The organism is Nonomuraea sp. KM88, from assembly GCF_052245635.1.
Lineage (GTDB): Bacteria > Actinomycetota > Actinomycetes > Streptosporangiales > Streptosporangiaceae > Nonomuraea.
In genome coordinates this window covers 115,344-170,954 of record NZ_JBQQCC010000015.1, presented here as the reverse complement: position 1 = coordinate 170,954, position 55,611 = coordinate 115,344, and the positions used below count along the sequence as shown (strand labels likewise).

Genomic DNA, 55,611 nt, shown 5'->3' with positions numbered 1-55,611 from the left:
TGGCCGCGTCGCCTTCACCTCGAACGGCGGCACCAGATCCTGCTCGTTGTCCTGGGTGGCCGACCAGCCGCCGCCCGCCTCCGACGCGCCGGACGGCGACGTGCCCACGGAGATCACCGAGCCACCGGAGACGCCCACCGCCGGTGCGGAGAGCTCCTCCGTGGACACCATGGACGAGTGAACGGGTCATCGTCGCACCAAGCGCTGGTAGATCGATGCTTAGTCGACAATTAGGCATAATTCGGGCCCTGGCTCGAAGATCCCCTGCCTCATAGGGCATTCTGGTGTGCTTGGGGACCACTCCGGGGCCGAAGTGCGCTTGACCGTGTGTTGAAGTTCACATGAGAAATCTCAGCCCGAGAGTGAACCGGTCAGCGTCACCAAGCGTCGGCATTGACGTGCCCAGGCGCTGATTGGTCCCATGAACTGCGATCAAACGCGCCCCGACCAGGAAGATCAGGAGAAAACCAGGAGATGCTCAAGCACCGCAGAGCGCTGGCGTGGGTGCTGGCGTTCGCCTGCATAGCGGGGGCGATAGTCGCGCTGTTCGACATCGAGACACCGCTGCGCCCGTTCTTGATCTCCCTGTTCCTTCTGTTCGTTCCTGGGGCCGCAGTGGTGGGACTGTTGCGTGATCGTGATCCCCTTGCCGCACTATCAGTAGGGGCTGCCGCAAGTCTCGTACTGAACGTGCTTCTCGCGCAGGCCATGCTGCTGTTCAACGCGTGGTCGCCGAGGGCCGGTGTGGCGACCGTCGCCGTGCTCGGAGGGTTCATGTACGTGCTTCGCGTGTTGTACCGGGGGAAGAGCATGCAGACCGAACAGGGGGCCAGGGCAAGGTGAACATCCAGGTAGTTCGGCCGGGAGACCTCGGAGACTCCGAACGCGCCCGGTGGCGGGAGCTGCAGAAGGCGGACCCGGGTCTGGACAACCCGTTCCTTTCCGTCGAGTTCGCCGTCGCGATGGACCGTTTGCGCGACTACGTGAGGGTGGCGGTCATCTCCGACGGCGGCGGCATCGCCGGCTTCTTCCCGTACGAACGGCACAGCTTCGGCATCGGCAAGCCGCTCGGCGGCTTCCTGACCACCTGCCACGGCCTGATCGCCACGCCGGACCTGGAGCTCGACGCCAAGGCGCTGTTGCGGGCCTGCAAGCTCAGCGTGTTCGACTTCGACCATCTGGTGGCGGGACAGCCCACCTTCGCCCCCTACGAGCAGGATGTCCGCCCGGCCCCGGTCATGGACTTCACCTCGGGGTTCGAGGCCTGGATCGACCAGGTCAAGGCCAACTCGCCGAAGAACCTCAAGACCGTCCGCTACAAGGAGCGCAAGCTCGGCAGGGACCAGGGAGAGCTGCGCTTCGCGTGGGCCTCGCCCGACCCCGAGGTGCTGCGCACCCTGCTGGCCTGGAAGTCGGACCAATACCGCAGGACCGGCCGGGTCGACAGGTTCGCCCAGCCGTGGATCGTCGAGCTGACGGAAATGATGCATGCCGAAAAGTCATCTGATTTCGGAGGCGTGCTCACCATGCTTTATGCGGGCGACACTCCCGTGGCTGGACATTTCGGCCTCCGTACGGCCACCACGCTTGTAGGGTGGTTCCCCTCCTACGACACCGAGTTCGCCCGTTATTCGCCGGGCATCGTCCATCATCTCCAGATGGCCGAGGCCGCCGCGAACGACGGGCTGCACATGGTCGACATGGGCAAGGGCGGCAAGGAGTACAAAGACTGGCTCAAGAGCGGGGTCCTGTACGTCGCCGAAGGCCGCATCTCGAGACCGTCCGCGACCGCGGCGGTGCACTGGATCGGCCGAACTCCTTTCAACAAGGCCCGAACAATTGTCATGGACCGACCGTCTCTTTATAAGGCGGCCGACCGTGTCCTCAAGGGCTTTGGTCGGGTGCGCACCTCAGTGCAACAGCAGGAGTCACCCAATGTAGTCAAGGAAGCATCGGGAGCGAGCTGACCGCTCCCACCCCCGGCACCAGCACCTAACACCCTCACTCTCCACACAGGACCCCAATGCACCGCCCACCGGTTTCGTCATTCCCGCGGCACCCGGGGATGGCCTCGTCCGGTTCGCACGACGGGGTCCCGGAAGGAATTCCCTCGCCATGAGTCCCGAGATAACCAAGCACAACGGCAAGCTCCAGGCCGGACCCCTACGGTCGATGCCGCCACCGTCGAGCTTCACGCCCGTGACGCCGCACCTGGCCATCTCACCGACGGTCAGCGTGGTCGTGCCGGCGATGAACGAGGCCGAGAACCTGCCGCACGTCTTCGCCACCATCCCGCAGTGGGTCGACGAGATCGTGCTGGTCGACGGCAACTCCGTCGACGACACGGTCGCCGTGGCCAGGCGGCTGCGGCCCAACGTGAAGGTCGTGACCCAGACGGGCAAGGGCAAGGGCGACGCCCTGGCCGCCGGCTTCGCGGCGTGCACCTGCGACATCATCGTGATGATCGACGCCGACGGCTCGACCGACGGCCGCGAGATCATCAACTTCGTGGGCGCGCTGGTGACCGGCGCCGACTTCGTCAAGGGCTCGCGCTACGCCGCCGGCGGCGGCAGCGACGACCTGACGCTCAACCGCCGTCTGGGCAACAAGGTGCTCACCGGCATCGTCAACGTGATGTACCGCACCCAGTACACCGACCTGTGCTACGGCTACAACGCCTTCTGGGCGCGCCACCTCGACGTGCTCGACCTCGACTGCGACGGCTTCGAGGTGGAGACGCTGATGAACGTGCGCGCGGCCAAGGCCGGGCTGAAGGTGCACGAGGTGCCGAGTCACGAGCGTAACCGCATCCACGGCGAGAGCAACCTGCACGTCGTACGAGATGGCTTCCGTGTGCTCAAGACCATCCTGAAGGAGTGGCGCCGCCAGCCCTCTCCGCCCCAGCCTGAGCCCACCGCCACTCCTGCCGCTGACCGAGGCGTCGCATAAAAAGGACCGTTGTGAACACGTCTGTTGTCATCTGCGTCTACACCGAGGAGCGGTGGGAGGACATCAGGCAGGCAGTCGAGTCGGTCGAGAACCAGACCCGCCCGGCCCACGAGCTGATCCTGGTGGTCGACCACAACCCCGACCTGCACCTCAAGCTCAAGCGCGAATATCCACAGGCCATCGTGGTGGAGAACACGCACGAGCAGGGGTTGTCCGGAGGCAAGAACACCGGGGCGGCCACGGCCAACGGTGAGATCGTCGCGTTCCTCGACGACGACGCCGTCGCCGACGCCGGGTGGCTGGAGGCTTTGGAGGAGGGCTTCCAGGAACCCGGCGTGGTGGGCGTGGGCGGTCGCACCGACCCCCTGTGGGCGTCCGGCAGGCGGCCGCGGTGGTTCCCGTACGAGTTCGACTGGACGGTCGGCTGCACCTACCGCGGCATGCCCGCGGTCAGGGCGCCGATCCGCAACGTGATGGGCGGCAACGCCGCCTTCCTGCGCGACGTCGTGTCCGAGGTGGGCGGCTTCCACAGCGGCATCGGGCGCAGCGTCCAGGGGCGCAAGTCGCGGCCGCTGGGCTGCGAGGAGACCGAGTTCTGCATCCGGCTCACCCAGCGCAAGCCCGGCTCCGTCATGCTGTTCGAGCCGCGCGCGATGATCGGGCACAAAGTGTCGAAGCAGCGCGAGGGCTTCGCCTACTTCCGGTCCAGGTGCTACGCGGAGGGCCTGTCGAAGGCCCTGGTGACGCAGGAGGTCGGCACCCAGGACGGGCTCGCCAGCGAGCGGGCTCACGCGATCAAGACGCTGCCGCTCGGCGCGCTGCGCGGCGTGGGCGAGGCCCTGCGGGGCGACCTGGGCGGGCTCGGCCGGGCCGCCGCGATCGTGATCGGGCTGGCCTGGACGACCTGGGGATACGTGGTGGGCACGGCACGGCTGAAGGTGGCACGCTCATGATCCGCGTCCCGATCCTGATGTACCACTCGGTCACCGACAGCCCCAACGACGACACCAGGCCGCACGCGGTGCGGCCCTCCGACCTGGCCGAGCAGCTGGCCTACCTGTCGGAGAGCGGCTTCACCCCGCTCACGCTGGGCGACCTGGTGGCCTCGCTCAACAAGAACAACGGCCGCTCGATGCCCGACAAGCCGGTCGTCGTGACCTTCGACGACGGCTACGCCGACTTCCACAGCCACGCGCTTCCGCTGCTCGAACGCTACAACTTCCCCGCCACGGTCTTCCTGACCAGCGGCTGGGTGTCCGACGCTGGCGACGACGCGGCGGGCAGGCCGCTGGACGACATGTTGTCCTGGGGCCAGGCCCGCGAGGCCGCGCAGACCGGCATCGAGATCGGCGGCCACAGCCACAGCCACCCCCAGCTCGACCAGCTCCGCACCGAGGACCTCCGGCAGGAGCTGCGCAGGAACAAGGGCCTGCTGGAGGAGAAGATCGGCGCGCCGGTCGCCACCATGGCCTACCCCTACGGCTACTCCAGCGCCCGCGTGCGCCGCGAGGTGCGCAAGGCCGGCTACTTCGCCGCCTGCGCCGTCAGCAACACGATCGCCGCGGACCGGCACGACATGCTGGCCATTCCCCGGTTGACGGTCGGCAAGGGCACGACCATCAACATGTTCAAGCGCGCCGTCGAAGGCACCGCCGTACCTCTCATCTACATGCGCGAGCGCATCCTCACCAAGGGCTACGCCGTCGTGCGCAGGACGAGGTACGGGCTGCAACGGGTGCGCGGCAATGTCTAGGGTCTGGGGACGGATCCTCGTCGACCTGCGCAACCCGCTGTTCCGGCAGGGTTACGCGCTCATGGCGAACACCGTCATCACCGGCGTGCTCGGCATGGGCTACTGGCTGCTGGCCGCCCACTACTACACCCCCGACGAGTTCGGCCGCGGCCAGGCGGTGATCACGGCGATGCGGTTGTTCGCGTCGCTGGTCGCGCTCGGGTTCGTCGGCGCGCTCGCCCGCTACCTGCCGGTGGCCGGCCGCCGCACGCCCGAGCTCATCCTGCGCGGGTACGGCCTGGCCGCCGCCACGGGCGGGGTCGCCGCTGTCGGCTTCCTGCTGACGCTCCCCCTGTGGGGCGAGACCTATTCGGTGCTGGCCGGGTTCGGGCCGGGGCTGTTCTTCCTGGCGTCCGTGGTGGTGTGGGCGGTGTTCACCCTCCAGGACGTCGTGCTGACCGGCCTGCGCAGAGCCCCGTTCGTACCGCTGAACAACCTGGTCTTCGGCCTGGTCAAGATGGGGCTGCTGGTCGCCCTCGCCGGCGCGCTGCCCTCCGGCGGCATCTTCGTCTCCTGGGTCGTCCCGACCGCCCTCGCACTGATCCCGATCAACTTCCTGATCTTCGGCGTCGTGGTGCCGCGGCACACCAGGCAGGCCGGCGCGGAGCTGCAGCCTCCTCGTCTGCGCGAAATTGGAAGGTTCCTGGCGGGTGACTTCCCCGGGACGCTGTCCATCCTGGCCATCGTCTACCTGGTGCCCGTGGTGATCGCCACCCAGGTGGGCGAGGCCACGTTCGGGCGTTTCTCGATGGCGCACACCCTGGCCAGCATGATCGAGCTGCTGGCCATGAACATGGCGGTGTCGCTGACCGTCGAGGGCGCGTTCGACCGGTCCCAGCTGGCCGAGAACTGCCGGCGGGCGTTGCGGCGCGCCTTCATGATCGTCGTTCCGATCATCGCGGTGGCGATCGCCGGGGCGCCGCTCATCCTGACCATCTTCGGGCCCGCCTTCGCCGAGGAGGGCACGACGCTGCTGCGGCTCATGGCGCTCGCCGTACTGCCCCGGGTGCTGATCGAGGTCTATCTGAGCGCGCTGCGCGCCCAGAGCAGGGCGCGCACGCTGGCCGTCGTCCAGATCGGGCTGGCCGTCCTGGTGCTGGTGTCCACGCTCGTGCTGTTCCCCTTCGCCGGGGTGAACGCGGTGGGATACGGTCTGCTGGCCAGCGAGCTCCTCGTTGCGCTGTTGATCTTCGGAAATCTGCGTAAGATTCTCGGATTCGGCGATACAGGTCGACCGGCTGTCACTCAGGGGTCGTCCGGGACCGCATGATGGTCAACGCGAGGCAACGGGACAGCAATGGCGTGACACCGGGGACCACGGGCTCCCAGGATGCGCGCGGGGACAAGGAGGACTCAGACGTGCCCTTCGATCCGGAAGCTACCGGGATCATCCCGAAGCTGACGTTCGAGCCCCCTGGTGAGGGCTCCGGCACGTCTGAGGAGACCGAGGCGGAAGCCGCGGAGAGCGCCGCCGAGCCCGGCTCCGAGCGCACCACGGCCATCCGCCTCCCGGTGACACCTCCGCCAGGGAAGGGCGACGCGGGCTCCTCACCGGAGACCGCCCCGACCAGCCCCGGGCTCCGCCCGCCACCCGCCGCCGACGCCCAGCCACCCGGCGGCTCCCAACCGTCCGGCAAGTCGCAACCCTCCGGTTCGCAGCCGTCCGGTTCGCAACCGTCCGGCGGATCGCAGTCGTCGGGCGGTTCCCAACCCTCCGGTGGAACGAAGCCCGCCACCGGCCCAGGACCGTCCGAGGAGAAGCCTTCCAGCGGCACCCAGCCGACCGCAGCCGCACCGGGCACCGGTACGTCACCAGGTGCCGGTAAGCCGCAGGCTGCCGGCGGGACGAAACCGGCGGGAGGCGGGCAGGCGGGTGTGCGTCCGCAACCGGCCGGGAAGGCCGAGCCGGGAGCTCGCGGCGGAAACCCGGGTAGCGCAGCGCCGCCCGCCACAGACAGCCCTCACACCGGGAACCCGAACACCGGAACGCCACCCACAGCGGGGGGCCCCGGCGCGGGGAACCCGAACACCGCAGCGCCGCCGGCCACGACCCCGGCCACGGGAAGCCCTCACGCCGGAAATGTGAACCTCGGAGCGCCACCCACAGCGGCAACCCCACACGGCGGGAACCCGAACACCGGAGCGCCGCCCGCAACGGGGAGTCCTCATGTCGGAGGGCCCGTCGGTGGAGGACCCGCCGGCAGGGCGCACGTCGGGGGGCCGCCGTACGGGCGCGTGGGTGTGGTGCAGGAGGCGCTGCCGCAGGGTCCGGCCGGAGGGCCGGTCGCGCAGCGGGCGCCGGCGCGACCGCAGTCGCTGAAAGCCCGGGTCAGCGCGCTGATCGCCAGCGCGCCCCGGTGGTTGCCCGTGCTGCTGGTCCTCGAGGGCCTGCTCATGTTCGTGCTCGCCGTCAAGGTGTCCCCGGGGCCGCTGCGGGGTGTGGACCCGGCCGACATCGACGGTCTCGGGCTGATCTCGGCGCTCCCGGTCACCGCGTTCCTGGCGATCCTGATCATGCTCGTGTCGTTCTTCGTCACGGTCGCCCAGAGCACCGACCGCAAGTTCCTGCTGCTGTTCCAGATCGCCGCGATCGCGTTCGCCCTGCACGGCGTGGGGTCGCTCGTGGCGAGCGAGCCGCGTTTCCCGACGGCGTACATCCATGCCGGTTTCGTGGAGTTCATCAGCAGGACGGGCGAGACGGCGATCGGCATCGACGCCCGCATGGGCTGGCCGGGCTTCTTCGCGTTGTTCGCGTTCGTGACGAAGGCCGCCGGCATCAGCGACATGACGACGATCCTGCAGTGGACGCCGCTCCTGTCGAACCTGCTCTACCTGCTGCCGTTCGTGCTGATCCTGCGCCAGGTGGTGGCGACCACGCGGGCGCGGTGGTTCGCGGCCCTGCTGTTCGTGCTGGTGCAGTGGATCGGGCAGGACTACTTCTCGCCCCAGGGCTTCACGTTCGCCCTGTATCTGGCGTACGTGGCGATCCTGCTGCGATGGTTCGGGCGGGTCGAGCCGCGGACCAGGCCGATCGCCCCGAAGGGCCTGCGCAAGCTGCTCGGCAGGCTGGACGCGATGACGCCGGGCGAGCTGGCCAACACCGGCACCTACCGGGCCGACAAGCTGCTCATGCTGATGATGTTGCTGGCGCTGTTCATCGCGTCGGTGGCCTCGCACCAGATCACCCCCTTCATGATGCTCGGCGTGCTGACGGCGTTCCTGCTGGTGAAGCGGACCTCGCTGACGTGGGGGCTGCCGTTCTTCCTCGGGCTCGTGGTGGCGGCCTGGATCAGCTACATGACGGTGGGCTTCTGGGCGAGCCAGATCGACACGATCTTCGGTGGCCTGGGCAACGTCCTGTCCAACCTGCGCAGCAACACCGGCGACCGGATCGAGGGCACCGACCCCGCCCACGCGATGGTGTTGCAGGCCCGGCTCGGCATCCTGGTGGTGATCCTCGGGCTGGCGGCCGCCGGGTTGTTCCGGCGGCTGCGGCGGGGGGTGTTCGACAGGTCGGCGCTGATCCTGCTCTGCGTTCCCGTGCTGGCGCTGGGGCTGCAGAGCTACGGCGGCGAGATCGGGCTGCGCATCTACATGTTCGCGCTGCCCGGCGCGTGCCTGCTGGCCGCGTACGCGTTCTTCCCCAACCTGCCGGCCGACAGCGCCGACGTGCGCGAGGAGACCGTGCCGCTGCGCAAGCGGAACGTGCGCTTCAACCCCGAGCTGACCAGGAAGATCTCGGTCGTGCTCGCGGCGTGCTTCGCGGTGTTGTTCGCGATGGCGTTCCTGCTGGCGAGGTACGGCAACGAGAAGTTCGAGCGGGTCACCACCGGCGAGGTGGCGGCCCTGCACTACGTCTACGACCACGACAAGCCCAGCGCGCGGGTGCTCTATCTGGTGCCCAAGCTGGGGCCGGAGGTCACGCCGACCCTGCCGTGGGGCGAGCGCGACGTCGAGCGGGTCAGCTTCAACGTGCAGGCGCTCGTGCACAAGGATCCGACGAAGATCGCCGACGCGGTCAAGGCGTTGCAGGAGCAGCCGCGTAACTCGTACCTGATGGTGAGCACCGGCCAGGTGAGCTACCTGCAGCTGAACGAGGGTTATCCGGCGGACTGGGGGGCCAAGTTCCGTGCGGCGCTGGACACCTCGCCCAGCCTGAAACGGGTGTTCTCCAACGAGGACGCGGCGCTCTACACCTGGAAGAAGTTCGTCAGGGGGACGGAGATCCCCGAACCGAACTCCTACAAGAGCCGCGGCGACCCCACCTCGCCGTGGACGCCGGTCGGCATCGGGGCGCTGATCGTGACGTGGGTGGCGCTGCTCGGCTACGAGATCATCCGCCTGAACGGTCCCAACCGGGCGCGCAAGACGCGCAAACGCCTGTTGTTCCTGGCGGTCCCGGCGTTCGTGGTGGCCATCGCGGTCATCATCGAACGGTTCATTTACATCGCACAAAATAACTGAATTCCCAGGAAACTCTCAGGTTCTACGGGATGATGCCCTTAATGAGGGCACAGAGGGCACTTCCCGTTGGACCGGACGCACGTACCGCTGCCGCACGGATCGTCTCCGTCGACGCGTTGCGGGGCTTCTCGCTCCTGGGCATCCTCGTCGTCAACATCGCCTTCCTGGCCTCCGGATACCGGATGGCCGGGATGGCGGAGCCCGCCTTCGGCTCGCCGTCCGACTGGGCCGTGCGATGGTTCGTGACGATGTTCGTGGAGAACAAGTTCTACCTGCTGTTCTCGTTCCTGTTCGGCTACAGCTTCACGCTCCAGCTCGACTCGGCGGCGCGGCAGGGGCGCGCGTTCCGGCCGATGTTCCTGCGGCGGCTGGCCGGGCTGCTCCTGATCGGGCTGGCGCACGCCGTGCTGCTGTTCCCCGGGGACATCCTGACGACGTACGCCGTGGTGGGCCTGGCCCTGCTGTTCCTCCACCGGATCAGGCCCAGGACTGCCGTGCTGCTGGCCGTCGCGCTGACGGCGGTGCTGGCGCTCGGCTTCGTGCTGGCGGCCGTGCTGGCCACGCTGGGGCTGGATCTGTCGGGCACGATGACGGACGGCGCGGCCGAGGCCGCCAGGTCGGACGCGGCGCTGGGCGGGGGCTTCTGGCAGATCGTGTCGGAGCACCTGAGGAAGCTGTCGCTGATCACCGTGCTGCGCGTCCTGTTCCAGGGGCCGGCGGTGCTGGCCGCGTGCCTGCTCGGGCTGGCGGCCGGCAAGTCAGGCGCCCTGCGCGACCTGTCCGCGCACGCGACAACGCTGCGCAGGCTGCAGTGGACGGGCTTCACGGCCGGTCTGGCGGGGGCGTCCTTCGCCGCGCTGGCCGCCTGGACCGGCGTGGTGCACAAGTTCTGGGGCGAGGCGGTGGATCTGGCGACGGCGCCGCTGCTGGCGGCCGCGTACGCGGCGACGTTCCTGCGGCTGCTGCCGCGCGTGCCGCGCATCGGGCGAGCCCTGGCCGCGCCCGGCCGGATGGCGCTGTCCAACTACCTGGCGCAGTCGCTGATCTGCGCGCTGATCTTCACGGGGTACGGGCTGGCGCTCGTGGACCGGGTCAGCCCGCCGATGGAGCTGCTGATCGCCGCGGGCGTCTTCGCCGCCCAGGTCGTCTACAGCCGGTGGTGGCTCGGCGGGCATGGGTACGGGCCGGTGGAGTGGCTGCTGCGTTACCTGACGTACGGGACCAGGCCGGCCCGCCCGATCGGAGCGAGCCGTCGCCTTCCCGGTCGCCGATGAGGAACCCGGCAGGCATGCTCACATGCCTCTGCCGGACCACCTGATCTCGTACGGCCGCAGGGTGACCTGCCTGCCGTCGACGGTCGCGGTGACGTCCTGGCCGGACGTGTTCACCATGACGCTCTGGCGCTGCTGGGCGATGGCTCTGATCCGCTGGTCGGAGGTCCTGACCTTGGAGACCTCGACCCCGGCGGGGAACCACTTGGCGAACCCGCTCAGCAGGCCGGCCATCGGCATCTCGCCGCCCACCTTCGGCGCCCACAGGCAGCCGGGGCACTCGCCTTCGTCCTTCATCTGCGGGTTCCAGTAGAGCGCCGTGGTGACGCCGCTGGTGGCGAACTCCATCAGTGCCGTCGCCTGCACCGCGGTGCGCTGCTCCTCCGTCCATCCGGAGTTCTCCGGCTCGACGTACCACTCCGCCCACCACACCGGCAGATCGCCGCTCTTCTGCCGCAGCCACGAGGTGATGGCGCCGAACTTGGCCTGGGCGGCGAAGTCGTTGGGGACGTTGCCCTTGTCGTTGGTCATCGACGCGCCGTCGACCACGATGAAGTCGGCGCCCTGCTTGTGGTCGATCCAGTGCTGGACCGCGTCGAGCGCGCGCTGGTCGACGGACCCCCAGGAGCCGCTGAGCTCGGAGGGCTCCTGGCTCCTCGCGTTGCTCTCGATCGGGATGTACGGCCCGCCGATCTTGATGTCGCTGTTCACCTTCTTCAAGGCCGTGTAGACCTTGTTGTACAGCTCGGTGTATCCCTTGGCGTCCCACTTGTTGGTGGCCGGATCCCAGAAGCCCTTGAACTCGTTCCAGACCATGTAGTGCTTGACGGTCGGATACTGCTTGGCGACCCTGACGGCGAGCTTGGCGAAGTCGTCGAAATGCTCGGGTTCGGGGGCGACGGTGTGGTTCTTGCTCCAGTCCGTACGCCCGGCCTTGCCGCCCTTCATCCAGTCGGGCGCGCAGCACAACGTGATCACCGGTAGCCCTCGCGACGACGACATGAAGGTCAGCCGCCGGTCGAGGTCGCCGAAGTTGAACTGTCCCGGGCTCGGCTCGGGGTTGCCGACGCCCCAGCCCATGATGTGCTGGTTCTGCACCATGGGCACCCGGCCGAGCACGCCCCTGGCCTGCTCGAGGACGTGTTCCGGCTCGTTGTCTGCGCTGAACTGCGTGTGCGTGACGCCCCAGCGCGGCCAGTTGGGCAGCGCGGGCGGCTCCTCCAGCCGGGGGGCCGGCTCCGTGGGCACCCTCGTGGCGACCTGACCGTCGAAGTCGCTGCGCCCCTGCGACCTGAGCGAGGCGTAGACCATGATGCCCGCCACGAGGACGACCGCGAGGATGCCGGCTCCAAGGGCTATGGGCCAGGGCGATCGTCGGCGCGCATGACGGCCATCGGTCGGGATCACTGAACGCTCCTCATTCCTCACGAGTCCACAAGAGGACGAACATACAGAAAGGCTGGGCGTAGGCCAGCCTTAATGAGGCTATGTGTCCCACTTGTAGATCGCGTACCTCAATCCACACGTGGTGGCCGCTGGCCGCCCGCGGGGCCGGGGACCCCGGCATAACGGTACGGCACCGGCTGCCTACCAGGCTGGACGATGAGGAGGGTGCCCGGGGTTTCCGCGTAGAAGGCGGACTCGACGGCGGCGGCCACGTCGCCGGCGGTGAGCAGCGGGAAGCCCGCGTTGACGAACATCTCGCGCGACTCCGCGACCAGCGGCGTGTCGGTGAAGCCGGGGCACACGGCGCCGATGCGGATGTTCTGGGCGGCCAGCGGCTCGGCCAGCGCCCTGACCAGGCCGACGACGGCGTGCTTGGTCATCGTGTAGACGGGATCGCCGGAGAAGGCCACGAGCCCGGCCAGCGACGAGGTGGCCACGATGGCGCCGCCGCCGGAACGGGCGAGGAGCGGGACGCTGGCCCGGACACCGAAGACGACGCCGTCCACGTTCACGCCGACCACCTGGCGGTAGCGCTCGACGTCGAAGTCGGCCAGGTCCACCCGCCCGCTGACGCCGGCGTTGAGGTGGACCAGGTCGAGCCGGCCGTACCGCTGCTCGGCCAGCGCGACGGCGTCGAGCGAGGCCTGCTCCTCGCTGACGTCGGCGGCCAGCCACGCGCCGTCGACCTCCTTGCCCAGCCGTTCCACGCCCTCGCCGTCGCGGTCGACGAGCACGCATTTGACCCCGCCGGCCGAGAGCCGGCGTGCCACGGCGGCTCCTATGCCGCTGGCCGCTCCGGTGATCAGTGCAACTGTGCTCATGGCGCTCCTTGCGGGGTCGGCCCGGGGTCCAGGCTGGTCGAGCGTCTCGGCCGCGGTCGAGTGCCGGTCGTTCGCCGGCCGAGCTTCTTCAGTGCTGGTCGAGCATGCGGTGGGCGCGGGCGATCAGCGTGGGTACGGCGGAGCCGATGTGGTCGAATCCCTCTCCCACGGTCTTACCTTGCCGGAAGCGGGCGTGGATACCCTCCACGATGACCGCCAGCTTGAAGTTACCGAAAGCTACATAGAACCCAAGATCCGAAATATCCCGACCTGATGTTTTGATGTAGTGGCTCGCGAACTCGGCGGCGTTCATGAACCCGGGCGCCACCGTCACGTCGCCCGCCACCGGGATCCCCGCCCGCTCGTCGTCCCCCGCGTCGTGCCAGTACGTCAGCGTGAGCCCCAGGTCGGCCAGCGGGTCGCCGAGGGTGGACATCTCCCAGTCGACCACGGCCGCGATCTCGAGCTCCCCCAGCCTGATCAGCGTGTTGTCGAGCCGGTAGTCGCCGTGCACCAGCGTGCCGGCGGACTCGGCGGGCAAGCGCTCCCGCAGCCGGCCGACGAGCCGGTGGTATTCCGGCGACTCCGACGTCTTCGACCGCTCCCACTGCTGGCACCACCGGTCGAGCTGCCTGGCCATGTAGCCCTCCGGCCGCCCGAAGTCCGCGAGCCCGACGGCGCGGTAGTCGACGGCGTGGATGGCCGCCAGCACCTCGGCCAGCCGCTCCGACAGCCGCCGCGCCTGCTCAGGCGTGTGGTGGCCGAGCTCTTCCCTGGTCCGTACGGCGGCGCCGGCCACGTACTCCATGAGGTAGAACGGCGCCCCGATCACGTCCTCGTCGCCGCAGAACGCGACAGGACCCGGCACCGGCACGGGCGTCGGCGCGAGGGCGGAGATGACCCGGAACTCGCGCCGCATGTCGTGGGCGGTGGGCAGCACATGGCCGAGCGGCGGCCGGCGCAGCACCAGCCGGCGCTCGCGGGCCTCGACCAGATACGTCAGGTTCGACCGCCCACCCGAGATCAGCGAGACGGACAGGGGCTCGCCCGCGTCGGGCACGTTACGGCCCATCCACGCGACCAGGCTGGGGTGGTCGATGCCAGGTACGGTCATGAACACACATTAGAACCTCATTCTGTGCTGAATGCCAGCTGGGAGTTGCGTAACGTTCCAGACCAGCGGCGATGTGCATGGCGCGAGATCCTTTACCCTGGGGAGTACACGTCTGCCCAGACGCTGGACACAGAGTGGCTGCACACAGTAGGAGCCCATGCGCGTCACCCTTGCCCTGCCTCGTGAGCTGGGAGAGCCCGAGATCGATCGGTGGCGGAGCCTGCAGGAGCCCGGCACCGTCTTCGACAACCCGTTCCTGTCGCCCGAGTTCACGATCACGGTGGGCGAGGTCCGCGATGTCGTCCGCGTGGCCGTGCTTCACGACGGTCCGGAGATCGTCGGGTTCTTCCCCTTCGAGCGGCATCCGCTGGGCATCGGCAAGCCGGTCGCCGCCGGGCTCACCGACGCGCAGGGCATCGTCCACGTCAAGGGCCTCGACCTCGATCCCCGCCGGCTGATCAGGGACTGCGGGCTGTCGGTCTACGAGTTCGACCACCTGGTGGCCGGGCAGCCGTTGCTGGAACCCCGGCACGAGCGGCACCCGTCACCGATCATCGACCTGAGCGACGGCTACGACCGCTACACCGAGTTCCTGAGGCAGCACTCCGGCAAGACGTACAAATCAACCCTGGCCAAGGCGCGCAAGCTGGAGCGCGAGGTCGGGAAGATCCGCCACGACTACGCGAGCGCCGACGTGGCGCCGCTGCGCACGCTGCTCGGCTGGAAGACCGACCAGTACCGCCGCACGGGCCGCACCGACCGGTTCTCCCAGCGGTGGATCGTGGAGCTGGTCGAGCGGCTGCTGGCCACCCGGTCGGAGAGCTTCGCCGGGGTGCTCGACATGGTCCACGCCGACGACCAGCCGGTGGCCGGGCACTTCGGGCTGCGCACCGGCACCGCGCTGGTCGGCTGGTTCCCCGCCTACGACCCCCGCTTCGCGAAATACTCCCCCGGCCTCATCCACCATCTCGCGATGGCCGAGCGCGCCGCCGAGGCCGGCATCCGCGTCATCGACATGGGCCGGGGCCAGAAGGAGTACAAAGACAAGCTCAAGACCGGCGAGCTGCAGGTGGCCGAGGGCCGGGTGGCCAGGGTCGGCGCCGCGGCGGGGCTGCACTGGATGGTGCGGGTGCCCGCGCGCAAGACGCGCGCCACGGTGATGGCCAACCCGATCTTGCTCAAGACGGCCGACAAAGCGTTGAAAACGTATGGAAAGCTGCGTACTGTCCTACAAGGATGAAGGCAATCGCAGAGCGCACAGGCCGTCACTGTCTGTCGCTTCCGTCCAACCGGTTAGGCCTCTACCTGGCGTTACGCCACTGGTGCCGGCCCGGCCAGCGGCTGCTCATGTCGCCCATCTCCGCCGACGAGATCCTGTTCCTGGTGCTGGCCGCCGGGCTGCGGCCGGTGATCGCGCCGCTCTCCCCCCGTGACGGCAACATCGACGTCACCCGGGTGGACCTCGACGGCGTGGACGCGGTCCTGACCACCAACCTGTACGGCCTGCCCGACCGCGTCCCAGCCCTCACCGGCAAGATCCTCATCGAGGACGTGGCCCACGCCCTGGACAGCCACGTCGACGGCCGGCCGCTGGGAACGTTCGGCCAGGCGGGCGTCTTCAGCCTCTCCAAACACGCCGGGGCCGGCTCGGGCGGCGTGCTCGCCGTCGAGAGCGTGTCGGACATGAGGGCGCTGGCCCGCGCCCGCGACGAGCTGCTGGCCCCCGGCTCGCTGCGCGCCGACCTGATGAGCGTGGCCACGTCCATGGCCCGCCAGGCGGCGCTCCGGTCCAACCTCGTACGCCCCGCGCTCGCCCTCTCCAGGGCTCTCGGCCTGCACGAGTCGCGCGAGGGTTACCGGATCCCGCTCGACCCCGACGGGCTGCGGGCGGCGCTCAAGCAGGCGCCCGCGCTGCCGCCCTTCGACCCCTGGGTCCGCGCCGACCTGCACAACTACCGCCGTCACCGGGGCCGGCTCGTCCGCTGGTACCGGTCAAGGCGGCTGGCCCAGGTGCCCAGGACGCGGGCCCGCCGCCTGGCGGGCGTCCGGCGGCTGGCCGAACTGCCCACGGTCGCTCCCGCCGTGCGCGACAACCTGGACCAGCCGTTGTTCCGCGTGCCGCTGCTCGTCCGCGACAGGGACGCGGCCATCGCCGAGCTGGAGTGGCACGGGGTGGCGACGGGCTACCTGTACGACCCGCCGTACGACGACTACGCGCCCGGCTACGCCGAGGCGTCACCGCACCCCGCCCCGGCGCGCTGGTGGGCCGGGCACGTGCTGCCCGTCGACCCGCTGTACGCCGCCCGCGCCCTGCCCGTCCTGCGCCGTCTGGAGCCCCCGGAGGGCCCCGTCAGCCGGTCGCCCGCCTGATCAGGCCGGCCAGGATGTGGCAGCCGCGCCGGACGTCGGCGAGCGAGGCGGAGCCGTACCCGATCACCAGGCCGTGCAGGCGGGGACGGCCGTGGTGGTGGTGCTCGATGGAGTCGAGCAGGATGCCGTGTTCCCTGGCCCGCGCGACGACCGCGGGAGCGACGGGCTCGGGCAGCTCGGCCAGCACGTGCAGCCCCGCCGTGTCGCCCCGCAGCCTGCAGACGGGCCCGAGCAGGTCGACGACCAGCGCCCGGCGGCGCGCGTATTCCAGGCGCATCCTGCGCAGGTGCCGGTCGAGGTCGCCGCGCTCCAGCAGGGTGGCGACGGCCTGCTGCACGGGACCGCTGGTGCGGTCGGCCACCGTGTGGCGCAGCCCCGCGATCCGCTCGACGAGCGCGGGGTCGCCGACCAGCCAGCCCACCCCGACGTCAGGGGCGAGGATCTTGGACAGCGTGCCCAGGAGCACCACCCGCGCGGGGTCGAGGCCGTAGAGGGCGGGCAGCGGGGCGACGTCGTAGCGGAACTCGGCGTCGTAGTCGTCCTCGACGATCGTCGCGCCGGTGCTCCTGGCCCAGGCCAGCAGGCGTTCCCTGCGCGGGATCGGCAGCCTGCCGCCCAGCGGATACTGGTGGGCGGGCGTGGTGTAGAGCACGCGCAGGTCGCGCGGGAGCCTGTCGACGACGACGCCGTCGGCGTCCACCGGGCACGGCACCACCTCCGCGCCCCTGGCCGCGAAGACCGTGCGCGCCACGTGATAGCCGGGGTCCTCGACCCCCGCTCTGACGCCCGTGCCGAGCAGCGCCATCGCGCACAGGTCGAGCCCGTTGCCGGTGCCCCGGGTGACCAGGACGTTCTCCGGGCCGACGGCCATCCCTCTGGCGCGGCGCAGATGGTCGGCGAGGAGCTCCCTCAGCCGCGGCAGGCCGTAGTAGTCGGGCGAGCCGCCGGGCGGCAGGTCGGCCGCCTTGCGCCAGGCCCGCTTCCACGCCGCCCTGTCGTAGTCGCGCACCCAGGGCCGGCCCGGCCTGAGGTCGATCCCGCCGTCGATCTCCCTGCCCGGGAGCGGCTCGGCGGGCACGCGCGCCTCCTGTGACGGCCTCTCCTGGGGCGGCCGAGGCGCCTCGATGTCGGCCACGTACGTGCCGGAGCCGTGCCGCCCGTCCAGCCAGCCCTCGGCGTAGAGCTGCTGGTACGCCTCGGTGACCACGGTCCTGCTCACCGCCAGCTGCACCGCCAGCGCCCGCGTGGACGGCAACCGCTCCCCCGGCGCCAGGGCGCCGTCCAGCATGGCGCGGCGCAACCAGCCGGCGAGCTGCGCCGTGAGCGGCTCGGCCGAGTCGCGCGACAGGGACACGGGCAGGTCGACGTGGGTGCGGGCGGTAGGCTGCGGCCGACGGCCCGCGGTGGATGGCGCGGTGGATGGCGGAGTGTGCACCGGCGGAAGTGGTCTCTACGAAGGGGCTGATAGTGGCCCTACAGAATAGGTCCACTTCGCCCGTACGGTCGAACCATGCTCTCCACCACTTCGCGCACCACGCTCGGCCGTGCCAAAGAGCGCGGCAGCACCGACAGGAACGATCTCTACGAGGTGCTGGACACCGGGCTGGTCTGCCACCTGGGGGTGGTCGTCGACGACCACCCCATGGTCGTGCCGACCGGCTACGGGCGCATCGGTGAGACCCTCTACCTGCACGGCTCCACCGGCGCGCGGTCCCTACGGGCCGGTGACGGGAGCGAGGTGTGCGTCACGGTGACCCACCTGGACGGCATCGTGCTCGCCCGCTCGATCTTCAACCACTCCTTCAACTACCGCTCGGCGATCATCTACGGCCGCCCCCGGCTGGTGACCGACCCCGACGAGCGCATGGATGCGCTGCGGGCGCTGTCCGAACAGCTCGCGCCCGGCCAGTGGGACTACGCCCGCCTGCCCTCGCGCAAGGAGCTCGCCGCCACGGCCGTGCTCGCGCTGTCGCTGGAGGAGGCGTCGGTCAAGATCCGGCGCGGCGCGCCCAAGGACGAACCCGAGGACTACGAGCTGCCCGTGTGGGCCGGGGTGGTGCCCCTGGTCACGTCCCGGGGCGAGCCGGAGCCCGATCCGGTGCTCCCAGAAGGTATCGCCACACCTGTTCACGTCCTCTCGCGTGAGTAGTTCCATAAAGCAGGCGCACCTGGAAAACCTGACTGCTTGATCACGCGTCTCATCAGGTGGGCCGGCCCTGATGGGAGAGGCATATGCAGTGGAGCGCCCCCGGTTACACGGAGATCAAGCAGCTCGGGCAGGGTGCCGGCGGGCGGGTGACGCTGGCCGTCCATGACGAGACGGGCGTCGAGGTCGCCGTCAAATACCTGTCGACGCGGCTGCTGCACGATCCCGCCGCCCTGGCCAGGTTCCAGTCGGAGGCGCGGCTGCTGATCACGTTGCGCGACCCGCACATCGCCACGCTGTGGGAGTACATCCAGGACCTTCACGGCGCGGCCATCGTCATGGAGCTGGTCAACGGCGTCTCGCTGCGGGCGCTGTTGCGCGAGAACGGCACGACCGGGCCGGAGGCGGCGCTGGTCGTGCTGAAGGGCTCGCTGCTCGGCCTGGCCAAGGCGCACGCCCTCGGCCTGGTGCACCGGGACTACAAGCCGGAGAACGTGATCGTCCGCGACGACGGGGTGAGCAAGCTCGTCGACTTCGGCATCGCGGTACGCCAGGGCACGGTCGCGCGCACCGAGGGCACTCCTCCCTACATGGCGCCCGAGTTGTGGGAGGAGCGGCCCGCCTCCCCCGCCACCGACGTGTACGCGGCCACGGCCGTCTTCTTCGAGTGCCTGACCGGGCACCGTCCGTACCGGTCCACCGAGCCGAGCGTCCTGGGCTACCAGCACCTGTACGCCCCGGTGCCCGCCCACGACGTCACCGAGCCGGTGCGCGGGCTGATCAGCCGTGGCCTGGCCAAGGACCCGGCGCTGCGGCCGGCGAGCGCGTCGGCGTTCGTGGCCGAGGTGGAGGCCACCGCGAGGGCGGCGTACGGGGACGACTGGGAGGAGCGCGGCAGGCGGCGGCTGGCGGCGCTCGTCGCGCTGCTCGCCCTGCTGCTGCCCCGGCCGGAAACGCCCGCCCCCGAGGTCGGCACGTCGCTGGCCAGGACGGTGTTCCGCGGAACGGGCTCGAAAGCGAGCCGCGTGAGGATGCAGCCGGGAGCGGCCCGTGCAAGGGTGCTCCGCGGGATGCGCTCGAAGGCGGCCCGCGTGGTGGTGACCGCCGGCGTGGCGGCGGCGACGGCCGTGACGGTGGCGGTCGTGCTGGTCAACCGGCAGCCGCCACCGGCGCAGATCGGCGCGGCTGCGGCGGTGCCGCCGACGGAGCTCTCGACGGCACCGGTCTCCGGCGGGCCGGAGACGACGCCCGCGACGACCCCGGGGACACCCTCGGAGAGCACGGCCGGCACGCCGCCGGAGGGCACGCCGACGAGGGACGCGAGCACGCCCGAGGAGAGCGGCGCCCCGCCGCGCGCGACCACCGGCCCCGCGCGGACACCCCGCGCCACCACACCGGCACGAACCCCCGGCGCGACCGCGACGCCCGTGACGCCGGCGCGCAGTCCCGGCGCGACCACCACTCCGGTACGGACCCCGGACGCGTCCGGGTCCGCGCCGGGCGGGCCCACCGGCACCTCCACGCCGACGTCCGCACCGGCCACCTCGGTGCTGCGGGTCGGCGTGGGCGTTCTCGCGGTGGATGAGAAAGGGGTCGCCCGCGCCACGGTCACCCTGCGCACCAGCGGCACCGCCCCCGTCGTCGCCGTCGCGACCTGGCGGGCCCCCGGCACGGACGGTCATGTCCAGCACGTACGCCTGAGCGGCGACACGTCGTACACCCGCACGCTCACCTGGGCCATGGGAGAGCGCCCGTGCGGCGGCGCGCTCCGGCTGGCCGTCACCACGTCACCCGCGGCGGCCGGTGGCGCCGGGTCGGGCACGTTCTTCCTGCCGCCCTGCCCGACCGAGGTGACGGGCCTGCGCGTCTCGCTCGGCCTGCCCGCCGCGCCGGGCCGCACCGCGACCGCCCGGCTGCGGGTGAGCGCGAGCGGCACGGCGGAGATCCCCGTACGGGCTGAGTTCGCGGTCAACGGGGACCAGGTCGCCACCCGTTCCGCGAACCTGTCCGGCCGGACCTCGTACGCCCGCTCGCTCGCCCACACCTTCCGGTCACGCCCGTGCGGCGCGACGTTGTCGGTGACCGTGCGCGCGGGCGGCAGGACGGCAGGCGCGCGGGCCCGGGTCCCGTGCCCTCCGGCCGTGCGGCGGGTGTCGGTCCAGCGGGCCGCGGCGTCCGGCGACGGGCTGGCCGCGACGGTCGCGGTGGTCACGTCGGACACCCAGCGGGTACGCCTGGCCGTCTCGTTCGCGGCCGGCGGCGAACGCCTGGGCACCCGGACGGTCACCCTGTCCGGCGGCACCTCGTACACGAGAACGCTGCGCTTCCCCGCCAAGCTCCGCTGCGGCTCGACGTGGACGGTGACGGCCGCCACCGTGCCCGCGGCGGGCAACGGCGACGCCGGCGCCTCCGGTAGCACGCCGGAATGTCCCAAGGAGGAGCCGGAGGACGAGCCGAGCCAGAGCCCGAACGCGGAGTCACCCGGCACCATCAGGTGACAAAGCTGACATCTAGCGATATCAGTAGCGGGATTGTGGTTCCCTCTGGTTAAGCTACGGACCGTTTGATGAGGTGGGGGCCCGTACGACTCCGGAGGAGACCGCTATGCATGGTGATGGTCAGTGGGGGGTCCCTGGCTATGCCGCGGTTCGTGAGCTCGGGGCGGGCGCCGCCGGTCGCGTGGTCCTGGCCCGGCGCGACTACGACGGCGCCGAGGTGGCCATCAAATATCTCAGCGACGAGCTCCGCTCCGACGTCGGCTTCGTCGCCCGCTTCCGGCACGAGGCCCGGCTGCTCTCCACGCTGCAGAGCGCCTATCACGCCCGCCTCATCGACTACGTCGAGAGCGGCCAGGGCGCGGCGATCATCATGGAGCTCGTCAACGGGGTCTCCTTGCGCGAGCTCATCCGGTCCGAGGGCCCCACGGGCCCCGAGGCGGCGCTGACCGTGCTCAAGGGCTCGCTCAGGGGCCTGGCCTCGGCCCACGCGATCGGCGTCGTGCACCGCGACTTCAAGCCCGAGAACGTCATGGTCCAGAGCGACGGCACCAGCAAGCTGGTGGACTTCGGCATCGCGGTCAGGACGGGCCAGGGGGCGAGCCCCGCGGGCACGCCCCCGTACATGGCTCCTGAGCAGTGGTCGGGCGCGCCGGCGGGGCCCGCCACCGACGTCTACGCCGCCACCGTCGTCTTCTTCGAGTGCCTGACCGGCTCCCGCCCCTTCCGCGCGGCCAACGTGGCCGCGCTGGCCCACCAGCACCAGCGCGCCACCCCGCCGGTCGGCGACGTGCCCGAGCACCTGCGCGGCCTGGTCGAACGCGGCCTCGCCAAGGATCCGGCCGCGCGCCCGTCGTCGGCCGAGGCGTTCCTGGCCGAGCTGGAGACCGTCGCGGCCGGGGCGTACGGCCCCGACTGGGAAGAGCGCGGACGCCGCCGCCTGGCCGCCCTGGCCGGCATGCTGGTGCTGTTCTTCCCGACCGGGCTCGACGAGCCGGCCGAGACGGGCACGACGGTGGTCGAGACCCGCTTCCGCGACCCGTCGCGCCTCCTTCGCACGCTTCCCGCCAAGCTCGCCATCGGCGCCACCGCCGCCGTCGTGCTGGTCGCCGCGATCGTGCTCCTCGTCAACGCGGCCGAGGACAAACCCGTGTTGCAGGCGCAGCTCACCCTGGTCACGCCGGCCACGACCGAGCCGGGGGCACCGGAGCCCCCGATGACGGATGAGGAGCCGCCCTCACCGGAGGGGACCAGCCGTACGCCGGACGCCACGCCGTCCACGCCGGCTCCCACCGTGAGCGGCACGGCGCCAACCGCCCCGCCCAGCAACCGCCCGGCCACGCGGACGCGCACCCCGAAGCCCCGGCCCACGCCGACCCGGGTCAGGACTCCCCGCCAGAACAGGAAGCCGACCGCGACCCCGACCCCGACGCCGACCCCCGAGCGGCCGCGGCTCAGCGGCGACGTCCACGTGCCCGACGGTGACCGGCCGCCGTCGACGTCGCCCGACCCCACCCCGACGTCCGCGCCCACCTTCACCATCCCGACGAACCGGCCGACCGAGCCCACGCAACCGCCCGCCTCCGACGGGCCGGAAGGCGAGCAGCCGCCGGGGCCCGGGACACCGCCGCGCAGCGAGCCGGGAGACGACCGGCCCGCCGGTGACCTGCCGACCGCCGGGGAGCAGCCCCGGCAGGACGCCTCGGGCCAGGCGCAGGCCCTGCTGTTCGCGACCGGACTCGTGACGACGGGCACGCTTCCGGTCACACTTGCGGTGCGGCGCCGCACCCCGCGACGCCACGGAGGCAGGCGCTAGACACTCACAGGCGGGGGGTAACGGCGATGGACGACCCTGCGAACGGCCCCGGTAACGGAATCGCCGGCTTCCGGCTCACCCAGCACACCTGGGTGACCGAGCTCGGCAACTGGATCGACGCCATCTCCCCCGACGGCCGCAGGGCCGGGGCGCTGCTGTTCGATCCCAAGATCATCGTACTGCCCGGTGTCCGCGACCGGGTCGTCCAGTCGGTGATGACCGACCAGCGGCTCGTGCTCGCCGGCCTGACCGGGCTGATCCCGGTGGCCGACGTCGTGGCCACCGGCGAGCAGGTGTGGCTGCTCACCGCGCAGGCGGCCGGCCCCACCGTGGCCGACCTGCTCGCCTCGGGGCCGATCCCCGCCGACGGCGCGGCGGCCGTACTGGTGGAGACCGCCCAGACCCTGCTCGCGCTGCACGTGTCCGGGGTCACGCACGGCTCCGTGCATCCGCGCACGGTGGTGATCACGGCGGAGGGCGCCGCGCTGCTGTCGGAACGCGGCCTGTCCGACGCCGTCCGCGGCCAGGCCTCCCCACCCGCGCGGGACGCGACCGGCTGGGCGTCCCTGGCGCGCGGGCTGGCCGCCTCCTGCGAGCAGAGCACGCCGGAGGCCGCCGGGCTGTTCACCCGCGCCGCCACCTCGGCCACCACCCTCGGCCTGGCCGCCGCCAGGGACACGCTGGTCACCGGACGTTCGGCGCTGCCCGGCGGCACGGTCAGCAGGGACGCGCTGGCCCGGGCGGCCCGCGGCAGGTCGGCGTTCGCGCAGCCGCCCGCGCACGCGCGGGCGCCGGTCGTGCCGCGGGACGAGGGCGACGTCGTCACGCTGCTGCACGTGCCCGGCCGTTCCCCTGGGCCCGTGCGGTTCGGGCCGGGGGTGGGCACGGAGCCGCAGCGCCCGCAGACCACGGCCGAGCGGATCTGGCGGGACGGGCGCGGCGAACCCGCCGCGCGCCCGAAGCAGGCGGGCAGGGCCTCGCGAGCCCGGCGCCGGCGTACGATCCTGTCCACCGCGGTGTTCGCCGCAGTCATGGCGGGGGCGATCCTGGCCTGGTACAGGCTGGGCGGAACGCCCGGCCTGGCGATCACGTCGGTCGAGGTGACGGCGCCGGAGAAGACCCAGGGTTGCGACAGCTCCGTCCTGGTCACCGGCACGGTGGTCACCAACGGAGCGCCCGGCGAGATCGCCTTCGAATGGCGCAAGAGCCTGGACGAGGAGGTCGTCAAGGGGACGCTGCGCACCAGGGCCGGCGAGACGTCGTACGCGCTGCCGCTGCGCTGGAAGCTGCGGGGGAAGAGCACCGTCAAGGCCACGGCGACGCTGCGTGTCCTCACGCCGGGCCCCGTGCGATCGGGCGAGGCGACCTTCACCTACAAGTGCTGAGCGCCGGGGCCGGCTGCCAGGAGAGCTCTCACTCCCGGCTCGAAGGGGTCACGGGCCGATCGCCGTACCGGGAAGTCCGAGTTTCGCGTGAGAGAGGACTAATCTGGCGAACATGACCACGCAGACCCCCGCGGGGTGGTACCCGGACCCCTATGGAGAGCCCCGGCTGCGCTGGTGGGACGGCAGCCAGTGGACCGACGCCACCCACGCGCAGGAGCCGGCCGCCGGCGCCCCCCAGCAGCCGGTCACCGGGCCCCAGGCGCACGGCCCCGATCTCCAGCCGCCCGGTTTCGAGCCCCCGTCGCAGGGTCCGGGGCTCAGGTCACCCGGTTCCGGACCGCAGCCGGACCCTGGCTGGTCGGCGACGCCGGCCAACCCCACGCTGCAGTACGGCGGGCCGACGTACGGGCAGTCAGCCTACGGCCAGCCCGCGCCGCCCGCGCAGCAGTGGGGCGGCGTTCCGCTGCCGGGGCCCGGCCACGGCCCGCCGCCCAGGCAGGGCAATCCGATGCCGTGGGTGTTCGGCGGGCTGGCGGCACTCGTGGTGGTCGCGCTGATCGTGGTCGGAGGCGTCGTCCTCGTCAACCGCGGCGGCACCGAACCCATGGCCGGCCCGTCGCCCACCGACACGTTCCAGCCGGACCCGCCCACCAACGATCCCCCGTCGAACCAGCCGCCGCCCAGCCAGGGCGCCGTCGAGCTCCCGCAACCGGTGAGCGGCCGCGTCACCGACCCGCAGGCCGGGGTCTCCTTCGAGGCGCCCGACGACTGGACGGTGCCCGAGTCCAGCGCCATCAACGGCCCCGACCCCGCCCAGCAGAAGTGGTCGAGCGGGGTGCAGAAGGTCTCGCACGAGAACTACGAAGGCGACGGCGACTGGATCGGCAACGTCTACGCGGGCGTGCTCAACCCGATCTACCCCTACACCGGCGCCTCCCGTCTGGGTGACACGGCCAAGGCCGTCTTCATGAACTTCGGCAGGTACTACCGGCTCGCGCACGAGAGCAAGATCGTCGAGGACAAGGCGATGAAGATCGGCGACAGTGACGCCTGGATCCTGCAGTTCGAGCTCGACTTCAGCAAGGTGTCGGAGGAGAACGACTACAAGTGGAAGAAGGAGAACGGCGCTATCGTGCTCATGGACCGCGGCGACGGCCGGCGGCCGGCCATCGTCTACGTCTCCGTCCCCGACAATCTGGGCACCGATGTGGTGGGTGACGTCATCGACTCGCTCAAGCCCGCATGACCGGTGGCACTAGGCTGGTGGGGGTAACAAGCGGGCGGATTGCTCCGAGCCGCTGTGCGAGGAGAGCGAATGAGTGACTTGCTGGTCTGGATCGACTGCGAGATGACCGGGCTCGACCTCGGGCGCGACGCGCTCGTCGAGGTGGCGTGCGTCATCACCGACAGCGAGCTCCGGCAGCTGGACGAAGGCGTCGACGTGGTCATCAAGCCGCCGCCCGAATCGCTGGAGCAGATGTCGGAGGTCGTGCGCGAGATGCACACCGCCTCCGGGCTGCTTCCCGAGCTGCCGGGCGGCGTGACGCTGGCGGAGGCCGAGTCCCTCGTGCTCGACTACATCCGCCGCCACGTGCCCGAGCCGAAGAAGGCGCCGCTGTGCGGCAACTCCATCGGCACGGACCGCACGTTCATCGCCCGCGACATGCCCGGGGTCGATGCCTATTTGCACTACCGGATGGTGGACGTTTCGTCGATCAAGGAACTGGTCCGCCGGTGGTATCCCCGGGTCTACTTCGCCGCCCCGGAAAAGCAGGGCGGACACCGTGCTCTGGCGGATATCAAGGAGAGCATCAGGGAGCTTCGCTACTACCGCGCGGCGATCTTCGTGGCCCAGCCGGGGCCCGATTCTGCCACCGCGAGATCGCTTGCCGAGCGTGTCGGAGACTAAACCAGTGGCGTAAAGACTCCCGAACACCGCTACACTTTTCTTGTGCCACCGCGCAGCGGCGGCCATGGTGGGTGTAGCTCAGCTGGTAGAGCGCCAGGTTGTGGTCCTGGATGTCGAGGGTTCAAGTCCCTTCACTCACCCTGAACGAACGGCCGGTCCTTCGGGACCGGCCGTCGTCGTTTTCTTCCAACAACGCCCCCAAATCCTGACAATGCGAGTTATGCTCGCTGTCTACCGCTAACGCCGGAGCACGGGGGCCATCGGCGATCTGACCGTCTGCGCGCCCCCGGAGGCCGGATGAGAGTCGACGACGCAGCGTTCGATAGCGTGTTCACGTCCTTGAGCAAACGCGAAGCCGAGGTCATGGACCTGATCGCCACTGGCCAGTCCAACGGTCAGATCGCGCAGCGCCTGTTCCTCAGCGAGAAGACGGTGAAAAACCACGTCAACCGTATCTACGCGAAGCTCGGCGTCAGCTCACGCGTCACCGCCATCGGGTTGTGGCAGTCACGCCAGAAGTAGCCGTCCGCGCCCGGGAACGCCCACCGGAACGGCTTCGCCGGTGGGCCGTGCCCCTGCGCCCCTGACCTCCTGACCGGCCGCGCCGCACGGCTGCGGCGCGCCCATGCTCCCCGGCCGGGTTCGTCGCACCCGCCCTTGGCCGATCCGCCCCTTGAGGCCACGTCCCGGCGGCCGCGCAGGAGGAGCGCTCTTCTCCCCGTGGTGGTTTAAAAGCCGCTGTCGGTGCCATAGGGATGCATGACGCCGTTTCGCGGGGAGAGGACTGTCATGACGAGGAGACCACGAGTCATCGTCGTAGGAGCCGGCTTCGCCGGTCTGAACGCGACCCGGGAACTGGCCAAGGGCGGCGCGCTGGTAACGCTCGTCGACCGCAACCCCTACTCGACCTTCCAGCCGCTGCTCTACCAGGTGGCCACGGCGGGGATGGGAACGGCCGACGTGTCCTATCCGATCAGGACGTTCGCGGCCAGGTGGCCGAACGTGCGGGCCCGCCGGGCGGCGGTGAGCAAGGTGCTGCCCGCGGAGCGGCGGGTGGAGTTCGAGGACGGCAGCGGGCTCGACTACGACTACCTCGTGCTGGCCACGGGCGTCACCACCAACTGGCTGAACGTGCCGGGCGCGCCGGAGAACGCGTTGCCGATCTACTCCCTCGGTGACGCGGCGGCGCTGCGCCGGCGGCTCCAGCACTACCTGGAGGACACCGCGGCGGGCCGGCGCGAGAGCACGCACGTCGTGGTGGTGGGTGCGGGCGCGACCGGCGTCGAGATGGCGGGCACGCTGGCCGAGCTGCGCCGGCACACGACGCCGCTGACGCATCCCGAGCTCCGCCCCGACCAGACCAGCGTGACGCTCGTCGAACGGTTCGACTTCGTGTTGTCGCCGTACAAGCCGCGGCTACGCGACGCGGCGGCCGAGGCGCTGCGCAGGAGAGGGGTGCAGCTGCGCCTGGGGGCGACGGTGGCGTCCGTGGAACCGGACGCCGTGGTGCTGGAGGACGGCACGCGGCTGCCGAGCGACGTGACCGTGTGGGCGCTCGGCGTCGCCGCGCCCAAGCAGGTGTCCGACTGGGGCCTGCCGCAGGGCAAGGGCGGCCGGGTGACGCTGACGGAGGCGCTGAACGTGCGCGACCACCCCGAGATCTTCGTGGCCGGCGATCTGTCGGGGCAGCCGGACCCGCTGCCCCAGCTCGCCCAGCCGGCGATCCAGATGGGCAAGCACGTGGGCAGGCAGATCCTGGCCGCCGCGCACGGCAGGCCGCTGCGGCGCTTCTCCTACCGTGACCCGGGCATCATGGCCACCGTCGGCAAGGCGGAGGCGGTGCTCCAGCTGTCCAACGGGATGACCATGCGCGGGCTGCCCGCCTGGCTGGTGTGGATCTTCGTGCACGTGGCGTACCTGCTGGGCGGGCGCAACCGGGTCAACGTGCTGATCAACTTCTTCTGGCGCTACCTCGGGCCGCGCCGCACCGCCACCAGCGTCACGCAGTGACGGCGCTCAGAGCACCGCGGCCAGTGCCGTCATGCCGTGGTCGATGTCGCTCTCCAGGATGTTCAGCGCCGGCCGGAGGCGTACGGAGCGGGGGCCGCACGGCAGCACCACCACCCCCTGCTCCTCCCTGAGCCTGGCCACCAGCGCGTCGCGGGCGGCCCTGTCGGGCAGGTCGAACGCGCACATGAGACCCCGGCCGCGCACGTTCGCCATGGTCTCGGGGTGCTCGGCCTCCAGCTTGGTGAGGCGTTCGAGCAGCACGGTGCCCAGGGTGGCGGCGCGCTGGATCAGGCCGTCGCGCTCGACGATCTCGAGGATGCCCCGGCTGCGCACCATGTCCACCAGGCCGCCGCCCCAGGTGGAGTTGATGCGGCCGCTCAGCTGGAACACGTTGTCCGGCACCGCGTCCACCCTGCGACCGGCCATGATCCCGCCGACCTGGACCTTCTTGGCGAACGCCACCACGTCGGGCTCCAGTCCGAGCTGCTGGTAGGCCCACGGCGTCCCGGTCGTCCCGCCGCCGGTCTGCACCTCGTCGAGGATGAGCAGGGCGTCGTACTCGTGGCACAGGCGCTGCATGGCCTGGAGGAACTCCGGTCGCATGTGGTTGTCGCCGCCTTCGCCCTGGACCGGCTCGGCGATGAAGCAGGCGATGTCGTGGGGGTGGCGTTCGAACGCCTCCCTGGCCTGGGCGAGGGCGCGCTGCTCGGCCGCCTCGACGTCGCCGAAGTGGATGGCGGGCACGTCGATGCGCGGCCAGTCGAACATGGGGAACCGGTCGGTCTTGCCCGGCTCGGTGTTGGTCAGGCTGAGGGTGTAGCCGCTGCGGCCGTGGAAGGCCTTGGTCAGGTGCAGAACCTTGGTGCCGAGGTCGCGTGAGCGGCCCTCGGCCTCGTTGCGGCGGCTCTTCCAGTCGAAGGCCGTCTTGAGCGCGTTCTCGACGGCGAGGGCGCCGCCTTCGACGAAGAACAGGTGCGGGAGCGCGGGGTCGCCGAGCACGCGGACGAAGGTGTCGACGAAGTCGGCGAGGTGCTCGGTGTAGATGTCGGGGTTGGCCGGCTTGTTGCGGGCGACCTGGCCGAGGAGCTGGGTGAAGTCGGCGTCGAAGGGCGGGTTCACGCCGAGGGGGGCGGAGGCGAAGAAGGTGTAGAAGTCGAGGTAGCGGCGGCCGTCGCGGGCGTCGACGAGCCAGGAGCCGCGGCTGAGCTCCAGGTCGAGCACCAGGCGGTAGCCGTCGACGAGCAGGTGGTGGGCAAGGCGGGTGTGCACGTCCATGGCGCCTCCACGTAGGGTCGTACGTTCCTTTCGAGGAACGCCTTCTCACACATAAAATTTACGGCACACGTGGACTGGAAGTGAAGTTCTTCACGCGAAGCGCCAGAGCGACCTCGGCGATGCCATACAGGATGGCGAAGATGCCGAGGAGCCAGACGAGGCTGAGCAGGCCCGGCCCAGGCCAGATGAGCAGCAGGACGCCGAAGATCACCGACAGGATGCCGCCGACGATGAGCATCCACTCGTTCTCGATGTCCTTGCGCAGCTGGATCCCGGCGATGGCCTCGGCGACGCCGGCGACGATGGCCCAGAAGGCCACGACGTAGAGCAGGGCGATGGAGGTGATCCCCGGCCAGGCGAACGCCACCACGCCGGCCACGATGCCGACGATTCCGGAGATGAGCAGCCAGATCCGCGACCCGGCGCCGTGACGGAAGGCGGACAGCAGCGCGAACACCCCGTTCACCAGGACGTACGCGGCGAAGAAGATCACCAGCACGAGCAACGTCATGCCCGGCCAGATGAGCGCCAGGAAACCGAAGACGATGGCCGCGAGGCCACGGATCAGCAACATCCACCATGAACTTGCGATATCACCCATACTGGTCTGTTTTCCGAGAAACACTTGAGAACAGACCAGCACCGGGTCAAATGTCAGTGACCCGGCCGCCGTCGCCGGCCACGGGTCACCGCCGCGCTCACCCGTGCGAGTAGACCACGATCGAGACCGCGATGTACTGCACCAGGTAGGCGGCGACGGTGCAGGCGTGGAAGACCTCGTGGAAGCCGAACCAGCGGGGCGCCGGGTCGGGACGGCGCAGGCCGTACACGATCGCTCCGGCCGAGTAGAACACGCCGCCGACGGCCACCAGCACGACGGCGGCCACGCCCGCGCCCTGCAGCAACTGCGGCATCACGAAGATCGCGGTCCAGCCCAGCGCCAGGTAGAGGACCGTGTAGAGCCAGCGCGGGGCGCTCATCCAGAACACCCGGAACAGCACGCCGGCCAGCGCTCCGCCCCAGATGACGGAGAGCACCGCGACCCTGGCCACCCCGTCGAGCGCCAGCAGGGCGAAGGGCGTGTAGGTGCCGGCGATGATCAGATAGATGTTGGCGTGGTCGAACCTGCGCAGGAACTCCGCCAGGCGGGGACCCAGCGTGCTGCGGTGGTAGGTGGCCGAGATGCCGAACAGCAGGGCCGAGGTGATCGCGTAGACGGCGGAGGCCAGGCGGGCCTGCAGGGTCGGGCCGAGCGCCACGAGCACGAACCCCGCGACCAGCGTGACGGGCAATGCTCCGGTGTGCAACCAGCCCCGCAGCCGTGGCTTGACGGTGAGGGTCGTCATGGGAACCTACGGTACCGTAGGTTTGTTCCCTCACGCGGCCGGCCCCTCAGCTCAGAGGCAACAGAGGTCACAGCCCGTTGAGGAGCCGGGCCGCTATGGGGACGGCCGCCCGGCGCCCCGATCCCCCATGCCGGACGAACACGCAGAAGGCCAGGTCATCGCGGTAACCGATGAACCATCCGTGTGGCCCCTCGCCGTCCACGGCCTCGGCCGTGCCCGTCTTGCCCGCCACGCCCTCGGGCAGCCCGGCCTCACTGGCCGTGCCGTGATCGACCACGGCGGCCATCATGTCGCGCAGCGCGCTCACGACCGCCTGGTCCATGGGCACGTCGTCGTGCGGCGGACCGTCGATGCGGCGTACCAGCTCCTTCGACAGCAGCCGGGGCGAGCGCCAGACGCCGCTCTGCACGGCGGCGGCCAGCGTGGCCATGCACAGCGGGGTGGCGACCACCTCACCCTGGCCGATCGCGTCCGCGGCGAACATGTCGAGATCGTCGGTGTCGGGCATGGCGCCGCAGGTCCCGCCGATGCCGGTCGCGATGGGCCGGCCGAACCCCCACAGGTCCGCGGTCTCGCGCAGCGCGCCGGCGTCGATCCTGGTGGTGGCCTGCTGGACGAAGGTCGTGTTGCACGAGTGGGCGAACGCGTCGGCGAAGCTGACGACGCCGCGGTCCACCTGGCCGTCGTTCTGGAAGGCGCGGTGGAACGGGATGGTGTACGTGCCGGGACACTCGACCTGGGCCGACGGGTCGAGCCCCGACTTCAGCAGCGCGGCCGCGGTGATCGTCTTGAAGACGGAGCCGGGCGGGAAGACGTCCCGTACGGCGCTGTAGTTGTTCCTGAGGCGGTCGGCCAGCGCCAGGATCTCGCCGGTGCTCGGCCGGATGACGATGACCGCCGAGTCGTCCACCCCGTCCAGAGCCCTGGCGGCCGCCGCCTGGACCGGGCGCGACAGGGTGGTGCGCTCGACGTTCGCCTCGGGCGCGCGGGCCAGCACCCGCCTGGCGGGCCGGCCCGGGACCCTGGACACCAGCTCCCAGCCGTGATGGGCGGTCTCGAACTCGGGTTTGAGCGGATCGAGGTACGCCTCCGCGTAGCTGTCGTTGGGGATCTTGTGGCCCTCTCTGGTGACCAGTTCGGCCGCCGGCGCCTCGACCTCGCCCAGCTCCAGCGTGCCGCCGTCCTTGAGCAGGGGGTGCAGCGTCTCGGGCGCCCACAACACCTTCCAGGCCCGCTCGCGCACGCCGAGCCGTAACACGCCGGTGAACGGCCACGCCCCGAGCTCGGCGAGCCGGCGCACCCCCGAGAACGACACCTCGGCACTCTCGTCGCCCGCGCTCTTCACCTGGCCGGGAGTGAGCTGGATGGACTCGACGTGCAACTCCTCCGTCAGCGCGTAGTGCCGCTGGGAGAAGTCGGGGGGCGGCCGGTGCACCAGGCGGACCATGCCCAGGACGTCGCCCTCGCGCCACGCCGTGAAATACGCCGCGGCGGTCTCGGACGCGCTCCCCCGGACCCGGCTCGACGCCATCACGGCGAACGCACCCGCACCGAGCACCGCGACAAGAGCGACAACGAGCACCATCAGTCTTCTTCGTCGCATACGGTTCTCCCAGGAGGGATCAGCGTGGCACGTGGACAGCGGGAACCGATGCCCGGCCTTTATCCGGTGACGTTCGGCGAGATCGAACTTCTCCGGGATCTGGACAGGCAGGACGGCTGGGTGCTGTCCAAGGATGGCGTACCTCAGTCGTACGTAGACCTACAAGACCCGACATTTCTGGAATTCGAGTATGTCCGGCTCATGGCGGACGTGATCGACCTCCTGGCGGAAGGGCCGCTGAGCTGCCTCCACGTGGGCGGCGGCGCCTGCACGATCCCCCGTTACGTCGCCGCCACCCGCCCCGGCTCCCGCCACATCGTCATCGAGCCCGACGGCCTGCTGGTCAACCTCGTACGCGAGCAGCTGAACCTCCGGTCCGTCCCGAAACTGAAGGTCATCGTCGACGGAGGCCGCGCGGGCACCGCCAAGATCTGGGACGCCTCGGCCGACCTGGTGGTGCTGGACGCCTTCTCCGGCGCGACGATGCCGGTGGAGCTGGCCACGACCGAGTACATGGGCGACATCGCGCGCGTCCTCCGCCCGTCGGGCACCCTGCTGATCAACCTGGCCGACGGCACGGGCCTGGCGTTCGCCCGGCGCCTGCTGGCCACCGTGACGGCCACCTTCGGCCACGTGGCCCTGATGGCCGAGCCGGGGATCATGCGCGGCCGCCGCTTCGGCAACCTCATCGTGGCCGCGTCCCGCACCGCGCTCCCGCTCGACCTGCTGAGCCGCAGGGCGGCCGGGGGCCTGACGCAGGCGCGCTGCGTGCACGGCGAGGCGCTGACCAACTTCGTCGCCGGGGCCGCCCCCATCAACGACGGCGACCCCGTCCTGGCGCCCATCCCCCCACCCGCCGTCTTCGGCTGATCCCGAACCACCCCGCCCGCACGCGCCCCGCTCCGGGCGGGGCCGACCTGTGCCCGGAAATCCCTCTCGCCCTCTTGCTCAAAAAGTGATATCACTTAGATAGCAACGTGAAATCGGCAGAGAAGGAGACCGGCCATGAGCGGCACAACAGGCGGGGTCGCAGTCGAAGGGGCCGTCATCGACATGCCGGCGCCGCGCACGAGCGAGCGCCCGGTCCGGGCGGCCAACGGGTTCGTGATGGCCGGCGTGTCCACGCTGGTCACGCTCGCGGGGGTGGCCCTGCTCGTCGTGGCCATCGCCATGCTCGCCTCGAGGGCAGGGCAGGGCGGCGTGTGGCTGCTCGTGGCGTCCGTGCTGGCGATCCTCATCGGCATCGTGCTGTCCTTCGGGCTCACCGCGGTGACCCCGGGTGAGGCCAGGGTCGTGCAGCTGCTCGGCCGCTACGTCGGCACCCTGCGCACGCCCGGCCTGCAGTGGGTCAACCCGATCACCCTGCGGCGGCGGGTGTCCACCAGGATCCGCAACCATGAGACGGACGTGACGAAGGTCAACGACGCGGACGGCAGCCCCATCCAGATCGCGACCGTCGTGGTCTGGCAGGTGGAGGACACGGCGCAGGCGGTCTTCGAGGTGGACGACTTCGTGGAGTTCGTCGCCATCCAGGCGGAGACGGCGGTGCGCCACATCGCGGGCAGCTACCCGTACGACTCGCACGGCGAGCCGCGGTTGTCCCTGCGCGACAACGCCGACGAGATCAACGAGAAGCTGTCCGCGGAGATCTCGATCAGGGTGGCCGCGGCCGGGGTGAAGGTCATCGAGTCCCGCATCATCCACCTGGCCTACGCGCCGGAGATCGCCCACGCGATGTTGCGCCGCCAGCAGGCCGGCGCGGTGGTGGCGGCCCGCCAGCGGATCGTCGAAGGAGCGGTCGGCATGGTCGAGACGGCGCTGGCCAAGCTCGCCGAGCACGAGGTGGTCGAGCTGGACGAGGAGCGCAAGGCCGCCATGGTGAGCAACCTGCTCGTGGTACTGGTCGGCGATCGTGACACCCAGCCGATCGTGAACACCGGAACGCTCTACCAGTAAACGTCGTGGAACGGAAGAAGATCCTCCTGCGGCTCGACCCGGTGGTCCACGACGCGCTGGCCAGGTGGGCTTCCGACGACCTGCGCAGCACCAACTCGCAGATCGAGTTCCTGCTGCGCAGGGCCTTGTCGGAGGCCGGGCGCCTGCCCGACGGCGTGGGTCGGATGCGGCCCCGCGGACGCCCCCGGAAGAACCAGGAAAGCCAGGAGGAAACCCAGGAGGACAAGGAGCCGCCGGATGAAGACGGAGATACAGGTGAAGCGGGATGAGTCCCTGCCGAGGTCGGCGTTCCTGCTCGCCTTCGACCTGCGCAAGGAACGACTGGCCAACCGCGGCGAGCTGGGCTACCTGCTGCGCGCGGCGGCGCTGGCCGAGCTGCTGGTGGCCGGCAACCTGACGGACGACGCGGGCATGGCACGGGCGGTCATCGCCCCCGTCGACCCCGGCCCGCTCCAGGCGGCCGTGTGGGAGCAGATCTCCAACTCCCCACCCAAGTCGTGGCGGCAGTGGATCCGCAAGGACCGCGCGGACGCGTTCCGCCTCGTCCGCGACGAGCTGGAGGCCGCCCGGCTCATCCGGGTGGAGCGGCGGCGGGTGCTGCTGTTCCCCGTCGAGCGGATCACGCCGCGAAGGCCGTACCTGTCGCGCAAGCTCGCCGAGCGCGTCAGCAGGGCCGCGCTCGGCGGCCGGCCCGTGAGCCGCCTCGACCAGGACGTCCGGATCCTGGCGGCCCTCGCGGCGGCGGCCAGGCTGAAGATCATGCCGCCGGCGCGGGAGCAACGCCACCACGGCAGGAGACGGATCGAGCAACTGTCGGAGCCGGTCGAACCGGTGGCCACCGCGCTGCGCAAGGCCGTGCAGGCCGCTCACGCCAGCAGCGAGGGCTGAGCGGGGGCAGCACGCTACGACGGGTCGGGTCCCAGGTAGGCGAGGACGGCGGCCACCCTGCGGTGCACGTCCCCGCTGTTCTCCAGGCCGAGTTTGGTGAAGATGGCGTTGACGTTCTTCTCCACCGACGAGATCGACAGGTGCAGGGCCCGGGCGATGGCCGAGTTCGAGCGGCCGTGCGCCATCTCCCGCAGCACGTCGCGCTCGCGGCCGGTCAGCTCCTCCCGCTGGCCGCGCACGTCACGCCTGGCCAGCAGGCCCTCCACCACCTTCGGGTCGATGACCGAGCCGCCCGAGGCCACCGCGTTGATCGCGCCGAGCAGCTCGTCCAGATCCCCCACCCGGTCCTTCAGCAGGTAGGCGTAGCCCTCGGTGCCGTGCTTGAACAGCTCGAACGCGAACAGCGCGTCCGCGAACTGCGACAACACCACCACCCCGACGCCCGGGTGGGCGGAGCGGATGCGGTGGGCGGCGTCGATGCCCTCGAAGCCCGGCCGCCACTCCCCTCCCGGCATGCGGATGTCGGTGATCACGACGTCGGGGCCGAGCCGGCGTACGGCGTCGAGGAGTTCGTCGGCGTTGCCCACCGCGCCCACGACCGCCACCTCGCCCGACATCTCGAGCAGCCGGCGGGTGCCCTCGCGCACCAGATAGTGGTCGTCGGCCACGACCGTGCGGATCGGCTCACTCATCGACCGGCACCCACGCGTTCACCCGTGTCCCCTTCCCCGGCTCGCTGCCGACGGCGAGGCCGCCGCCGAGGGCGTCCAGCCGGTCCGACAACGTCGCCAGTCCCCTGCGCCGCGTGAGCGCGGCGTCGAAGCCCTTCCCGTCGTCAGTGACGGCGGCGGTCAGGCGGCCGCCCGCCCGCGACAGGCGTACGTCTATGGTCGCGGCCTTCGCGTGCTTGAGCGCGTTGGCCACGGCCTCGCTCACCGTGAAGTACATCGCACCTTCTATCTCGTCGGTGAAGCGCCTCGACCGCAGGTCCGGGGACGAGGTCACCGTCGTGCGCACGGGCAGGCGCGAGCAGCGCTCCTCGACGGCCTCCACCAGGCCGCCCTGGCTGAGGGACGACGGGTGGATGCCGGCCGCCAGCTCGCGCAGGTCGGCGAGCGTCTGGCGGGCCTGCTCGCGCAGGTGGGCGAGCATGTCGGCGCCCGCTCCCGTGGCGCGGGCCAGCTCGATGCCGGCGATGAGGGCGACGAGCTGCTGCTGGACGCCGTCGTGGATGTTGCGTTCGATGCGGCGGCGTTCGGCCTCCTGCGCGTTGACCAGCCGGGTGACCAGCCCGGCGCTCTGGATCGCCAGGCCCGCGGGCACGGCCAGCGCCTCCAGGAGCCGCCGGTCCTGGGCGGTCAGCGGTCCGGCGTCCCTGGGGCCGCATTCGATGTGCCCGAGACCGCCGCGTACCGGCATCGTCAGGGCGGCCGGGCCCTCCGCCCGGCCCGCCACCACGCGGGTCCCGTCGGCGAGCGTCACGGCCGCCCATTCGAGCTCCAGCCCGGCGCGCACCGCGGCGGCCAGCCGGCCGAGCTGCTCCACCGGCTCCGGCGTGTCCTCCAGCGCGGTGCCCAGGTTCGACAGCATCTCGCCGACCGTCGGCCGCACGTCGAACACCAGGTGCAGGCGCGACCCCCTGATGCCGAACCGGATGTCGAGCAACCGGTGCCGCACGATCGCCACCCCGAGGGCGGCGGGAAGGGATCCGACCAGCGCAAGGCCCGCGATCGCCGTGAGGGTCGGCGTGCTCAGCCCGAGAAGGAAGAGCGACGTCAGCACGCCGCCCGCCGCGGTCGCGGCGACGCCCGCGACCATGCACGCGTACTGCCCGCGCTCGGGCGGCTCGCTGCGCCGCCAGCGGAGCACCAGGCCGCAGAACACGACCCCCGCGATGACCCACGTGACGAACTGCCCGAAGCCGCCCACCGACGCCGCGACCAGGCGGTCAGCCGGCAAGGACGTCATCGCCGGGCTGCCGGGATCCAGCCCGGCCATCGCCGTGCCGATGCCGTGCACGGCGATCGCGATGCCCGAGATCCACGGGACGGCCCGCCAGCGCCTCGAGGGCAGCCGGCCGTCGGGGAACAGCAGCGGGACGAAGATCCAGGTCAGCCCGTAGAACAGCGCGTACGCGACGGTGGACACGTGGTTGAACAGTCCCGCGGGGGCGCCGGAAGCGGTCAGCCCCACGCCGAGCGTGCCGATCCCCAGCGACAGGCCGGCCGCGAGCAGGACCCAGCCGTAGCGGATCTCCGGACGTCTGAACGCCAGCAACCAGCCCACGGCGGGCAGCATCAGGACGATCATGATGGACACCAGCGCCACCAGTGAGGAGGGCCAGCCTCCCACCAGCGACATGCCCGCCACGATCCCCATGGCCGAGGCCACCGCGAGCAGCCCGGCCACCAGCCTGGATGTCATAAGCCTCCATCGTCATGGGGGATCGGGAGGGCGTCTATGAGGTTATCCGCATATTTCCTACGGACAGCCTCACCTGCGAGAACGGCGGTCCACCTGGTGGCCCGCAACCCCGCGCTCCGGTTCGCTGGTGATACGCCGAAGTCGAGGTCGAAGGAGCCCCCTCATGAACATCCCGTCGAAGCCCACCCGGGTTCTGGCGACTGCCGCGGTCGCGGTCTCCATGACGGCCTGCGTGAACCAGCCCATTTCCGCTGGGGCCGCGAGCGTCCCGGCAGCCACCGTGCCGGCGACCGCCGTCGCCGCGCCCGGAATCCCTGACACACCCGCAGGCAAGCAGCTGGCCTGGCTGCTCGACGCGTTGGCCTCCCCGCCGGTCCCGGAAGCGGAGATCGGCAAGCACTTCGCCTCCGACTTCCTCAAGGGAACCCCGGCCAAGGTCATCAACCAGGTCCTGACGAGTTTCAAGGGCATGCGGCTGGAGAAGGTCACGACGTCGAGGGAGGACGCGCTGATCGCCCTGGCGACCGAGGGCGAGTGGCGACACGAGATCTCGCTGTCGGTGGACACCGCCGGGCTGATCAACGGCCTGCTGTTCCGTGCGCCCGCCCCCAAGAGCTGGGCGGAACTGGACGAGCGGCTGAAGAAGGCGGCGCCGCAGGCCGGTTTCCTCGCGGCCGAGGTGGCCAAGAACGGGAACTGCCGCCCCGTGCACGCCATCGCCCGCGACAGGAAGCGCCCGCTGGGCTCGATCTTCAAGCTGTACGTGCTCGGCACCGTGGCCCAGCGCATCAAGGCCGGCGCGTTCAGCTGGGACACCGAGCTCACCATCACCCCCGAGCTGAAGAGCCTGCCCAGCGGCGAGCTCCAGGACCGGCCCGACGGCAGCAAGGTCACCGTGATGGAGGCCGCCAAGCTGATGATCTCCATCAGCGACAACACGGCCACCGACCTGCTGATCCACAAGGTGGGCCGCAAGGCGGTCGAGCGCACCATGCGCGCCTGGGGCGCCACCGACAAGCGCAACTTCCCGCTGCTCAAAACGCGGGAACTGTTCGTGCTCAAGGGCGCCGACTATCCCCGCCACGCCAAGAGGTACCTGTCGCTGAGCACCGCGAAGAAGCGGGACTACCTGGAGAAGGTCGTCGCCGAGGTCCCGCTGACCCGCGTCAAGGCCTGGACCAAGCCGCGTGAGCTGGACACGATCGAGTACTTCGCCTCGCCCTCCGACATCTGCCGTGCCCAGGCCCAGCTGATCAAGATGGACGACAAGCAGGTCGACAAGGCCATGTCGGTCCCCGCCTCGGCGCTCGGGCTCGACCCGAAGCAGTGGCCGACGGTGTGGTACAAGGGCGGCTCGGAGCCGGGCGTGCACGACCAGAGCTTCCTGGCTCGCACCTCCGCCGGGAAGACGTACGTCGTGACCTCGATGGCGGTCAACCCGAAGGCGGCGTTCGACGACGGGAAGCTGGGCGCCGAGCTGACCGCCCTGGCCCGCGGCGCCTTCCCCCTGGCCGACGGCTCCTGAGCACGCGGCTGCGGAACCGGACCGGGGCCTCACGCGCCATGCGTGTGAGGCCCCGGTCCGGCGACTTCGCGCAGGCGGCGCGGCTTACAGGAAGCCGTCCCCGTCGAAGAGGTCTCCCATTTCGACGGTGTTGCCGAGGTTGACGGAGGGACCCGCCTGGTCGGCCACGGTGGAGTTGGACACGATGACCGCGGCGCTGGAGCCCGTTCCGATGCTGTTGCCGACCTCGGTCGCGGTGTTGCCGACGATCTGGGAGTTCCTGACCGAGATGGTGCCCTGGGTGTAGACGGCGCCTCCCTTGGCGGCGGAACTGCCGGTGATGACGCTGTCCTGCAACGTCAGGGCACCGCCGGTGTCGACGAGGATCGCGCCGCCGTTCGCGCCGTTGACCCGGCCGTTACGGAGAGTGACCCGGTTGAGGGTGAGCTTGCCTCCGCGCTTCACCTGGAAGAAGCGGAAGGCCGAGGCGTACGCCGCCCTTTCGATGGTCGCGCCGTTGCCGTTGACCGTGACATCCGCCCTGATCACCGGCAGCCCGTTGGCGCCGTTGTCGGCGTTCGCCAAGCGATAGACGCAGCCGGCCTGCAGGTCCAGAGTCCCGCCGACGGTGTTGGCCCTCTCGATCGCGCGCTTCAACGCGGCAGCCGAGCAGGTGACGGGGGCCGCGACGGCGGGAGTGGCGACGGGCCCGAGAGCCGCCCCCGCCAGGGCGACGACCGTGCAGACTTTGGACGTGAATCGCATGTGGACTCCTGTGTTTTGCGAAAAGCCTGGTGGCTGTGACCGGCTCGGACAGGAACCAGGGGGCCTGACGCGCTCTTCACGCCCACCGTCGGGCCCAGGTCGGGTCGCCGCAGGAGCACGGCATGGGCATGCGGTGTGTGCCGGCGGGCGGGTGAGAGGGTACGACTCGCCGGTTCCATCACCGAACGTAATCGACCGTGCCGAGCGTGTAACGCTACGACGCGCACAACTCCGCCAAGGACTCGTCACCCTACGGGAAAGCGGCCGGCACACGGCGTCGGCCCGCCTCCTGAGCGTTCGGGAGGCGGGCCGAGAGAGAAATCGGGACGTGTCACACCTTGGCGAGCGTCAGGCAGGCGACGCGGTCACCCGCCATGCCGGCCTCGGACCCCTTGGGCGTGGTGGGCTTGGAGTGGATGACCAGCGAGCTCGGCAGCTTGTCGGGGTCGAGCGCCCAGTCGTTGCGGGCCGTCGAGCGACCGGCCCCCTCGCCGTCGGTGCGGATGTCGAGCCAGACCTCGCTCTCCGGATTGATCTTGCCCGGGTTGTGCTGGAAGTGCGGACCGGAGTCGTCGGGCTTCTTCCCGCACGGCTTGGTGTGCAGGTGGACGCCGTAGCGCCGGTCGGGCAGCAGGCCCTCCGCGACGAGCGAGGTCGTGGTCTCGTCTCCTGACGACTCGACGGTGACGCTGGCCTGGGCGCCCTTCGGGGCGAGCTTGCGGTCGTAGGCGATGGCCGAGGTGTCGTCGTCGGTGAACTCGCCGGAACCGGACAACGTGATCGCGCTCTCCGGGCTCTTGGCGGCCTCGGGACCGGCCGCGTTCTGGACCGGGGCGGGCGGACCCGCGCAGGCTCCGGCGCAGGCGACGGCGAGCAGGACGAGCGGAAGTTTGGACACGCGCATGAGACCCCCATGGTTCGAGCCCCTCCGGCATGAGGGCTCCGAGAGGCACCCACTCTAACGAGTGACCGGCCGATCACATAACGTGTTGGGGGAACCGGTACCAGGTTGTGTGGCGGCCGTCAGCCGACGTGGGCGCGGGTTTCCGCGAACGCCCGGTCCGTGCCCTCCAAAGCCTTGGCCACGTCGTCCTCCGTGTGCGCCGCCGACATGAACCAGTTGTGCCACGGGTGCAGGTAGACGCCGTGCCGCAGGCAGGCGTCGCTCCAGTGCATCGCCACGGACAGGTCGGCGTCGCCGTCGAAGCTGAGCCACGGGATCGTGACCGGTCCCGTCTGGTTCACGGCGAACCCGTGCGACTTGGCCTGCGCGTAGAGCCCCTCGCGCAGTCGCGCGCCCGCCCGCTCCATGGCGGCGATGCCGTCCGTGTCGCGCAGGGTCTCGATGGTGGCCTTGGCCGCCGCCATCGCGACCGCCGAGAACCAGAACGACCCCGTCGAGTACAGCGTCTGCGCCGGGCCGCGCAGCGCGTCCGTGCCGGTCACGGCGGCGATCGGGTAGCCGTTGGCCATCGCCTTGGACCAGGCCGTCAGGTCGGGGCGCACCCCGTACGGCTCCCACGAGCCGCGCAGGTCGACGCGGAACCCGGCCCGCACGTCGTCGATCACCAGGGCGGCCCCGAGTCGGTCCGCCAGGGCGCGGGCGCCGCGGGCGAAGGCCGGCTCCACCAGTTCCTGGTCCTCGAACGAGTCGTGTTTGAAGGGGGTGACGATGATCGCCGCCACGTCCCCTTCCACGGTCGCCGCGGCGGCCTCCAGCGACTCCAGCGAGTTGTAGGTGAACTCCACCAGGTCGGCCCGCTCGTTCGGCGTCGTGCCCGCGGGTGACGGCGTGCACCAGGGGTCGGCCCCGTGGTAGGCGCCGTGCGCCATCAGCACCTTCGCCCGCCCGGTGGCGGCCCTGGCGACCATGAGCGCCTGCGTGGTGGCGTCGGTGCCGTTCTTGGAGAACATCGCCCAGTCGGCGCTCGGCACCGTGTCCACCAGCAGCTCGGCCAGCTCCACCATGATCGGCCCGGGCCCGTTGAGGCAGTCGCCGAGCGCGGCCTGGCGGGCGGCGGCCTCCTCCACACGGGGGTGCCGGTGCCCGAGCACGACGGGGCCCCAGCTGCACATGAAGTCGATGTACTCCCTGCCGTCGGCGTCCCACTGCCGGCAGCCCTCGCCGCGTTCGAAGAACTGCGGGAAGCCGGGGGCGAACAGGGCGGCGTTGAGGTGGCCGTACATGCCGCCGGGGACGACCTTCGAGGCCCTGCGGCGGAGTTCTGCGTCGGTCATCTTGGGGTCCTTACAGGAGGCTGAGGGTGGATGCGAGGTCGGTGAGGCCGGCGTCCGAGCCGAGGCCGGTGGCCACGCGGGCGGCGGCGGCCGTGCCCCAGCGGGCGGCGACCGGCACGTCCTGGCCGTGCAGCAGGCCCGTGAGGAAGCCGGCGCAGTAGGCGTCGCCGCAGCCGGTCGTGTCGGCCACCTCCGCCTTGATCGCGGGCACCCGCTCCGCGCCGTCCGCGGTCACGACGAGGCTGCCCGCCGCGCCGAGGGTGACGAGCACGCCGCGCGGCCCGCGGGCCAGCAGGGCGTCCGCGGCCGCCGCGACGTCGGTGGCGCCCGTCATGAGGAGGGCCTGCGACTCGTTGGGCAGGACGTAGTCCACGTGGGGCAGGAACGCCGTGGCCATGTCCAGCAGGTCGGGCATCTCCGAAAGCAGGTCCATCGTGACGATCGTCCCGGCCGCGCGTACCTCGTCCAGGAGCGCGAAGAAGGCCGGGTCGCCCAGGCCGAACGTGACGTCCATCCCGCCGAGGTGGATCGCCCGCGCGCCCCGCAGCACTTCGCGGTCCAGGTCGGCGTACGTCACCCCGAGGTTCGCGCCGGGCACGTGAAAGCTGGGCCGGCCGCCCTCGGGCCTGATGGGCAGGATCGACGCGGCGGTCTGCTCCCCCGCCCTGCGGGCGAGGCGCGAGACGTCCACGCCGCGCTTGGTGAGCACCGCCAGCAGGAAGTCGCCCAGCTCGTCGTCGCCGACGGCGCCCATGGTGACCACGGAGTTGCCCAGCTTGACCAGGTCGACCGCCGTTCCCGCGGCGGCGCCCGCGGCGGTGAGGCGGATCTGGTCGACCAGCACGGTGTCCTGGCCGTCGGGGATGTGCTCGACGGGTCTGGCGAGGATGTCGACGATATGCACGCCGACGGTGGCGACGGTCATGGTTTAAATAGACAGACGTCCGAATAAAAAGTCAATATGGTGAGGTACGCCTACGAGAGGGGCTACCCGATGCCGAAAATCGTCGACCACGACGAACGCAGGCGCGAGGTCATGGCGGCGGCCGGCCGGGTGATCGTCAGGGACGGCATCGACGCCGCCACCACGCGGGCCATCGCCAAGGAGGCCGGCTACTCCAACGGGGTCCTCGCCCACTACTTCGCTGACAAGGACGAGATCCTGCTCTCTGCGCTGCGCCAGTCGCACCAGCGCATCCGCGCCCGGCTGACCGCCAAGGTCGAGGGCGCGACAGGGCTGGCCGCGCTGCGCGAGCTGCTGCTCGACAACCTGCCGCTGGACGACGAGCGCGGCCGGGAGACCCGGCTCGAGGTCAGCTTCTGGAGCCGCAGCCTGACCTCCGAACGCCTGGCCGAGGTCCAGCGGGCGGAGGCGGCCGAGCTGCGCGCCGCCGTACGCGACCTGCTCGGGCAGGCCCGCGCGGCCGGCGAGCTGCGCCCGGACGGCCACCGGGACGAGCACTGCGACGATCACCGGGACGAGTACCGGGACGACGAGCTGGACGACCTCGCCGAGCACCTGCTCGCCCTGGTGGACGGCCTCAGCCTGCACCTGCTGCTCTACCCCGGCCGGCTCACCCGGGAGGGCGCGGAACGCATCATGCTGGGCGCCCTCGACCGCCGCTAATTGCCGCTTTTCGGACGACCCGCTACATTCGACGCACATGAGCCTCCGCGAGCAGCTGTGCGAGTACGGGCGGCGGGCCGTCGAGCTCGGCCTGGTCATCGGCACCTCGGGCAACCTGAGCGTGCGCCAGGGCGACCTGGTGGCGGTCACGCCCTCAGGGGTGGCGCTCGACCGGCTGACGCCCGAGTTGTGCCCGATCGTGGACGTCTCGGGCCACCTCGTCGAAGGCGACGCCCAGCCGTCCAGCGAGACCCCCATGCACCTGGCCGTCTACGAGGCCACGGACGCGCTGGCCGTGGTGCACACGCACTCCGTGTTCGGGACGGTCGTGGCCACCACGATGACGGAGCTGCCGCCGGTGCACTACAACGCGCTGGCGCTCGGCGGCGTGGTCAAGGTCGCCGAATACGCCACGTACGGCACTCCCGAGCTGGCCGCCAACGTACGGGCGGCGCTGGTGGGCAAGCAGGCGGCCCTGATGGCCAACCACGGCGGGGTGACCATCGGGCCGACGCTGGAGCAGGCGTTCGAGGCGACCCGCCTGCTGGAGTGGTTGTGCGAGGTGTACGTCAGAGGGCTCGGCGTCGGCAAGCCGGCCATCCTCACGGACGAGCAGCTCGCCGCCGTCGTCGACCGCGCCCTCAACCCGCCGGCCTTCCCCCGCCGCCCCTGACCCGCCCGGCCCGGCCGTGCGGTCCGAACGCACCGCCGGTGACGGTCAGGCGAGCGCGGCCTGCTCGGCCAGGCCCAGGGGCAGGCCCCCTGACCCGGCGATCCGGTCGTGGAACTCCTTCGGCGTGCCGCGGAACGACTCCCGGATCCGGTCGATCTCGATCGCGCCCGTGAGGTAGGACGGCGCCTGCGTGGGCCAGGCGCAGTAGCGGTTCACCTCGCCCTGGGCGGTCCCCGGCGACAGCGACGCCTTCGTGGCCATGAACGTCTCGGCCTCCTCGACGGACATGTCCTCGCAGTGCAGCGCGGTGTCCACCACGATCCGGGCGGCGCGGAAGATCCGGCAGTCGAGATGGGCCAGCTCCGTGGCGGGGGTGTCGAAGTAGCCCTGCTCGTGCAGGACCTTCTCGACGTACAGGGCCCAGCCTTCCGTGAAGTACGGGGTGCGGAAGACCTTCCTGACCGGGCGCGGATTGCCCGCCATGTACGACAGATGCCAGTGGTGCCCCGGGTAGGCCTCGTGGACGGCGATCGACGGCATCTGGGCCCGCGAGTTGGTGCGCAGGCGCTGGCGTACCTGCTCGGGGGTGAAGTCGTCGGGCGTGTAGGGGACGAAGAAGACACCCGTGCGTGAGGCGCTCAGCGGCGGCGGCGACAGGTAGTGGGCGACGGACAGGACGGGCCGCGTGTACTCGGCCGACGGCAGCACGTGGCACTCCTCGCCGTCGGCGAACGTGACCAGGTCGTGCTCCTTGACGAACGCGCGGGCCCGCCGGGTCTCCGCCTCGTATTCGGCGCGCATGTCGGCCAGCGTCGGCGGGTGGTCGTCCATGAGGGACTCCATGGCCGCCCGCCAGTCCTCGCCGCCGTTGACCCCGAGCGCGACCTGGCGCATCCGCGCGTCCAGCTCCGCCCAGGCGGCCTTGCCCTTCTCGTGCAGTTCGGCGGCGCCGTACGCGAGCATCTCGCGCTCGCGCAGCAGCGTGGAGTAGAGCTTCTCCCCCATCCGCCAGCTGCCGCCGCACTCGAAGCCCTCCAGGAAGGTGACGAGCTCGTCGAACGCCCGGGCGGCGGGCTCGGCGGCCTCGGCAAGCGTCGCGCGCAGGGCCTCGTCCTGGACCATGGACGGGATCGTGCGGGTGAGGAAGTTGCGGCCGGTGCGGGCCTGGCCGAGCCCGCGCTGGACCAGCAGCGGGGCCGCCAGGTCGGGGTCCAGGTTGGCGCGGCAGGCGGCCAGCACGCCGGGCACCTCGGCGAGACGGGAGACGGCGGCCGTCACCAGCTCGGGCTCCGGCTTGAGGCGGTGCTGGAACGGCGTGAACATCGAGGCGAAGATCGCGGACAGGTAGGTGGCGGGGTCGCGCCGCCATGCGGGCCAGGACGCCAGCGCGATCGAGCCTCTCAGCTGGGAGAGCACCAGGTCTCTGTCGATCGTGTCGTCGAGCGACGTGGTCTCGAGTGCCGACAGGCGGTCGTGCCAGCGGACCTCCTCCTGCTCGCGGGCGGTCCAGGCGGTGGCGGTGAAATCGCCGAGGGTGTGATCGTAGCCGTCCGCCCCCAAAGTGCTGGCGATGACGGGACGGTCGGAAAAGTACCACTTGAGAAACTCGTCCACCGGTGCACCATATCCTGATGAAATGCCCCTGCAGATCACCGGCGCGCTAGGCGACCCTGACCTGATCCGCCTCCCCTGGGAGGTGCCCCTCCAAGACTGGCCGCAGCGTCACCTGGTGGATCTGCCCCGCGGCATCTCGCGTCACGTGGTGCGGTTCGCCAGGCTGTCCGGCAAGGTGTACGCGATCAAGGAGATCAGCGAGCGGTACGCCAAGCGCGAATACCAGTTGTTGTGGGACCTCGCCCGGCTCGACGCCCCCTCCGTGGAGCCCGTCGCGTACGTCACCGGCCGCGAGAACGGGCTCGACGCGGCACTGATCACCAGGCACCTGCAGTTCTCGCTCCCCTACCGCGCGGTCATGTCGGGCACCCTGCGCCCCGACACGCTCACCCGCCTGCTGGACGCGCTGGCCGTGCTGCTGGTCAGGCTGCACCTGAACGGCTTCTACTGGGGGGACTGCTCGCTGTCCAACACGTTGTTCCGCAGGGACGCGGGGGCCTTCGCGGCCTACCTCGTGGACGCCGAGACCGGCGAGATGCACCCGATGATCAGCGAGGGGCAGCGGCGCGGCGACATCGACGTGGCGCACACGAACATCTTCGGCGAGATGCTCGACCTGGAGGCCGGCGGGCTGCTGCACCCGTCGATCGACCCCATGGACACCGCCGAGGACATCGTCGCCCGCTACCACCGCCTGTGGGACGAGATCACCCAGAGCGAGATCATCGAGGAGGTCGACTGGCACCGGGTGGAGCAGCGGATCAGACGGCTCAACCTGCTCGGCTTCGACGTGGCCGAGATGATGGTGCGGCGCAAGGTCGGCACCGGACGGCTGATCGTACGCCCCAAGGTCGTGGACGCGGGGCACCACCAGCGGCGGTTGCTCAGGCTGACCGGGCTCGACGTGGAGGAGAACCAGGCGCGGCGGCTGCTCAACGACCTCGACGGCTTCCGGGTCGCCAAGGGCCTGCGGCACGAGGACGAGGCCATCGTGGCGCACCGGTGGCTGGCGGAGGTGTTCCAGCCCACGGTCGAGGCGATCCCCGCCGGGCTGCGCGGGAAGCTGGAGCCCGCGCAGCTCTTCCACGAGATCCTCGACCATCGCTGGTACCTGTCGGAGGGCGCGGACGCCGACGTGGGACTGGCCGCGGCCGTGAAGTCGTACGTGGACAACGTGCTCGTGCACAAGCCCGACGAGAAGGCCCTGCTCCCCGACGAGGACGCTCGGGCTCAGTAGGCGGCGGTGATGCGGCTGCGCGGGTGGGCGTTCTGCTCCACCTCGTCGGCGATCGCGACCGCGAGGTCCTCGGCGCTGATGGCGCTGCGGCCCCGCTCGTCGGTCAGCAGCATGTCGCCGCCGAGACGGAAGGCGCCCGTACGCTCGCCCGGCGCGAGCTCCGCGGCCGGCGAGACGTAGGTCCAGTCGAGGTCCGTGACCTCCCGGTAGAGCTCGAGCGCGGCACGAGCGGCCAGCGCCTCCTTTTTCAGGCTCTCGGGGAAGCCGGGCGTGTCGACCAGGTCGACACCGGACGGGACCTTGAGGCTGCCGGCGCCGCCCACGACGATGAGCCGGCGCACCCCGGCCGCGCGCACACCCTCGATGAGGGCGCGGTTGGCGGCGAGGAAGGGCGGTCCCGGCTCGGTGCCGTCGCGCGGCGGCGCGATGGCGGAGATGACGGCGTCGTGGCCCTTGGCCAGCGTGGCGGCGTCGCGGACGTCGCCCTTGACGGGCCCGCTGCGGCTGAGGCCGGTCACGTCGTGCCCGCGACCGGCCAGTTCGGCGGCTATGCGCTGACCGAGCATGCCGGTCGCGCCGAAAAGCAGGATCTTCATGGCGTCACGATATCCATCGGATACTGGTTACTTCACCGTGCTATAAGTACCTTGTGGATACCGGTGATGTCTTCGACCCGAATTGCCCGACGCGGGTGGTTCTCGATCGGATCGGCGACAAATGGTCGGCACTGGTGCTGCTCTGCCTCGCCGACGGGCCGATGCGCTTCACCCGGCTGCGCTCGCGGATCGGCGGGGTCACGCCCAAGGTGCTGACACAGACGTTGCGGACCATGGAGCAGGACGGGCTGATCACGCGCGAGGTGTTCGCGGAGGTGCCACCGCGGGTGGAGTACGGGCTGACCGACCTCGGCCGCTCCCTGCACACCCCGATCGCGGCGGTGGCCGCGTGGGCCGAGACCCACGTGGCCGAGATCCTCCGGCGCCGGGAGCGCTCCGCGTAGCCCGGGAGCGGCCGCGCGGTCAGGCGGCGGTCAGCTTGGTGATCTCGCGGGCGATCTCCGGCCAGAGCGGCTCGGGCAGGTCGTGTCCCATGCCCGGATAGGTCACCAGCCGGGCGCCGGGAATGGCCGCCGCCGTGGCCCGGCCGCCCTCGACCGGGACCAGCGGGTCGTCCTCCCCGTGCAGCACCAGCGCCGGCATGGTGAGGCTCGCCAGCAGGTCCGTACGGTCACCCGAAGCCATGATCGCGGCCAGCTGCCGGCCCGTGCCCGCCGGATCGAAGCAGCGGTCGAACGCGCGCCCGGCCCTCCGGACGACCCGCTCCCGGTCCATCGCGTAACCGGGCGAGCCGATCACCGCGTACGTCTCCAGCGCCTGCGCCATGACGGCCGCGCGCTCGGCGGCGGGGCGGGCGGTCAGGGCCGCGAACGCGGCCTCCGTCGGCGGAGCGACCGTGGGGCCGGGCGTCGACATGATCGAGGTCAGGGTCAGCACCCGTGCCGGATGCCGGATGGCCAGGGACTGGGCGATCATCCCGCCCATGGACGCGCCGACCACGTGGGCGGCCGGCCAGCCGATGGCGTCCATGAAGCCCGCGGTGTCGTCGGCCAGGTCGTCCAGCAGGTACGCCGAAGGCGCCCCCGTCGTGGGAGCGCCCTGGTCGTGGAGGTGGGTCGACAGGCCCGCGTCGCGGTTGTCGAACCGGACGACGTGGTGCCCCTGTTCCACCAGGAGCTCGCAGAACCCGTCGTCCCAGTGGGTGAGCTGCGCGCCGAGCCCCATGATGAGGAGCAGGGGCCGCCCGTCGGGGGAACCGATGCTCTCGTAGGCGATGTCGATGCCGTTCGCGGCTACGCGGAGGGTCACGGTGACCAGAATGTCATTCTGGCGCCGCGTTCGTAAAGTCAGCCCCGCCGGGCGTAGGCGCCGGTCGAGAAGGGCACCGGCCGACCCTTCTTGCCCAGACCGTCACCCCACTTGGTGATGACATAGTCGATCTTGATGTGCCCCTTGCCGCCGTTGCCGTTGACCATCAGCGAGCGAGGGTTGAAGGTGCCGCCAGTCAGGTCGGCGAACGTCTTGGCGTCGAGATCCAGCATGATGCCGCGGCTGGAGGGCTCCCCGGGCCCTCTGTCCCCGACGAAGAAGGGCATCTTCTTGCCCTTGTAGATCACGTACCCCTCGGTCAGCAGCGGCCAGCTCGGGCTGGCGGCCATGCCTTTCTGCATCGGCTTGCCGCTGGCGGGCAGGCCGGTGTCGCCCGCCCTGCCCGAGCCGTCGTCCCAGAAGTACGACGCCGTGGTGGAGCCCTTGTACAGGGCCTTCTCCTCGGCGCCGGGATCGGCGTGTGCCGCGGTGCAGACGACGCTCATCGAGCCGACGGCGGAGGCGGTGAGCAGGGCAAGGGAACGCAGGCCAAAACGGGGAGACATGAAAGTGTGAAGTCCTTCGCGAGGGGACGAGGGGGAGGCACGCCGGCAAGAGGGCACGGCGCTGCGGCACGCCCGAGCGACTACATCGGGCGAGGGAAAGAAAGGGGGGAAGGGGGGCCGCTCAGGCGGCGGCCGGCGCTACGCGATTCGGGGATACGCTGCGGTCATACATGCGTTCTGTCCTCTCCATCACACCTACCGGGTTAGCTGACGGGTTCGGGCGTGGAGATGCCCTACCGGCACGGGCCGGATTCACCCCAGTGAGGTGGGTCCCCGGTTCCCGATCGAGTCGGGATTCGGCGCCAGCCGGAGGCCCTCTCTTGGGTAAGGGCCAGGTCACCGGCTGGTAATGGCGGCAACTCTAGCAGCGAATCGGACATACGCAAACGATTCGCCATGAACCGGGCAAAGATCTACCTTGCGCGGGAATACGAAAGGGGGTACGGCATGCCGTACCCCCTCGGTCCTTCCGGCTCAGCCGCCGCTCTTGCGCCTGAACGATCTCTTACTCGCAGCCGGGCCGTGCGCCCCGTGAATCTTCGATGGGTCGACGCCCCTGCCACCAGCGCCGGAGCCCGCGTGCTGGTTGCGCTTGCGCTCCAGTGCTTCGCGGAACTTGCGCTTCATCTCGTCCTCGGGAGTTTCGCTGACTTCCGGCTCCGGTGATTCCGCCATGAGGACCTCCATGGTGTTGGGGACAACCACAGCTTCGCACGGCGTCGCTTTCGATGCGAAACCGACTCCGCCCTGTCACCCGTCGCGGGTGAACGCCAGCAGCCGGAACACCGGGTCCGGCCCGTCCCGCCCCTGCCCGTGACCCACGAACGTGGTCTCGCCGGCCTGGCGCAGACCGTGCCGGACCGCCTCCGCCACGACCAGTTCCCGGCCGTCGGAGGGACGCCGCCGCCCTCCAGGCCCGTGGGCGGCGCGCTTGTCCACCGTCGTGACGTACACCCCGCCCGGCCGCACCACGCGCGCGGCCTCGGCGATCACCGGGCGGGCGTCGTCGAGCAGGTGCAGCAGCCAGATCGTGGTGACCGCGTCGACCGACCCGTCGCGTACGGGTAACGCGCAGCCGTCACCCAGGACCACGTGCACGCGCCGCGCGGCGACCCGCGCCATGCCGGCGGAGGCGTCCACGCCGAGCACCCGCAGGCCACGCCCGGCCAGTTCCCTGCTCACCAGCCCGGTGCCGCACGCGACGTCGAGCAGCGTGCCCCCGGGCAGCAGAGCGCGCACGGCCTCCGCGGCGGCCTCGGCCCGCGGCAGACCGCCACGGGTCTCGTCGTAATGTGCGGCTTCGAGGTCATAGTCGAGCACGACCCGAATCGTACGCCGCCGGGTAAAAGGAGACCGTTCGGTTCCTGGTGTTGTGTTGGAGTGGCCCAGGAAATACACCCCGCATGTTGGTCGACGCCCCAGGCGCCACGATGGACGGTCCGCGATGAACGTGCTCGGTCATGACCTGGCGATGGATCTGGGTGCCGCGAGCACCCGGATCTACGTCAAGGGCAGAGGCATCGTGCTCGACGAGCCCTCCGCCGTCATGCTGGACAGCCGCACGGGCCGGGTCGTCGGGTACGGCGCCGAGGCCGCGCAGGGCGAGCGGGGAGAGACACGCTGGCCGGTCAGCGGCGGCCTCCCGGTCGACGACGAACTCGCCCGGCACCTGATCAGATACTTCCTGCGCAAGGTGCACGGGCACCCGTTCTCCAGGCCGCGCGTCGTGCTGGCGCTGCCGAACAACTCCACCCCCATCGAGCGCGCGGCGCTGCGCGACATCGCGTTCGAGGCGGAGGCCAGGGGGATCCTGCTGATCCCGCACGCGCTGGCGGCGGCGCTGGGCGTGGGCCTGCCGGTCAAGGACTGCGCCGGGCGCATGGTGATCGACATCGGACGCGACACCACGCGGATCGCCGTGCTCTCCCACGGCTCCGTGATCGCGGCCGCCACGGTCCCCGGCGGAGGCGACGGCATGAACCGGGCCATCATCCGCCAGGTCGAACGCGACCACGGCCTGCAACTCGACGAGGAGGAGGCCGAGTCGGCCAAGCGGCGCGCCGGCACCGCGTGGAAGCCGCTGTATCGGCAGGTCACCGTACGCGGACGCGAGAGCGACACCGGCCGCGAGCGCTCGGTGCCGCTGCCCGTGCAGCGGATCTACGAGGCGACCAGGCAGCCGATCGAGTCCATCGTGCGGGCCGCGATCGAGACCGTCGAACAGTGCCCGCCCGAGATCTCCGTGGATCTCGCCGACCGCGGCGCGGTGGTGGTGGGCGGCGGCGCGCTGCTGCGCGGGCTCGGCCGGCGGTTGCGGGCGGCGCTGGGCATTCCGGTGAGCAGGGCGGAGCGGCCGCTGGAGTCCGTGGCGCTCGGGCTCGGCCGCTGCGCGGAGGACCTGGGGCTGATCTCCAAGCTCCGCGGCCGGTGACGCCGGCGCGAGAGAGGACGACGCGACGGCGTCAGGACGACGATGGCTCGACGACGGATCGGCAGCGGCCCGGCGGCGGTGAGGGGAGACAGTCCATGACCGTGCACGGCATCGACCACGTCGGGGTGACGGTGCCCGACCTCGACGAGGCGACGAAGTTCTTCGCCCGCGCGTTCGGGGCCGAGGTGCTCTACGACACCCTGCCCAAGGAGCGCGGACCGAAGGGAGGGTGGGCGGTCGAGCGGCGGCTCGGGGTGCCCCAGGGGACGGTCGAGGTGGCGATCCGCATGCTGCGGCTGCCCAACGGGCCCGGGATCGAGCTGTTCGAGTTCGGCGGGCCGCGGCAGGCCGACCCGGTCCTCATGTGCGACCTGGGGTGGCAGCACGTCGCCCTGTACGTGGACGACGTGGACGCGGCGGTCCAGCGGGTGATCGAGGCCGGCGGGTCGCCGATGGGCGAGCCGGTGCCGCTGCCGGGGCCGGAGTCGGGCGGGCGCAACCGGTTCGTCCACTGCCGCACCCCCTGGGGCAGCGTGGTGGAGCTGGTCACCTACCCGGACGCGCAGCCGTACGAGCGGGACACCGGGCTGCGCCGCTGGCGCCCCTGACGCGCCGCCGGCCCCGCCGCGCCCGGCGGCTCACGGGGTGGACAGGGCCTCCGTCGGTGACAGCCGGGAGGCGCGGATGGCGGGGTAGAGGCCGGCCACGGCGCCGATCAGCAGGGTGGCCGCAAGACCGCCCACCGTGGCCCAGGCCGGCACCACGGACGGCCAGCCGCTGTAGAGCGCGTACCCCATGGTGACGCCCGTGCCGAGCAGGATCCCCCCGCTCCCGCCCATCGCGGACAGCAGCAGCGACTCGGCGAGGAACTGCGTGCGGATCTGGCCGCGCGTGGCGCCCAGGGACCGCCGCAGGCCGATCTCCGCACGGCGTTCGAGCACCGAGATGACCATGGTGTTGGCCACGCCGACGCCGCCGACGAGCAGGGCCACCGCGCCGACGCCCAGCAGGAGGTTGGCGAACGCCTGGCTGGTCGCCTGCTTGGCGGCCAGCGCGTCGGACGGGCGGGAGACGTCCACCTCGTTCGGCGCCTCGGGGTTGGCCGTGCCGGCCAGCACCTGCCGTACCGACTCCAGCTTGGCCTCATCCGACCGGGTGTAGAGCGTGGTCGGGTGGCCGTCGAAGTCCAGCCTCGACTCCGCCACCGGCCATCCGACCAGTACCCCGCTGTCCAGGTCGGTGGCGAGCGCCACCGGGTTCAGGACGCCGACGACCGTGAACCGCACGCCGCCGACGACGACCTGGGTGTCCGTTCCCGCAGCGCCGATGCCGAGCCGCTGGGCGGTGACGGAACCGAGCACGGCGGCGGGGTAACGTTCGGTGGCCGCGTTAAGCCACGTGCCGCTGCTCAGGGTCGCGCCCACCGTGGCGGGCAGGTCGAGGCTCGCGGCGTACGCGCTGATGCCGCCCGTCTGCGCCTCGGGGATCCGCTCCGACCGGTACACCTTGGCCTCGGAGACCTTCCCGACCGACGACGCCCGCTCGACGGGGCCGATGCGTTCGATCATCACCTCCGCGTCCTTCGGCATCTGCGCCGCCTCGCCCATGAGCGTGGTGCCCGACGACACGGTGAGCAGGTTGGTTCCGAGCGCCGACAGCGTACGGTCGAGCTCGGCGCCCGACGAGGACGAGAGCCCGACGACGCCGACCATGGCGGCGATGCCGATCGCGATGCCCAGCGCCGACAGGAACGCCCGCAGCGGTCGCGTGCGCAGACCGATCGCGCCGACCCGCAGGACGTCGCCCGGCCGCATCCTGGCCGGCGACGGCTTGAGCCGCGCCACCTCGATGCCCGCCATCACGCCACCCCTGATCCGGCGTGCCGGGGCCACGGCTCGCCGTGCGGGGCGGCGGCGGAGTCGGAGACGATCCGGCCGTCGCGCATCCGCACCTGCCTGGGCAGGCCGGCCGCGATCTCCCGGTCATGCGTGATGATCAGAATGGTCGTGCCGCTCGCGTTCAGCTCGTGCAGCAGCTCCATCACCCCCGTCCCCGACACCGAGTCCAGCGCCCCGGTGGGTTCGTCCGCCAGCACCAGCGGCGGGTCTCCCGCCACGGCCCTCGCGATGGCCACGCGCTGCCGTTCACCACCGGACAGCTCGTGCGGCTCGTGGTCCATCCGGTGCCCCAGCCCCACCCGGTCCAGCGCGGCCGCCGCGCGGCGGCGCCGCTCCTGCCTGCTCAGGCCCGTGTAGATGAGCCCGTCTGCCACGTTGTCCAGCGCGGGGACCTTCGCGGCGAGGTGGAACGACTGGAAGACGAAGCCGATCGTGGTGGCCCGCAGCGCCGACAGCTGCCCGTCCGACAACGTCGAGACGTCGTAACCGTCGATGTGGACGGTCCCCGAGGAGGGCCGGTCGAGGGTGCCGACGACGTTGAGCATGGTCGACTTCCCCGAGCCCGACGGCCCGACGATGGCGGCCAGCTCGCCGTGCCGGATCCGCAGCGACACCGACCGCAGCGCCGCCACGCCGCCGGGATAGGTCCTGGACACGTCCGTCAGCTCGATCATGGGGTACGTCATGACGTCGGCATCCCCACGGTCATGCCCTCGGCGAGCCCGTCGCCGCTGACCTCGACCCGGCCTCCGGCGAACAATCCCGTCTCCACGGCGACGTACCGGGACCTGCCTCCCTCGATGACCTCGAGGCCGAACCCGCCCTCCTGCAGCGCCACGAGCGCCGCGACCGGCACGGTCAGGACGTCCTCGCGCTTGGAGGCCGTGAACGTCACGTCCACCGCCGCCTTGTCGAGGCCCTTGGCGGCCTTCGAGTCGCCGATCGAGACGAGCGCCTCCAGCCGGGTCTCCGGCTCGGCGTCCTGGCTCTCGCCGGGCTGGATGACGGTGGCGACCTCGGTCACCTTGCCGTCCACGCTCTTGCCGTCAGGCAGCGTGACCTCCACCTTGGCGCCCTTCCTGGCCATCCGCTGGTCCTCGGCGTCCAGGTCGACCGTGATCACCTTGGACGTGCCGGTGTAGGTCAGCACCTTCTGCCCGGGCGCGGTCGGCTGGCCCTCCTCGGTCTCCAGGCTCTCCACCCGCACCTTGCCGGGCGCGAAGACGATCCGGCCCAGCTCGACCACGCCGGTCTCGTCCAGCCCTCGATCCTCCTGCCACTGCATGACGGCCTCGGCCGTGTCGTAGGTGTACTCGTCGTCGACGGTGAAGCCGTCGTAGCCGAGCTTGCTGAGGTTGCGTTCCAGCGCCTCGACGTCGTCGCCCTCCAGGCCGGCCTTCAGGTCGCGGTACGCGGGCGTCTTGCCGTACATCAGCATGACCGGCTCGTTGTCGACCCGGTAGAGGGACTTGCCGCGGGTGATCTGCCGGCCGCTGTCGGGCAGCCAGGTGATCGTGCCCGGTCTCCTGCTCACCGCCGTGGTCACGGGGCCGTAGCCCAGCTCGCCGTCGGCGTCCCTGGTGTCGTTCAGGGTCTGCTCGGTCACCTCGGTGGTGGCCGGGGGCAGCGCGCCGGCCGGCTGCGTCGGCCCGGCCTTCCCGTCCAGCAGGCCGGCGCCGTTCACCGCGATCAGCCCGCCGCCGGCGACGGCCA

The 55,611-nt window shown here is 71.0% G+C and carries 53 protein-coding genes, 1 tRNA gene and 1 riboswitch (2 of these 55 running past the window's edge); of the genes, 31 read left to right on the top strand and 23 right to left on the bottom strand.

Features of this window, described 5'->3' with window-relative positions; all coding sequences use genetic code 11:
* From ACTWPV_RS36105 to ACTWPV_RS36065, 9 genes are all read left to right on the top strand, one after another.
* A protein-coding gene (locus ACTWPV_RS36105) for a sigma-70 family RNA polymerase sigma factor (RefSeq protein WP_443155209.1) crosses the window boundary here: on the top strand, positions 1–181 show its 3' portion. The gene continues 1,397 nt to the left of window position 1, outside the view; the window shows 181 of its 1,578 coding nt (coding positions 1,398–1,578); its start codon lies off the left edge, out of view; the stop codon is at positions 179–181.
* A 293-nt stretch (positions 182–474) separates the two neighbouring features.
* Entirely contained in the window at positions 475–843 is a 369-nt protein-coding gene (locus ACTWPV_RS36100; protein WP_347775797.1) for a hypothetical protein, read from the top strand.
* Entirely contained in the window at positions 840–1,967 is a 1,128-nt protein-coding gene (locus ACTWPV_RS36095; protein ID WP_443155208.1) for a GNAT family N-acetyltransferase, read from the top strand. Before ACTWPV_RS36100 ends, ACTWPV_RS36095 begins: the two co-directional genes overlap by 4 nt.
* A 148-nt stretch (positions 1,968–2,115) precedes the next feature.
* Positions 2,116–2,949: a glycosyltransferase family 2 protein gene (locus tag ACTWPV_RS36090; protein WP_347647180.1), complete on the top strand. Its 834-nt coding sequence runs from the start codon at positions 2,116–2,118 to the stop codon at positions 2,947–2,949.
* Positions 2,950–2,960: 11 nt separating this feature from the next.
* On the top strand, positions 2,961–3,902 hold the full coding sequence (locus ACTWPV_RS36085; RefSeq protein ID WP_443155207.1) for a glycosyltransferase family 2 protein: 942 nt from the start codon (positions 2,961–2,963) through the stop codon (positions 3,900–3,902).
* A complete protein-coding gene (locus ACTWPV_RS36080; RefSeq protein WP_347647178.1) occupies positions 3,899–4,702 on the top strand; it encodes a polysaccharide deacetylase family protein in 804 nt (267 codons plus the stop codon). The genes ACTWPV_RS36085 and ACTWPV_RS36080 overlap by 4 nt, the downstream gene beginning before the upstream one ends.
* The gene (locus tag ACTWPV_RS36075; protein WP_443155206.1) at positions 4,695–6,011 is read left to right on the top strand and encodes a lipopolysaccharide biosynthesis protein; all 1,317 of its coding nucleotides are present in this window, start codon (positions 4,695–4,697) and stop codon (positions 6,009–6,011) included. The genes ACTWPV_RS36080 and ACTWPV_RS36075 overlap by 8 nt, the downstream gene beginning before the upstream one ends.
* A 965-nt stretch (positions 6,012–6,976) precedes the next feature.
* Entirely contained in the window at positions 6,977–9,205 is a 2,229-nt protein-coding gene (locus tag ACTWPV_RS36070; protein WP_443155205.1) for a hypothetical protein, read from the top strand.
* A 41-nt stretch (positions 9,206–9,246) separates the two neighbouring features.
* The gene (locus ACTWPV_RS36065; RefSeq protein ID WP_443155204.1) at positions 9,247–10,479 is read left to right on the top strand and encodes a DUF418 domain-containing protein; all 1,233 of its coding nucleotides are present in this window, start codon (positions 9,247–9,249) and stop codon (positions 10,477–10,479) included.
* Between the two features lie 18 nt (positions 10,480–10,497).
* On the opposite strand, the gene ACTWPV_RS36060 is transcribed toward ACTWPV_RS36065, so the two are convergent.
* From ACTWPV_RS36060 to ACTWPV_RS36050, 3 genes are all read right to left on the bottom strand, one after another.
* Complete coding sequence (locus ACTWPV_RS36060) at positions 10,498–11,883, bottom strand: GH39 family glycosyl hydrolase (protein WP_443155203.1); 1,386 nt, start codon at positions 11,881–11,883, stop codon at positions 10,498–10,500.
* 107 nt (positions 11,884–11,990) lie between these two features.
* Positions 11,991–12,743, bottom strand: coding sequence for an SDR family oxidoreductase (locus ACTWPV_RS36055; RefSeq protein WP_443155202.1), 753 nt, complete (start codon positions 12,741–12,743; stop codon positions 11,991–11,993).
* An 88-nt stretch (positions 12,744–12,831) separates the two neighbouring features.
* Positions 12,832–13,857 (bottom strand): phosphotransferase family protein, encoded by a 1,026-nt coding sequence (locus ACTWPV_RS36050; RefSeq protein WP_347647172.1) that lies wholly within the window; start codon positions 13,855–13,857, stop codon positions 12,832–12,834.
* Positions 13,858–14,014: 157 nt separating this feature from the next.
* On the opposite strand from ACTWPV_RS36050, the gene ACTWPV_RS36045 reads away from it, so the two are divergent.
* Both ACTWPV_RS36045 and ACTWPV_RS36040 read left to right on the top strand, forming a co-directional pair.
* Positions 14,015–15,097, top strand: coding sequence for a GNAT family N-acetyltransferase (locus ACTWPV_RS36045; protein ID WP_347647171.1), 1,083 nt, complete (start codon positions 14,015–14,017; stop codon positions 15,095–15,097).
* Positions 15,094–16,227: a DegT/DnrJ/EryC1/StrS family aminotransferase gene (locus ACTWPV_RS36040; protein ID WP_443155201.1), complete on the top strand. Its 1,134-nt coding sequence runs from the start codon at positions 15,094–15,096 to the stop codon at positions 16,225–16,227. Before ACTWPV_RS36045 ends, ACTWPV_RS36040 begins: the two co-directional genes overlap by 4 nt.
* On the opposite strand, the gene pdxR is transcribed toward ACTWPV_RS36040, so the two are convergent.
* Positions 16,208–17,662, bottom strand: coding sequence for a MocR-like pyridoxine biosynthesis transcription factor PdxR (gene pdxR / locus ACTWPV_RS36035; RefSeq protein ID WP_443155200.1), 1,455 nt, complete (start codon positions 17,660–17,662; stop codon positions 16,208–16,210). The genes ACTWPV_RS36040 and pdxR overlap by 20 nt on opposite strands.
* Before the next feature lie 75 nt (positions 17,663–17,737).
* On the opposite strand from pdxR, the gene ACTWPV_RS36030 reads away from it, so the two are divergent.
* From ACTWPV_RS36030 to ACTWPV_RS35990, 9 genes are all read left to right on the top strand, one after another.
* Positions 17,738–18,376 (top strand): pyridoxamine 5'-phosphate oxidase family protein, encoded by a 639-nt coding sequence (locus tag ACTWPV_RS36030; RefSeq protein ID WP_443155199.1) that lies wholly within the window; start codon positions 17,738–17,740, stop codon positions 18,374–18,376.
* Between the two features lie 83 nt (positions 18,377–18,459).
* On the top strand, positions 18,460–20,871 hold the full coding sequence (locus ACTWPV_RS36025; protein WP_443155198.1) for a protein kinase domain-containing protein: 2,412 nt from the start codon (positions 18,460–18,462) through the stop codon (positions 20,869–20,871).
* Positions 20,872–20,977: 106 nt separating this feature from the next.
* Positions 20,978–22,684, top strand: a complete 1,707-nt coding sequence (locus ACTWPV_RS36020) for a serine/threonine-protein kinase (protein ID WP_347647167.1) — start codon at positions 20,978–20,980, stop codon at positions 22,682–22,684.
* Positions 22,685–22,710: 26 nt separating this feature from the next.
* Entirely contained in the window at positions 22,711–24,069 is a 1,359-nt protein-coding gene (locus ACTWPV_RS36015) for a hypothetical protein (RefSeq protein ID WP_443155197.1), read from the top strand.
* A gap of 112 nt (positions 24,070–24,181) precedes the next feature.
* Entirely contained in the window at positions 24,182–25,315 is a 1,134-nt protein-coding gene (locus ACTWPV_RS36010) for a DUF2510 domain-containing protein (protein ID WP_443155196.1), read from the top strand.
* A gap of 69 nt (positions 25,316–25,384) precedes the next feature.
* Complete coding sequence (gene orn, locus ACTWPV_RS36005) at positions 25,385–25,978, top strand: oligoribonuclease (protein ID WP_347618763.1); 594 nt, start codon at positions 25,385–25,387, stop codon at positions 25,976–25,978.
* A gap of 67 nt (positions 25,979–26,045) precedes the next feature.
* Positions 26,046–26,118: transfer RNA gene (locus ACTWPV_RS36000), tRNA-His, on the top strand.
* Positions 26,119–26,275: 157 nt separating this feature from the next.
* Positions 26,276–26,500 carry a helix-turn-helix domain-containing protein gene (locus ACTWPV_RS35995; RefSeq protein WP_132601090.1) on the top strand — a complete coding sequence of 75 codons (225 nt, stop codon included), beginning with the start codon at positions 26,276–26,278 and terminating at the stop codon, positions 26,498–26,500.
* A 267-nt stretch (positions 26,501–26,767) separates the two neighbouring features.
* Entirely contained in the window at positions 26,768–27,988 is a 1,221-nt protein-coding gene (locus ACTWPV_RS35990; protein WP_443155195.1) for an NAD(P)/FAD-dependent oxidoreductase, read from the top strand.
* A 6-nt stretch (positions 27,989–27,994) separates the two neighbouring features.
* Here ACTWPV_RS35990 and lat read toward each other — a convergent pair whose 3' ends face one another.
* The 4 genes from lat to ACTWPV_RS35970 all read right to left on the bottom strand — a co-directional run bounded on the left by lat (position 27,995) and on the right by ACTWPV_RS35970 (position 32,194).
* Positions 27,995–29,263, bottom strand: a complete 1,269-nt coding sequence (lat, locus tag ACTWPV_RS35985; protein WP_443155194.1) for an L-lysine 6-transaminase — start codon at positions 29,261–29,263, stop codon at positions 27,995–27,997.
* 58 nt (positions 29,264–29,321) lie between these two features.
* Positions 29,322–29,837, bottom strand: coding sequence for an HdeD family acid-resistance protein (locus ACTWPV_RS35980; RefSeq protein WP_443155193.1), 516 nt, complete (start codon positions 29,835–29,837; stop codon positions 29,322–29,324).
* A gap of 124 nt (positions 29,838–29,961) precedes the next feature.
* On the bottom strand, positions 29,962–30,609 hold the full coding sequence (trhA, locus tag ACTWPV_RS35975) for a PAQR family membrane homeostasis protein TrhA (RefSeq protein WP_347647161.1): 648 nt from the start codon (positions 30,607–30,609) through the stop codon (positions 29,962–29,964).
* A gap of 67 nt (positions 30,610–30,676) precedes the next feature.
* Positions 30,677–32,194 (bottom strand): penicillin-binding transpeptidase domain-containing protein, encoded by a 1,518-nt coding sequence (locus ACTWPV_RS35970; protein ID WP_443155192.1) that lies wholly within the window; start codon positions 32,192–32,194, stop codon positions 30,677–30,679.
* A 42-nt stretch (positions 32,195–32,236) separates the two neighbouring features.
* Here ACTWPV_RS35970 and ACTWPV_RS35965 point away from each other — a divergent pair, with 42 nt between their 5' ends.
* From ACTWPV_RS35965 to ACTWPV_RS35950, 4 genes are all read left to right on the top strand, one after another.
* A complete protein-coding gene (locus tag ACTWPV_RS35965) occupies positions 32,237–33,082 on the top strand; it encodes a spermidine synthase (RefSeq protein WP_443155191.1) in 846 nt (281 codons plus the stop codon).
* Positions 33,083–33,217: 135 nt separating this feature from the next.
* Entirely contained in the window at positions 33,218–34,168 is a 951-nt protein-coding gene (locus ACTWPV_RS35960; RefSeq protein WP_443155190.1) for an SPFH domain-containing protein, read from the top strand.
* A gap of 5 nt (positions 34,169–34,173) precedes the next feature.
* A complete protein-coding gene (locus tag ACTWPV_RS35955) occupies positions 34,174–34,437 on the top strand; it encodes a hypothetical protein (RefSeq protein ID WP_347647157.1) in 264 nt (87 codons plus the stop codon).
* Complete coding sequence (locus ACTWPV_RS35950) at positions 34,406–35,056, top strand: GPP34 family phosphoprotein (protein WP_347647156.1); 651 nt, start codon at positions 34,406–34,408, stop codon at positions 35,054–35,056. Before ACTWPV_RS35955 ends, ACTWPV_RS35950 begins: the two co-directional genes overlap by 32 nt.
* A 14-nt stretch (positions 35,057–35,070) precedes the next feature.
* Here the strand turns inward: ACTWPV_RS35950 and ACTWPV_RS35945 are convergent, their stop codons facing one another.
* Both ACTWPV_RS35945 and ACTWPV_RS35940 read right to left on the bottom strand, forming a co-directional pair.
* Positions 35,071–35,748 carry a response regulator transcription factor gene (locus ACTWPV_RS35945; protein ID WP_347775824.1) on the bottom strand — a complete coding sequence of 226 codons (678 nt, stop codon included), beginning with the start codon at positions 35,746–35,748 and terminating at the stop codon, positions 35,071–35,073.
* Positions 35,741–37,480, bottom strand: coding sequence for a sensor histidine kinase (locus ACTWPV_RS35940; protein ID WP_443155189.1), 1,740 nt, complete (start codon positions 37,478–37,480; stop codon positions 35,741–35,743). Before ACTWPV_RS35940 ends, ACTWPV_RS35945 begins: the two co-directional genes overlap by 8 nt.
* Positions 37,481–37,643: 163 nt before the next feature.
* On the opposite strand from ACTWPV_RS35940, the gene ACTWPV_RS35935 reads away from it, so the two are divergent.
* Positions 37,644–39,005 (top strand): serine hydrolase, encoded by a 1,362-nt coding sequence (locus ACTWPV_RS35935; RefSeq protein WP_443155188.1) that lies wholly within the window; start codon positions 37,644–37,646, stop codon positions 39,003–39,005.
* Positions 39,006–39,089: 84 nt separating this feature from the next.
* On the opposite strand, the gene ACTWPV_RS35930 is transcribed toward ACTWPV_RS35935, so the two are convergent.
* The 4 genes from ACTWPV_RS35930 to ACTWPV_RS35915 all read right to left on the bottom strand — a co-directional run bounded on the left by ACTWPV_RS35930 (position 39,090) and on the right by ACTWPV_RS35915 (position 42,912).
* Positions 39,090–39,749 (bottom strand): hypothetical protein, encoded by a 660-nt coding sequence (locus ACTWPV_RS35930; protein ID WP_443155187.1) that lies wholly within the window; start codon positions 39,747–39,749, stop codon positions 39,090–39,092.
* A 331-nt stretch (positions 39,750–40,080) separates the two neighbouring features.
* Complete coding sequence (locus ACTWPV_RS35925) at positions 40,081–40,647, bottom strand: superoxide dismutase family protein (protein WP_443155186.1); 567 nt, start codon at positions 40,645–40,647, stop codon at positions 40,081–40,083.
* 125 nt (positions 40,648–40,772) lie between these two features.
* Positions 40,773–41,987 (bottom strand): aminotransferase class III-fold pyridoxal phosphate-dependent enzyme, encoded by a 1,215-nt coding sequence (locus tag ACTWPV_RS35920; RefSeq protein WP_347647150.1) that lies wholly within the window; start codon positions 41,985–41,987, stop codon positions 40,773–40,775.
* 10 nt (positions 41,988–41,997) lie between these two features.
* Entirely contained in the window at positions 41,998–42,912 is a 915-nt protein-coding gene (locus ACTWPV_RS35915; protein ID WP_347647149.1) for a carbohydrate kinase family protein, read from the bottom strand.
* A gap of 36 nt (positions 42,913–42,948) precedes the next feature.
* Between ACTWPV_RS35915 and ACTWPV_RS35910 the strand changes: the two genes are divergently transcribed.
* The gene (locus ACTWPV_RS35910) at positions 42,949–43,614 is read left to right on the top strand and encodes a TetR/AcrR family transcriptional regulator (protein WP_347647148.1); all 666 of its coding nucleotides are present in this window, start codon (positions 42,949–42,951) and stop codon (positions 43,612–43,614) included.
* A gap of 37 nt (positions 43,615–43,651) precedes the next feature.
* On the top strand, positions 43,652–44,287 hold the full coding sequence (locus ACTWPV_RS35905; protein WP_347647147.1) for a class II aldolase/adducin family protein: 636 nt from the start codon (positions 43,652–43,654) through the stop codon (positions 44,285–44,287).
* 45 nt (positions 44,288–44,332) lie between these two features.
* Here the strand turns inward: ACTWPV_RS35905 and ACTWPV_RS35900 are convergent, their stop codons facing one another.
* On the bottom strand, positions 44,333–45,901 hold the full coding sequence (locus ACTWPV_RS35900) for a DUF885 domain-containing protein (RefSeq protein WP_347647146.1): 1,569 nt from the start codon (positions 45,899–45,901) through the stop codon (positions 44,333–44,335).
* A 22-nt stretch (positions 45,902–45,923) separates the two neighbouring features.
* Between ACTWPV_RS35900 and ACTWPV_RS35895 the strand changes: the two genes are divergently transcribed.
* Positions 45,924–47,138, top strand: coding sequence for a DUF4032 domain-containing protein (locus tag ACTWPV_RS35895; protein WP_347647145.1), 1,215 nt, complete (start codon positions 45,924–45,926; stop codon positions 47,136–47,138).
* On the opposite strand, the gene ACTWPV_RS35890 is transcribed toward ACTWPV_RS35895, so the two are convergent.
* The gene (locus tag ACTWPV_RS35890) at positions 47,132–47,734 is read right to left on the bottom strand and encodes an NAD(P)-dependent oxidoreductase (RefSeq protein ID WP_443155185.1); all 603 of its coding nucleotides are present in this window, start codon (positions 47,732–47,734) and stop codon (positions 47,132–47,134) included. The genes ACTWPV_RS35895 and ACTWPV_RS35890 overlap by 7 nt on opposite strands.
* A 95-nt stretch (positions 47,735–47,829) precedes the next feature.
* On the opposite strand from ACTWPV_RS35890, the gene ACTWPV_RS35885 reads away from it, so the two are divergent.
* Positions 47,830–48,138 (top strand): winged helix-turn-helix transcriptional regulator, encoded by a 309-nt coding sequence (locus ACTWPV_RS35885; RefSeq protein WP_347647143.1) that lies wholly within the window; start codon positions 47,830–47,832, stop codon positions 48,136–48,138.
* 19 nt (positions 48,139–48,157) lie between these two features.
* Here the strand turns inward: ACTWPV_RS35885 and ACTWPV_RS35880 are convergent, their stop codons facing one another.
* The 4 genes from ACTWPV_RS35880 to ACTWPV_RS35865 form a co-directional block, all read right to left on the bottom strand.
* A complete protein-coding gene (locus ACTWPV_RS35880; RefSeq protein ID WP_443155184.1) occupies positions 48,158–49,003 on the bottom strand; it encodes an alpha/beta fold hydrolase in 846 nt (281 codons plus the stop codon).
* Between the two features lie 38 nt (positions 49,004–49,041).
* Entirely contained in the window at positions 49,042–49,569 is a 528-nt protein-coding gene (locus ACTWPV_RS35875) for a hypothetical protein (protein WP_443155183.1), read from the bottom strand.
* Positions 49,570–49,746: 177 nt separating this feature from the next.
* Positions 49,747–49,881, bottom strand: a riboswitch (cyclic di-AMP (ydaO/yuaA leader).
* A 162-nt stretch (positions 49,882–50,043) separates the two neighbouring features.
* Positions 50,044–50,244, bottom strand: a complete 201-nt coding sequence (locus ACTWPV_RS35870; RefSeq protein ID WP_132601313.1) for a DUF5302 domain-containing protein — start codon at positions 50,242–50,244, stop codon at positions 50,044–50,046.
* 75 nt (positions 50,245–50,319) lie between these two features.
* On the bottom strand, positions 50,320–50,889 hold the full coding sequence (locus ACTWPV_RS35865; RefSeq protein ID WP_443155182.1) for a class I SAM-dependent methyltransferase: 570 nt from the start codon (positions 50,887–50,889) through the stop codon (positions 50,320–50,322).
* A gap of 124 nt (positions 50,890–51,013) precedes the next feature.
* Here ACTWPV_RS35865 and ACTWPV_RS35860 point away from each other — a divergent pair, with 124 nt between their 5' ends.
* Positions 51,014–52,000 carry a rod shape-determining protein gene (locus ACTWPV_RS35860; protein WP_347647140.1) on the top strand — a complete coding sequence of 329 codons (987 nt, stop codon included), beginning with the start codon at positions 51,014–51,016 and terminating at the stop codon, positions 51,998–52,000.
* Between the two features lie 95 nt (positions 52,001–52,095).
* Positions 52,096–52,608, top strand: coding sequence for a VOC family protein (locus ACTWPV_RS35855; protein ID WP_443155181.1), 513 nt, complete (start codon positions 52,096–52,098; stop codon positions 52,606–52,608).
* 30 nt (positions 52,609–52,638) lie between these two features.
* Here the strand turns inward: ACTWPV_RS35855 and ACTWPV_RS35850 are convergent, their stop codons facing one another.
* The 3 genes in view from ACTWPV_RS35850 to ACTWPV_RS35840 are tightly spaced (each overlapping or abutting the next) and all read right to left on the bottom strand, a layout consistent with a single transcriptional unit that may run on beyond the window.
* Complete coding sequence (locus ACTWPV_RS35850; protein WP_443155180.1) at positions 52,639–53,859, bottom strand: ABC transporter permease; 1,221 nt, start codon at positions 53,857–53,859, stop codon at positions 52,639–52,641.
* On the bottom strand, positions 53,859–54,584 hold the full coding sequence (locus ACTWPV_RS35845; RefSeq protein WP_347647137.1) for an ABC transporter ATP-binding protein: 726 nt from the start codon (positions 54,582–54,584) through the stop codon (positions 53,859–53,861). The genes ACTWPV_RS35850 and ACTWPV_RS35845 overlap by 1 nt, the downstream gene beginning before the upstream one ends.
* A protein-coding gene (locus ACTWPV_RS35840) for an efflux RND transporter periplasmic adaptor subunit (RefSeq protein ID WP_443155179.1) crosses the window boundary here: on the bottom strand, positions 54,581–55,611 show its 3' portion. The gene runs 118 nt beyond the window's last position; the window shows 1,031 of its 1,149 coding nt (coding positions 119–1,149); its start codon lies off the right edge, out of view; it ends in the stop codon at positions 54,581–54,583. Before ACTWPV_RS35840 ends, ACTWPV_RS35845 begins: the two co-directional genes overlap by 4 nt.

What these genes read in the sequence shown, in the direction of transcription:
- ACTWPV_RS35970 (WP_443155192.1), bottom strand. Translation starts at nt 32,194, where the DNA reads ATGGTGCTCGTTGTCGCTCTTGTCGCGGTGCTCGGTGCGGGTGCGTTC.
- ACTWPV_RS35960 (WP_443155190.1), top strand. Translation starts at nt 33,218, where the DNA reads ATGAGCGGCACAACAGGCGGGGTCGCAGTCGAAGGGGCCGTCATCGAC.
- ACTWPV_RS36010 (WP_443155196.1), top strand. Translation starts at nt 24,182, where the DNA reads ATGACCACGCAGACCCCCGCGGGGTGGTACCCGGACCCCTATGGAGAG.
- ACTWPV_RS35995 (WP_132601090.1), top strand. Translation starts at nt 26,276, where the DNA reads ATGAGAGTCGACGACGCAGCGTTCGATAGCGTGTTCACGTCCTTGAGC.
- ACTWPV_RS36075 (WP_443155206.1), top strand. Translation starts at nt 4,695, where the DNA reads ATGTCTAGGGTCTGGGGACGGATCCTCGTCGACCTGCGCAACCCGCTG.
- ACTWPV_RS35875 (WP_443155183.1), bottom strand. Translation starts at nt 49,569, where the DNA reads ATGTCTCCCCGTTTTGGCCTGCGTTCCCTTGCCCTGCTCACCGCCTCC.
- ACTWPV_RS36040 (WP_443155201.1), top strand. Translation starts at nt 15,094, where the DNA reads ATGAAGGCAATCGCAGAGCGCACAGGCCGTCACTGTCTGTCGCTTCCG.
- ACTWPV_RS36030 (WP_443155199.1), top strand. Translation starts at nt 17,738, where the DNA reads ATGCTCTCCACCACTTCGCGCACCACGCTCGGCCGTGCCAAAGAGCGC.
- ACTWPV_RS35870 (WP_132601313.1), bottom strand. Translation starts at nt 50,244, where the DNA reads ATGGCGGAATCACCGGAGCCGGAAGTCAGCGAAACTCCCGAGGACGAG.
- ACTWPV_RS35895 (WP_347647145.1), top strand. Translation starts at nt 45,924, where the DNA reads ATGCCCCTGCAGATCACCGGCGCGCTAGGCGACCCTGACCTGATCCGC.
- trhA (WP_347647161.1), bottom strand. Translation starts at nt 30,609, where the DNA reads ATGACGACCCTCACCGTCAAGCCACGGCTGCGGGGCTGGTTGCACACC.
- ACTWPV_RS35855 (WP_443155181.1), top strand. Translation starts at nt 52,096, where the DNA reads ATGACCGTGCACGGCATCGACCACGTCGGGGTGACGGTGCCCGACCTC.
- ACTWPV_RS36065 (WP_443155204.1), top strand. Translation starts at nt 9,247, where the DNA reads ATGAGGGCACAGAGGGCACTTCCCGTTGGACCGGACGCACGTACCGCT.
- ACTWPV_RS35990 (WP_443155195.1), top strand. Translation starts at nt 26,768, where the DNA reads ATGACGAGGAGACCACGAGTCATCGTCGTAGGAGCCGGCTTCGCCGGT.
- ACTWPV_RS36080 (WP_347647178.1), top strand. Translation starts at nt 3,899, where the DNA reads ATGATCCGCGTCCCGATCCTGATGTACCACTCGGTCACCGACAGCCCC.
- ACTWPV_RS35935 (WP_443155188.1), top strand. Translation starts at nt 37,644, where the DNA reads ATGAACATCCCGTCGAAGCCCACCCGGGTTCTGGCGACTGCCGCGGTC.
- lat (WP_443155194.1), bottom strand. Translation starts at nt 29,263, where the DNA reads ATGGACGTGCACACCCGCCTTGCCCACCACCTGCTCGTCGACGGCTAC.
- ACTWPV_RS36015 (WP_443155197.1), top strand. Translation starts at nt 22,711, where the DNA reads ATGGACGACCCTGCGAACGGCCCCGGTAACGGAATCGCCGGCTTCCGG.
- ACTWPV_RS35910 (WP_347647148.1), top strand. Translation starts at nt 42,949, where the DNA reads ATGGTGAGGTACGCCTACGAGAGGGGCTACCCGATGCCGAAAATCGTC.
- ACTWPV_RS36025 (WP_443155198.1), top strand. Translation starts at nt 18,460, where the DNA reads ATGCAGTGGAGCGCCCCCGGTTACACGGAGATCAAGCAGCTCGGGCAG.
- ACTWPV_RS36100 (WP_347775797.1), top strand. Translation starts at nt 475, where the DNA reads ATGCTCAAGCACCGCAGAGCGCTGGCGTGGGTGCTGGCGTTCGCCTGC.
- ACTWPV_RS35915 (WP_347647149.1), bottom strand. Translation starts at nt 42,912, where the DNA reads ATGACCGTCGCCACCGTCGGCGTGCATATCGTCGACATCCTCGCCAGA.
- ACTWPV_RS36055 (WP_443155202.1), bottom strand. Translation starts at nt 12,743, where the DNA reads ATGAGCACAGTTGCACTGATCACCGGAGCGGCCAGCGGCATAGGAGCC.
- ACTWPV_RS35940 (WP_443155189.1), bottom strand. Translation starts at nt 37,480, where the DNA reads ATGACATCCAGGCTGGTGGCCGGGCTGCTCGCGGTGGCCTCGGCCATG.
- ACTWPV_RS36090 (WP_347647180.1), top strand. Translation starts at nt 2,116, where the DNA reads ATGAGTCCCGAGATAACCAAGCACAACGGCAAGCTCCAGGCCGGACCC.
- ACTWPV_RS36045 (WP_347647171.1), top strand. Translation starts at nt 14,015, where the DNA reads ATGCGCGTCACCCTTGCCCTGCCTCGTGAGCTGGGAGAGCCCGAGATC.
- ACTWPV_RS35860 (WP_347647140.1), top strand. Translation starts at nt 51,014, where the DNA reads ATGAACGTGCTCGGTCATGACCTGGCGATGGATCTGGGTGCCGCGAGC.
- orn (WP_347618763.1), top strand. Translation starts at nt 25,385, where the DNA reads ATGAGTGACTTGCTGGTCTGGATCGACTGCGAGATGACCGGGCTCGAC.
- ACTWPV_RS35945 (WP_347775824.1), bottom strand. Translation starts at nt 35,748, where the DNA reads ATGAGTGAGCCGATCCGCACGGTCGTGGCCGACGACCACTATCTGGTG.
- ACTWPV_RS36020 (WP_347647167.1), top strand. Translation starts at nt 20,978, where the DNA reads ATGCATGGTGATGGTCAGTGGGGGGTCCCTGGCTATGCCGCGGTTCGT.
- ACTWPV_RS35850 (WP_443155180.1), bottom strand. Translation starts at nt 53,859, where the DNA reads ATGGCGGGCATCGAGGTGGCGCGGCTCAAGCCGTCGCCGGCCAGGATG.
- ACTWPV_RS35950 (WP_347647156.1), top strand. Translation starts at nt 34,406, where the DNA reads ATGAAGACGGAGATACAGGTGAAGCGGGATGAGTCCCTGCCGAGGTCG.
- ACTWPV_RS36050 (WP_347647172.1), bottom strand. Translation starts at nt 13,857, where the DNA reads ATGACCGTACCTGGCATCGACCACCCCAGCCTGGTCGCGTGGATGGGC.
- ACTWPV_RS35905 (WP_347647147.1), top strand. Translation starts at nt 43,652, where the DNA reads ATGAGCCTCCGCGAGCAGCTGTGCGAGTACGGGCGGCGGGCCGTCGAG.
- ACTWPV_RS35845 (WP_347647137.1), bottom strand. Translation starts at nt 54,584, where the DNA reads ATGACGTACCCCATGATCGAGCTGACGGACGTGTCCAGGACCTATCCC.
- ACTWPV_RS35980 (WP_443155193.1), bottom strand. Translation starts at nt 29,837, where the DNA reads ATGTTGCTGATCCGTGGCCTCGCGGCCATCGTCTTCGGTTTCCTGGCG.
- ACTWPV_RS35930 (WP_443155187.1), bottom strand. Translation starts at nt 39,749, where the DNA reads ATGCGATTCACGTCCAAAGTCTGCACGGTCGTCGCCCTGGCGGGGGCG.
- ACTWPV_RS35890 (WP_443155185.1), bottom strand. Translation starts at nt 47,734, where the DNA reads ATGAAGATCCTGCTTTTCGGCGCGACCGGCATGCTCGGTCAGCGCATA.
- ACTWPV_RS35920 (WP_347647150.1), bottom strand. Translation starts at nt 41,987, where the DNA reads ATGACCGACGCAGAACTCCGCCGCAGGGCCTCGAAGGTCGTCCCCGGC.